Annotated in this window: 41 protein-coding genes (1 of these 41 only partly in view); 16 read left to right on the plus strand and 25 right to left on the minus strand. The window is 69.4% G+C overall.

Translation table 11 applies throughout. The features are described 5' to 3' along the window. From BTE28158_RS14395 to BTE28158_RS14410, 4 genes are all read right to left on the minus strand, one after another. A protein-coding gene (locus BTE28158_RS14395) for a Rieske 2Fe-2S domain-containing protein (RefSeq protein ID WP_151049246.1) crosses the window boundary here: on the minus strand, positions 1-540 show its beginning. Its footprint begins 819 nt before the window's first position; only the first 540 of its 1359 coding nucleotides appear in the window; it begins with the start codon at positions 538-540; its stop codon lies beyond the left edge, outside the window. 116 nt (positions 541-656) lie between these two features. Continuing rightward, a complete protein-coding gene (gene catA / locus BTE28158_RS14400) occupies positions 657-1592 on the minus strand; it encodes a catechol 1,2-dioxygenase (protein WP_151049244.1) in 936 nt (311 codons plus the stop codon). Between the two features lie 73 nt (positions 1593-1665). Further along, the gene (gene catC, locus BTE28158_RS14405; protein ID WP_151049242.1) at positions 1666-1956 is read right to left on the minus strand and encodes a muconolactone Delta-isomerase; all 291 of its coding nucleotides are present in this window, start codon (positions 1954-1956) and stop codon (positions 1666-1668) included. Between the two features lie 55 nt (positions 1957-2011). Next, positions 2012-3148: a muconate/chloromuconate family cycloisomerase gene (locus BTE28158_RS14410; protein ID WP_151049241.1), complete on the minus strand. Its 1137-nt coding sequence runs from the start codon at positions 3146-3148 to the stop codon at positions 2012-2014. Positions 3149-3173: 25 nt separating this feature from the next. Between BTE28158_RS14410 and BTE28158_RS14415 the strand changes: the two genes are divergently transcribed. After that, on the plus strand, positions 3174-3446 hold the full coding sequence (locus BTE28158_RS14415; protein WP_151049239.1) for a hypothetical protein: 273 nt from the start codon (positions 3174-3176) through the stop codon (positions 3444-3446). 317 nt (positions 3447-3763) lie between these two features. Here BTE28158_RS14415 and BTE28158_RS14420 read toward each other — a convergent pair whose 3' ends face one another. Next, positions 3764-4948, minus strand: coding sequence for a sugar transporter (locus tag BTE28158_RS14420; protein ID WP_151049237.1), 1185 nt, complete (start codon positions 4946-4948; stop codon positions 3764-3766). Positions 4949-5141: 193 nt separating this feature from the next. Here BTE28158_RS14420 and BTE28158_RS14425 point away from each other — a divergent pair, with 193 nt between their 5' ends. Then, on the plus strand, positions 5142-5816 hold the full coding sequence (locus BTE28158_RS14425) for an HAD family hydrolase (RefSeq protein WP_044843419.1): 675 nt from the start codon (positions 5142-5144) through the stop codon (positions 5814-5816). 103 nt (positions 5817-5919) lie between these two features. Here BTE28158_RS14425 and BTE28158_RS14430 read toward each other — a convergent pair whose 3' ends face one another. Next, entirely contained in the window at positions 5920-6162 is a 243-nt protein-coding gene (locus BTE28158_RS14430; RefSeq protein ID WP_151049235.1) for a DUF6566 family protein, read from the minus strand. 167 nt (positions 6163-6329) lie between these two features. Between BTE28158_RS14430 and BTE28158_RS14435 the strand changes: the two genes are divergently transcribed. The 8 genes from BTE28158_RS14435 (at position 6330) to treY (ending at position 25093) form a co-directional block, all read left to right on the plus strand. Next, entirely contained in the window at positions 6330-6818 is a 489-nt protein-coding gene (locus BTE28158_RS14435) for a phage protein NinX family protein (protein WP_151049233.1), read from the plus strand. 181 nt (positions 6819-6999) lie between these two features. Then, entirely contained in the window at positions 7000-10392 is a 3393-nt protein-coding gene (locus BTE28158_RS14440) for an alpha-1,4-glucan--maltose-1-phosphate maltosyltransferase (protein ID WP_174919932.1), read from the plus strand. Further along, positions 10392-13802 (plus strand): maltose alpha-D-glucosyltransferase, encoded by a 3411-nt coding sequence (treS, locus tag BTE28158_RS14445; RefSeq protein ID WP_151051537.1) that lies wholly within the window; start codon positions 10392-10394, stop codon positions 13800-13802. Before BTE28158_RS14440 ends, treS begins: the two co-directional genes overlap by 1 nt. After that, positions 13799-16000 (plus strand): 1,4-alpha-glucan branching protein GlgB, encoded by a 2202-nt coding sequence (glgB, locus tag BTE28158_RS14450; RefSeq protein ID WP_151051531.1) that lies wholly within the window; start codon positions 13799-13801, stop codon positions 15998-16000. Before treS ends, glgB begins: the two co-directional genes overlap by 4 nt. Before the next feature lie 32 nt (positions 16001-16032). Then, positions 16033-18147 carry a glycogen debranching protein GlgX gene (gene glgX / locus BTE28158_RS14455; RefSeq protein ID WP_151051533.1) on the plus strand — a complete coding sequence of 705 codons (2115 nt, stop codon included), beginning with the start codon at positions 16033-16035 and terminating at the stop codon, positions 18145-18147. A 9-nt stretch (positions 18148-18156) separates the two neighbouring features. Beyond that, positions 18157-20028, plus strand: coding sequence for a malto-oligosyltrehalose trehalohydrolase (gene treZ, locus BTE28158_RS14460; RefSeq protein WP_174919934.1), 1872 nt, complete (start codon positions 18157-18159; stop codon positions 20026-20028). Continuing rightward, positions 20025-22331, plus strand: a complete 2307-nt coding sequence (malQ, locus tag BTE28158_RS14465) for a 4-alpha-glucanotransferase (protein ID WP_174919936.1) — start codon at positions 20025-20027, stop codon at positions 22329-22331. Before treZ ends, malQ begins: the two co-directional genes overlap by 4 nt. Further along, on the plus strand, positions 22328-25093 hold the full coding sequence (gene treY / locus BTE28158_RS14470) for a malto-oligosyltrehalose synthase (protein WP_174919938.1): 2766 nt from the start codon (positions 22328-22330) through the stop codon (positions 25091-25093). The genes malQ and treY overlap by 4 nt, the downstream gene beginning before the upstream one ends. Before the next feature lie 83 nt (positions 25094-25176). Here the strand turns inward: treY and arsH are convergent, their stop codons facing one another. From arsH to BTE28158_RS14495, 5 genes are all read right to left on the minus strand, one after another. Next, the gene (gene arsH / locus BTE28158_RS14475; protein ID WP_151052026.1) at positions 25177-25899 is read right to left on the minus strand and encodes an arsenical resistance protein ArsH; all 723 of its coding nucleotides are present in this window, start codon (positions 25897-25899) and stop codon (positions 25177-25179) included. 20 nt (positions 25900-25919) lie between these two features. Continuing rightward, positions 25920-26990 carry an ACR3 family arsenite efflux transporter gene (gene arsB / locus BTE28158_RS14480; protein ID WP_151052028.1) on the minus strand — a complete coding sequence of 357 codons (1071 nt, stop codon included), beginning with the start codon at positions 26988-26990 and terminating at the stop codon, positions 25920-25922. A 68-nt stretch (positions 26991-27058) separates the two neighbouring features. Continuing rightward, positions 27059-27553, minus strand: a complete 495-nt coding sequence (locus BTE28158_RS14485; protein WP_151052030.1) for an arsenate reductase ArsC — start codon at positions 27551-27553, stop codon at positions 27059-27061. 22 nt (positions 27554-27575) lie between these two features. Further along, entirely contained in the window at positions 27576-27911 is a 336-nt protein-coding gene (locus tag BTE28158_RS14490) for an ArsR/SmtB family transcription factor (protein WP_059602419.1), read from the minus strand. Between the two features lie 149 nt (positions 27912-28060). Beyond that, positions 28061-28315: a hypothetical protein gene (locus BTE28158_RS14495; protein ID WP_151052032.1), complete on the minus strand. Its 255-nt coding sequence runs from the start codon at positions 28313-28315 to the stop codon at positions 28061-28063. Between the two features lie 117 nt (positions 28316-28432). Here BTE28158_RS14495 and BTE28158_RS14500 point away from each other — a divergent pair, with 117 nt between their 5' ends. Then, positions 28433-29680, plus strand: a complete 1248-nt coding sequence (locus BTE28158_RS14500) for a phosphatidylserine decarboxylase family protein (protein WP_151052034.1) — start codon at positions 28433-28435, stop codon at positions 29678-29680. A 41-nt stretch (positions 29681-29721) separates the two neighbouring features. Here the strand turns inward: BTE28158_RS14500 and BTE28158_RS14505 are convergent, their stop codons facing one another. From BTE28158_RS14505 to BTE28158_RS14525, 5 genes are all read right to left on the minus strand, one after another. After that, on the minus strand, positions 29722-29946 hold the full coding sequence (locus BTE28158_RS14505) for a hypothetical protein (protein WP_151052036.1): 225 nt from the start codon (positions 29944-29946) through the stop codon (positions 29722-29724). Between the two features lie 262 nt (positions 29947-30208). Beyond that, positions 30209-30550 (minus strand): DUF1488 family protein, encoded by a 342-nt coding sequence (locus tag BTE28158_RS14510; protein ID WP_124625425.1) that lies wholly within the window; start codon positions 30548-30550, stop codon positions 30209-30211. A 3-nt stretch (positions 30551-30553) separates the two neighbouring features. After that, on the minus strand, positions 30554-31102 hold the full coding sequence (locus BTE28158_RS14515) for a type 1 glutamine amidotransferase domain-containing protein (RefSeq protein WP_059602409.1): 549 nt from the start codon (positions 31100-31102) through the stop codon (positions 30554-30556). Positions 31103-31404: 302 nt separating this feature from the next. Continuing rightward, complete coding sequence (locus BTE28158_RS14520) at positions 31405-31770, minus strand: DUF3022 domain-containing protein (RefSeq protein ID WP_151052038.1); 366 nt, start codon at positions 31768-31770, stop codon at positions 31405-31407. A gap of 90 nt (positions 31771-31860) precedes the next feature. Further along, complete coding sequence (locus BTE28158_RS14525) at positions 31861-32268, minus strand: hypothetical protein (protein WP_174919939.1); 408 nt, start codon at positions 32266-32268, stop codon at positions 31861-31863. 132 nt (positions 32269-32400) lie between these two features. On the opposite strand from BTE28158_RS14525, the gene BTE28158_RS14530 reads away from it, so the two are divergent. Together BTE28158_RS14530 and BTE28158_RS14535 are read left to right on the plus strand one after the other, a co-directional pair. Next, entirely contained in the window at positions 32401-32757 is a 357-nt protein-coding gene (locus BTE28158_RS14530; RefSeq protein WP_059680902.1) for a DUF3175 domain-containing protein, read from the plus strand. 44 nt (positions 32758-32801) lie between these two features. Further along, a complete protein-coding gene (locus BTE28158_RS14535) occupies positions 32802-34124 on the plus strand; it encodes a cation:proton antiporter (RefSeq protein WP_124625430.1) in 1323 nt (440 codons plus the stop codon). A gap of 14 nt (positions 34125-34138) precedes the next feature. Here the strand turns inward: BTE28158_RS14535 and ligD are convergent, their stop codons facing one another. The 9 genes from ligD to BTE28158_RS14580 all read right to left on the minus strand — a co-directional run bounded on the left by ligD (position 34139) and on the right by BTE28158_RS14580 (position 42085). Next, complete coding sequence (ligD, locus tag BTE28158_RS14540; protein ID WP_151051880.1) at positions 34139-36913, minus strand: DNA ligase D; 2775 nt, start codon at positions 36911-36913, stop codon at positions 34139-34141. Positions 36914-36937: 24 nt separating this feature from the next. After that, positions 36938-37963 carry a non-homologous end joining protein Ku gene (ku, locus tag BTE28158_RS14545; RefSeq protein ID WP_151051878.1) on the minus strand — a complete coding sequence of 342 codons (1026 nt, stop codon included), beginning with the start codon at positions 37961-37963 and terminating at the stop codon, positions 36938-36940. Positions 37964-38228: 265 nt separating this feature from the next. Beyond that, a complete protein-coding gene (locus BTE28158_RS14550; protein WP_151051876.1) occupies positions 38229-38615 on the minus strand; it encodes a DUF3022 domain-containing protein in 387 nt (128 codons plus the stop codon). Then, positions 38612-38773: a DUF1328 family protein gene (locus BTE28158_RS14555; protein ID WP_027792525.1), complete on the minus strand. Its 162-nt coding sequence runs from the start codon at positions 38771-38773 to the stop codon at positions 38612-38614. The genes BTE28158_RS14550 and BTE28158_RS14555 overlap by 4 nt, the downstream gene beginning before the upstream one ends. A gap of 54 nt (positions 38774-38827) precedes the next feature. After that, entirely contained in the window at positions 38828-39016 is a 189-nt protein-coding gene (locus BTE28158_RS14560; RefSeq protein ID WP_151051873.1) for a DUF3008 family protein, read from the minus strand. 70 nt (positions 39017-39086) lie between these two features. Further along, positions 39087-40520: an RNA polymerase factor sigma-54 gene (locus BTE28158_RS14565; RefSeq protein ID WP_151051871.1), complete on the minus strand. Its 1434-nt coding sequence runs from the start codon at positions 40518-40520 to the stop codon at positions 39087-39089. A 246-nt stretch (positions 40521-40766) separates the two neighbouring features. Then, a complete protein-coding gene (locus BTE28158_RS14570; RefSeq protein ID WP_059602383.1) occupies positions 40767-41078 on the minus strand; it encodes a hypothetical protein in 312 nt (103 codons plus the stop codon). 50 nt (positions 41079-41128) lie between these two features. Next, complete coding sequence (locus BTE28158_RS14575; RefSeq protein ID WP_151052573.1) at positions 41129-41440, minus strand: hypothetical protein; 312 nt, start codon at positions 41438-41440, stop codon at positions 41129-41131. Positions 41441-41782: 342 nt separating this feature from the next. Next, positions 41783-42085: a hypothetical protein gene (locus BTE28158_RS14580; RefSeq protein WP_124625620.1), complete on the minus strand. Its 303-nt coding sequence runs from the start codon at positions 42083-42085 to the stop codon at positions 41783-41785. Positions 42086-42239: 154 nt separating this feature from the next. Between BTE28158_RS14580 and BTE28158_RS14585 the strand changes: the two genes are divergently transcribed. The 3 genes from BTE28158_RS14585 to BTE28158_RS14595 all read left to right on the plus strand — a co-directional run bounded on the left by BTE28158_RS14585 (position 42240) and on the right by BTE28158_RS14595 (position 43586). Then, positions 42240-42494 carry a hypothetical protein gene (locus tag BTE28158_RS14585; RefSeq protein WP_124625443.1) on the plus strand — a complete coding sequence of 85 codons (255 nt, stop codon included), beginning with the start codon at positions 42240-42242 and terminating at the stop codon, positions 42492-42494. A gap of 87 nt (positions 42495-42581) precedes the next feature. After that, positions 42582-43013, plus strand: a complete 432-nt coding sequence (locus BTE28158_RS14590; RefSeq protein WP_059605984.1) for a CBS domain-containing protein — start codon at positions 42582-42584, stop codon at positions 43011-43013. 90 nt (positions 43014-43103) lie between these two features. Beyond that, positions 43104-43586 (plus strand): PRC-barrel domain-containing protein, encoded by a 483-nt coding sequence (locus tag BTE28158_RS14595; RefSeq protein WP_124625445.1) that lies wholly within the window; start codon positions 43104-43106, stop codon positions 43584-43586. Positions 43587-43710 lie beyond the last annotated feature (124 nt).

The raw sequence follows: 43710 nt of genomic DNA on the forward strand, positions 1-43710 counted from the left end.
GCCGAGATACTCCTCGAGCGGCAGCACGTCGTCGCTCAGGCTGCCGAACAGGAAGCCGCGGTAATTCTGGAATCGCGCGACCTTCTTCAGGTCGTGCGAGCCGTGCGTGTTGAACTGCACCGGATACTCGGTCGTCTTCTCGTCCTTCACCTTCAGCAGCTTGCCGGTGTTCGAGAAGGTCCAGCCGTGGAACGGGCACGTGAAGCTGCCTTTGTTGCCGTGCTTGCGGCGGCACAGCATCGCGCCCTTGTGCGCGCACGCATTGATCACCGCGTGCAGCTCGCCGGTCTTGTCGCGCGTGATGACGACCGGCTGGCGGCCGATCCACGTCGTGTAGTAATCGTTGTTGTTCGGGATCTGGCTCTCGTGCGCGAGGTACACCCAGTTGCCCTCGAAGATGTGCTTCATCTCGAGCTCGTACAGCGCCTCGTTCGTGAAGATGTCGCGGCGGCAGCGGAAGACGCCGGCTTCCTTGTCGTCCTGCACGGCCGTGGCGAGCAGGTGGTCCAGTTCGGTGGTGTGGTCGATCGTGGCGGACATGTTGGTTCCTCCTGTGTGCGTGCCGGGTCCTGCAAGCACGCTCGCATCGGTATCGATTGAATCTCGCGGGGACCCGGCCGGCGGCGGCGCAGGCGCGCCGCCGTGCCGTCGGGCGGTTATGCCGTGGCGGAAGCGCGCAGGCGTTCGACGATCTGGTTGTCCTTGCCCTCGACGCGTGGCGTCAGGACGAAGTTGAACTCGATGTCCTGATATGCGTCGGCCTTCAGCCCGAGCGCGGCGCCGCCGGCCTTGCTGGTGACGGGCGGGATCAGCTCCTCGCGCGTCGCATACGCGAAGTCGTCCCAGATCAGCGGGTCGCCGTCGATGTTGAACTGCGTCGTCAACTTGCGGTGGCCGTCGCTGGTCACGAAGAAGTGCACGTGCGCCGGGCGGTTGCCGTGACGGCCGAGGCGGTCGAGCAGCTGCTGCGTCGCACCTTGCGGCGGGCAGCCGTAGCCGACCGGCATCAGCGTGCGGAATTCGTACTTGCCGTCCGCGCCCGTCTTCACCGCGCCGCGCAGGTTGAAATCGCTCTGTGCGCCGGTCGGGTCGAAATGCGAGTAGAAGCCGTGCGAGTTCGCGTGCCAGCACTCGACCAGCGCGCCGGCCACCGGCTTGCCGTCGATCCCCGTGACCGTGCCGTGGATCACCAGCGGGCCCGCGCCTTCATCCGCATCGAGGTCGATCTTCGCGACGCCGTCGCGCACCGGCGCGCCGCCGACGTACAGCGGGCCTTCGATCGTGCGCGGCGTGCCGCCGTCGAGTCCGATCGCCTCGTCCTCCGCGTCCATCCGGATGTCGAGATACTTCTCGAGGCCGAGACCGGCCGCGAGCAGCGCCGCCTCGCCGTCCTGGCCAAGCTTGTTCAGGTAGTTCACTCCGGCCCACACTTCGTCCGGCGTAATGTCGAGGTCGTCGATCGCCTTGAACAGATCGCCGAGCAGCCGCAGCACGACCTGCTGCGTGCGCGCGTTGCCGCCATTGGCGCCCGCGTTCGACGCGGCCTTCAGCAGATCCTGCACTTCCTTGGTTTCGAATACTTTGACGCTCATGATGGTGTCTCCACGTGTATTTTGGGGAAAGGTGACCCGGTGCCCGCCGTTGCAGAAGAGGCGGCTCCGTGGTTCAAACGTCGCCGTCGTGTATCGACGACGGGTGGCGACACAACGGCATCACCGAAATCTTCATGTACGGGAACAGCGGCAGGCCGGTCAGGATCTCGTGCAGCTCGGCGTTGCCGGACACGTCGAACACGCTGTAGTTCGCGTATTCACCGGCGATGCGCCAGATGTGGCGCCACTTGCCGCTGCGCTGCAGGTCCTGCGAATACGCCTTCTCTCGGGTCTTGATCTCGTCGGCCACGCCGGCCGGCATGTCGGCCGGGAGGTTGACGTCCATGCGTACGTGGAAAAGCATCGTGATGTCCTGGTGCGTGATCGTGTTATCGCGGGTTGTCGCGCGTGATCGCGATTCAGCGGGAGACTTTCGTCAGCCCGTCGCGGGTGAAGCGCGCGACCTTCGCTTCGTCGAGCTCGATGCCGAGGCCCGGGCCGCTCGGCACGGTCAGTTCGAAATCGCTGTAGTCGAGCGGGGTCGTGAGAATCTCTTCGGTAATCAGTAGCGGTCCGAACAGTTCGGTGCCCCACTGCAGGTTCGCGAAGCTCGCGAACAGATGCGCCGACGCGACCGTGCTGAACGCGCCTTCGAGCATCGTGCCGCCGTACAGCTCGATGCCGGCCGCATCCGCGATCGCCGCGACGCGCTGCGCCGCGAACAGGCCACCGCTCTGCTCGATCTTGATCGCGAACACGTCCGCGCCGTGATGCTTCGCGATCTCGAATGCGCTGTCCGGGCCCTGCAGGATTTCGTCGGCCATCAGCGCGACCGGGAAGCGGCGCATCAGCCGTGCGAGCGCCGCGGCCGACGCGACCGGCTGCTCGACCAGTTCGCAGCCGGCATCGGCGAGCGCCGGAATCGCACGCGCGGCCTGCGTTTCGCTCCACGCCATGTTCACGTCGACGCGGACCGATGCGCGCTCGCCGACCGCCCGCTTGATCTCGGCCACGTGGCGAATGTCCGCGTCGAGCGCCTTCGCGCCGATCTTCAGCTTGAACACGTTGTGGCGGCGCAGGTCGAGCATCCGCTCGGCTTCGGCGATATCGGTCGGCGTGTTGCCCGATGCGAGCGTCCACGCGACCGGCAGGCGATCGCGCCGGCGGCCGCCGAGCAACTCGCTGACCGGCACGCCGAGGCGCTTGCCGTGCGCGTCGAGCAGCGCGGTTTCGAGCGCGCTCTTCGCGAAATGATTGACCGTCGCGAGCTTGCCGAGGAACGCCATCAGCGCCTGGATGCGCGTCGCATCCTTGCCGATGATCGCCGGCGCGAGGTATGCGTCGATCGCGAGCTTCATCGCTTCCGGGCTTTCCGGGCCATACGCCATCCCGGCAATCGTCGTGCCTTCGCCTGTGCCCGTCACACCATCGCTGCAGGTCACCTTCACCAGCATCAGCGTCTGGCCGTGCATCGTGGCGACCGACAGCTTGTGCGGACGGATCGTCGGCAGGTCGACGAGGCGGGTTTCAATGCGTTCGATGGTGACGGGAGACATGGGGCACGCTGCGTGTGGGGAGTTCATGGAACGGATTTATACGCGGCGGGGAAATGGACCGTCCAATACTTTTGGCCTCGCTTTTTCATACCTGTCAGGTATTGAAATTCGCTTCAGATCGGGAAATATTGCATCGCGCCATACCCGGTTTGTCTGGTTGGCGTGGCTGGAAGGCTTGCTGGGAGGAGCGGGACAGGTTTCAGGGCACCGCGTGGCGAGCAGTGAAATGCGGGCAGGCTGGTGGTTCGCGACGTCGACGGAAATCGAGGTCCGGGCGGGCGGATCAGGGTTTTCCTGATGGGAATGCGGTGTGGCCCGCCGCCCGTATTCCGCACGAAGGCGCCGCGATGCGGCCACGTCCCCGTGGCCGGATCAGCGCGGTGGCGACAGGCGCCTGAAGCGCTTCCACAGTGTCTTCAATGTCTGATGATCGGCAGCCACGCGAGCGACCAGAAAGCCTCGAGCAAAGGCCGCGCCCGGCATGGCATGTGGCATGTGGCATGTGGCATGTGGCATGTGGCATGTGGCATGTGGCATGTGGCAGGCATGTGGCATGTGGCATGTGGCATGCGGCATGCGGCATGCCGCATGCAGTGCGATGGCACTGACGGCGGACTACGCCACCGCCGGCCGCTCATGCAGCCGCAACGCGGCCCACGCGATCCCGGCGGAGAAGATCCCGACCACCCCGCCGAACGTGCCGATCCACGGCAGGCCGAAATCCCCGGCGATATGGTTGCCGAGCAGCGCGCCGGCACCGATGCCGACGTTGTACAGCCCGGAAAAGATCGACACCGCGAGATCGGTCGCCTCGGGCGCGAGCTTCAGCACCCAGGCCTGCATCGCGAGCCCGAAGCAGACGATCGCGCCGCCCCACACCAGCGTGTGAACCGACAGCGTCACGATGTTCAGCGCGCTCGGGAACAGGATCAGCAGACACGCCGACAGCGCGATGATCGACGCGAGCAGGAAATCGGCCGGCCGCTCCGGAAACACGCGGTTGAAACAGACCGCGGCCGGCATGCCGGCGACGCCGAACAGGATCAGCACATAGGTAATCCGGCTGCTGCTCGCGTGATTGACGCTCTGCACGAACGGCTCGATGTACGTGTACGACGTGAAATGCGCGGACACGACCAGCACGGTGATCGCGTACAGCGATACCAGCGCCGGCTTCCTGAGAAACATGCCGATGCTGGACAGCGATCCGGCGCCCTGGCTCGGCAGCGTCGGCAGCGTCGCGCGCAGCATCAGCAGCGCGATGGCCGCCGCGCCGCCGATCACGAGGAACGTCACGCGCCAGCCGAGCGCCTCGCCGATCACGCGCCCGAGCGGAATGCCGGCGACCATCGCGATCGCCGTGCCCATCGCGAGCAGGCTCAACGCGCGGCTTTTCCGGTCGCTCGGCGCGAGCCGCACGGCCAGCGGGACGGAAATCGACCAGAACACCGCATGCGCGCACGCGATGCCGAGCCGGCCGATCATCAGCACCGTGAAATTCCACGCGACGCCGGTGACGACATGGCTGCCGATGAACACCAGCAGCGCGCAGCTCAGCAGCTTGCGACGTTCAACATGGCGCGTGACGAACGTCAGCGGCAGCGACACGACCGCGACGGCCCACGCGTAGATCGTCAGCATCAGGCCGACGTCGGTCGGCTGCATCCGCAGGCTGTCGCCGATCGCGCTCAGCAGCGCGACGGGCACGAATTCGGTGGTGTTGAAGATGAAGGCAGTGAGTGCCAGGGCCAGGACGCCCCACCACGACTGTTCGGAACTGACGGCGTCCGGAGTTGCCATACGGGAATTCGACGAGGGTTGGGGGCGCGGGCAGCCGGCCCGGCGCATCGGCGCGATTGTACCAGCGGCAAACGACACGCCGCTGCCGGCCGCGGCGCCGGGACATGGCGATGACACGGCCGCGCGCCGATAATGCGTCGAAGGACTTTTCGCGGACGATTCGCCCGAACCTCATCGGGCCAGGAGATTCAACATGCGCATTGAAACGTCGTTTCTGTTCGATCTCGACGGCACGCTCGTCGACAGCGTCTACCAGCACGTGCTCGCGTGGAAGGAAGCGCTCGATGCCGAGGGCATCGAGCTGTCGGTGTGGCGCATCCACCGCAAGATCGGGATGAGCGGCGGCCTGTTCCTGAACCAGCTGCTGCGCGAGACGGCCGGCGACATCGACGCCGAGCGCGTCGAACGGCTCGCGCGGCTGCACGCGGCCGCGTACCAGCGGCTGCGCGCGCAGGTCCGGCCGCTGCCGGGCGCGCGCGAGCTGCTGGCCGCGCTGTCGAACGCGGGCATCCGCTGGGCGATCGCGACCAGCGGACGGATGGAAACGGCGGCCATCAACCTCGAGGCGCTGGGCGTCGATCCGGCGAAGAACGTGGTCGTCACGCGCGATCAGGTCAAGTATGCGAAGCCGGATCCCGATCTGTTCCTGACGGCCGCCGCGAAGCTGAACGTGCCGATCGAGCATACGGTGGTGGTTGGCGACAGCATCTGGGACATGCTCGCCGCGAGCCGCTGCCGCGCGCTGGGCGTCGGGTTGCTGTCCGGCGGTTACGGCAGCGACGAGCTGGAGCGCGCGGGCGCGCTACGCGTGTATGACGATCCGGCGGATCTGCTGTGGCACCTCGACGAGATCGCGGCGCGGCCGTGATGCCTGAATCGTCCGCCTGACCCGCGGCGTCCGGCTCTCCGGCGTCACCTTCGTCGGTTTGTCGCGCCGCGTGCAAGCTTCCGGCCGCGCCGGTCGGGTCGGGTCAATCGTCATCGACGCGCTTGTCGACCAGATAACGCCCGCGCTCGACACCCGCGCGCAGCGCCTCGTCCTCGGTTTTCCACTCCGGGCCGGCCGGCTCCGGCACGCTGAGCTCGATGCGCGCGCCGTCGACATACACCTGCACTTCGTCATCCCACGCGCCGCGCGCGTTGCGCCGCGCCCAGACGCGAATCTCGTGGCCGCGATACGGGTCGCGCACCTGTGCGTCCTGTTGATGCTGCATGTTGGCCCCCTCTGCTTATCTGCGATGGCGATGCAAAAATGCGCGCCGCATGATCGCCGCGCGCGCCGTCGGCCCCGTGAGCACACGCCGTGCCCGCTATCCGGCAGCCCGGCACGCAGCTTGCGCACGCGTTCCACCGCGCTGACAAACCCTGACGGAGCTTGCCCATGCGAACCGACGAACTCGCCGGAACGGCCCTCGACTATTGGTGCGCGCGCGCGTTGTGCGCGGACGACGAAGACACGCTGTGCTTCACGGCCGTCGAGCCGCAACTGATCGTGACCGCCGCGTGCGATGCATTGCGGCGCCTCGATGCACATTTCGCGCCGTCGGCGTCGTGGGCCGACGCGGGAGCGGTGCTCGATCGCGTCGGCGACCTGCGGATCGCGCGGCGCGGCGACGGCGTCGAATGCGACGCATGCTTCATCGACGGCCCGTCGACCTGCGCGGCGCGCGCGACCGACCCGCGCACCGCGCTGCTGCGCGCGTTCGTGCGGGCGCGCTTCGGCGACGACGTCGATACCCCGCCGGCGTTCGCGCACCGGATCGAGCGCGGCGCGCCGGTGCGTTACGACCCCGGAGCGCCGCTTCCCGAAGCGGACGACGATCCGGCCGCCGGCGACAGTTCGGACATCCGCTCGATTCCGCGCATATGACGACGCCGGACGCGCCCCGCTCCGCGCACGATGCAACGACCGTACAGCGTTTATGTAAAAACGACAGAGGTTCAGTACGCGGCATCCCGTACGCACGTTGCCGCGCGGGGCGCAGCGCCGCAGGCACGCGGGTTGCGGCGCACGGCCGTTACCGTTCGCCGCCGCCTGCCCACGCCATTCCATGAACGTCACGCCCCCCTTCGCCCCACATCTCTACTTCTGCGATGCCCGCCTCGTCGGTCCGCTCGACGCGTGGCCAGACACGTTCGCACACATCGCGGGCATGGGCTTCGATCACGTGCTGATCGGCGGCTTCTGGGCCGCCAGCGTCGCGGGTTTTCCGCGTCACGTCGCCGACTTCCATCGGCCGGCAGCGACGTTCGCGACGCGCGCCGGCGCGCTCGAGACGTTCTCGCGGCTCGCGCAGCTCGCGCACGGCCACGGGCTGCGCGTGATGCTCGAAGTCGTGCCCGATCGCATCGCGCGCGCCAATCCGCTGCGCGTCGAGCATCCGGACTGGTACGTCGAGCGCTCGCACGACGACGCGCTGATCGATCCGCGCCGCGCCGCGCATGAACTCGACGTCGCGCATGCACAGGTCGGCGAGGATTCGACACACGACGCACTCGCCGCGTGGTGGTGCGCGCATCTCGCTGCGTTCGCGGACGCCGGCGCGGCCGGCTTCCTGATCGACGCGCCGCATCATCTGCCGGCCGCGTGGTGGCCCGGCTGGCGCGCGGCGCTGCGGCGCGCGCGCCCGGACGTCGCGGTGCTGGCCGGCGTACCCGGCCATGCGCGCGACGCGCTTGCGCAATTCGAGGCGGCCGGCTTCGACGCGGTGTTCTCGTCGGTACGCTGGTGGGACCTGCGTTCGCCATGGTTCGCGGACGAACACCGTCTGTTGCGGCGCATTGGCTCGCCGATCGCGTTTCCCGACGCCTATGACGGTCCGCGTCTCGCCGACGACTGGCGCGACGCGCCGGACGAGACGGTCGCCCGGGCGTATCACCGCGCGTTGTGGACCGCGGCGGCGGTCGGCACAGGCTGGCTCGTGCCGATGGGCTTCGAACGCGGCGTCACGCTGCCGCTGATGGCACGCGATGCGGATGCCACGCGCTATCGCGCCGCGTTCGACGGCGCGCGCTTCGATCTGTCCGGCCCGATCGCCGACGCGAACGCGTGGCGCCGCGCGACGCCGCTCGCGGCCCAGCGCGGCGAAATCGCGCAACTGAGTGCGCCCGGCGCAGCCGCGACCGCGCTGTTGCGCGGCACGGGCCCGTCGCTCGAGCACGACGACACGGCACTGCTGATCGCGCTGAATCCCGATCTCGATACCGAAGCGCCGGTCGATCCCGCCACGATCCTGCCCGGCGTGCCGGGCTGCTTCACCCATGTCGCGACGCCGGACGGCGCGCGCAAGCACGCGCCGGTCGCGCTGGAAGCGTTCACGCTCGAACCCGGCGGCTACGCGCTGCGCGAAGCCTGGCGCGCGCCACCGGCGATCCCGCGCGCCGACGCCGCGAGCGAGCGCACCGCGCTGTCCGCCGCGCTCGTGGCCGACCGGATCGCGATCGAACGCGTCGAGCCGGCCGTGGACGGCGGCCGCTTCGCGATCAAGCGCGTGATCGGCGAAACGCTGGTTGTACACGCATCTATTTTCTCGGACGGGCATGCGCATCTCGCGGCAGCGCTGCAATGGCGCGCGGACGACGAGGACGACTGGCGCGAAGTGCCGTTCGTCGCCGAGCCGAACGATCGCTGGCACGCGCGCATCTCGCTCGACCGGCTCGGCCGCCACGCGTTCCGCGTGATCGCATGGCGCGACGACTGGGCATCGCTCGTCACCGACATCGCGAAGAAGCGTGCGGCCGGTCAGGACGTGACGCTGGAGGTGCGCGAAGCGCAACTGCTGCTCGCGGCCGCGCTGAAGCAGGCCGACCCGGCCGATCCGCGCGCGATCGGGCAGATGGAACGGCTGAGCGCCGAATTCAAGGACGCGTCGCCCGACGAACGCCTCGCGCTGATCGGCGCGCCCGCGCTCGCCGATGACTTCGCGGCGCTGCGCTACCGGCCGTTCGTCACCCATGACGAAACGGTTTATCCGGTCGACGTCGAGCGCCGCGCCGCGCGCTTCTCGAGCTGGTACGAAATGTTCCCGCGCTCGGCGAGCAACGATGCGCACCGGCACGGCACGTTCGACGACGTGATCGCGCAGTTGCCGCGCATCCGTGACATGGGTTTCGACGTGCTGTATTTCCCGCCGATCCACCCGATCGGCACGACCGCGCGCAAGGGCCGCAACAACACGCTGAAGGCCGGCCCGGACGACGTCGGCAGCCCGTACGCGATCGGCTCGCACGACGGCGGCCACACGGCCGTGCATCCGCAGCTCGGCACGCTCGCGTCGTTCCGGACGCTGGTCGAGGCGGCGCGCGCGCAAGGGCTCGAGATCGCGCTGGACTTCGCGATCCAGTGCTCGCCCGACCATCCGTGGCTCGCCGCGCACCCGGGCTGGTTCGCATGGCGGCCCGACGGCTCGCTGCGCTTCGCGGAAAATCCGCCGAAGCGCTATCAGGACATCGTGAATCCCGACTTCTACGCGCCGGACGCGCTACCCGACTTGTGGGTCGCGTTGCGCGACGCGGTGCTGTTCTGGGTCGACGCGGGCGTGCGGATTTTCCGCGTCGACAATCCGCACACGAAGCCGCTTCCGTTCTGGGCGTGGATGATCGCCGACGTGCGCGGCAAGCATCCGGACGTCGTGTTCCTGTCGGAGGCGTTCACGCGGCCGGGCATGATGTACCGGCTCGCGAAGGTCGGCTTCTCGCAGTCGTACACGTATTTCACGTGGCGCGAGACGAAGCGCGAGTTCATCGATTACCTGACCGAGCTGACGGCCGGTCCGCCGCGCGAGTTTTTCCGGCCGAACTTCTTCGTGAACACGCCCGACATCAATCCGCGCCACCTGCAGAACGCGCCGCGCTCGCAGTTCGTGATCCGCGCGGCGCTCGCGGCGACGCTCGCCGGCTCGTGGGGCCTGTATTCGGGCTTCGAGATCGGCGAATCGGCGCCGCTGCCCGACAGCGAGGAATACGCGGATGCGGAGAAATACGAGCTGCGCGCGCGCGACTGGAACAAGGCCGCGCACATCGGCGCCGAAGTCGCGCGGCTGAACCGCGCGCGGCGCGAGCATCCGGCGCTGCAAACTCACCTTGGCCTCACGTTCGCCGACGCGGACAACGACCAGGTCCTCGTGTTCGTGAAGGCGACGCCCGCGCACGACAGCGTCGTCGCGGTCGCGATCAGCCTCGACCCGTGGCACCCGCAGGCCGCGAACTTCACGCTCGACGCGTCGCTGTGGCGCGGCTTCGGGCTCGTCGACGGCGAGCCGCTCGACGCGTTCGAACAGGACGCCGCGCATGCCGAAACGTGGCGCGGGCATCGCCAGTACGTGTCGCTCGACCCGCACGTCCGGCCGTATGCGATCTGGCGGCTCGCGCCGTCTCCCGGCGCCGCGCGAGCGGCGGCGCCCGAGCCGGGCGACGCCCGACACCCTTCCGGAGCACACGCATGATGAAACGCGAAGACTCCCTCGACGACGTGCGCCGCGCGCAGTTCCCTTCGCTCGCACCGGCCGGCACGCCGCGCCGGCGCCGGTCGCGGCGCCGCGCGCCCGCGCTCTGCGCGGACGATCCGCTGTGGTACAAGGACGCGATCATCTACCAGGTGCACGTGAAGTCGTTCTACGACTCGAACAACGACGGGATCGGCGACTTCCCCGGCCTGATCATGAAGCTCGACTACATCGCCGAGCTCGGCGTCGACACGATCTGGCTGCTGCCGTTCTACCCGTCGCCGCGCCGCGACGACGGCTACGACATCGCCGATTACCGCGACGTGCATCCCGACTACGGCACGCTCGCCGACGTGCGGCGCTTCATCCGCGAAGCGCACGCGCGCGGGATCCGCGTGATCACCGAACTGGTGATCAACCACACATCGGACCAGCATCCGTGGTTCCAGCGCGCGCGGCGCGCGAAGCCCGGCTCGATACATCGCGACTACTACGTGTGGTCCGATACCGACACGAAATACACTGGCACGCGGATCATCTTCCTCGATACCGAAACGTCGAACTGGACGCACGACCCGATTGCAGGCCAGTACTACTGGCACCGCTTCTACTCGCACCAGCCGGACCTGAACTTCGACAATCCGGCCGTCGTGCGCGAGGTGCTCCAGGTAATGCGCTTCTGGCTCGATCTCGGCATCGACGGACTGCGGCTCGACGCAGTTCCGTACCTGGTCGAGCGCGAAGGCACCAACAACGAGAACCTGCCGGAGACGCACGCGATCCTGAAACGCATTCGCGCGACGATCGACGCCGAGTATCCGAACCGCATGCTGCTCGCGGAAGCGAACCAGTGGCCGGAAGACGTGCAGGAATACTTCGGCCACGAGGACGAATGCCACATGGCGTTCCACTTCCCGCTGATGCCGCGCATCTACATGTCGATCGCGAGCGAGGACCGCTTCCCGATCGTCGACATCATGCGGCAGACGCCGGCGCTCGCGCCGAGCAACCAGTGGGCCGTGTTCCTGCGCAATCACGACGAGCTGACGCTCGAGATGGTGACCGACTCGGAGCGCGACCTGCTGTGGCAGACCTATGCGTCCGACCGGCGCGCGCGGCTCAACCTCGGCATCCGGCGCCGCCTCGCGCCGCTGATGGAGCGCGACCGGCGCCGCATCGAGCTGATCAACTCGCTGCTGCTGTCGATGCCCGGCACGCCGGTCATCTACTACGGCGACGAACTCGGGATGGGCGACAACATCCACCTCGGCGACCGCGACGGCGTGCGTACGCCGATGCAATGGTCGTCGGACCGCAACGGCGGCTTCTCTCGCGCGGACCCGGAACTGCTGGTGCTGCCGCCCGTGATGGGCTCGCTGTACGGCTATGACGCGGTCAATGTCGAGGCGCAGACGCGCGACCCGCATTCGCTGCTGAACTGGATGCGCCGCATCCTGTCGACGCGTCGCGCGACGCAGTCGTTCGGGCGCGGCACGATCCGCTTCCTGCGCCCGGAGAACCGCAAGGTGCTCGCGTACCTGCGCGAACTCGAAGGCCACGAGACAGTGCTGTGCGTCGCGAACCTGTCGCGCTCGTCGCAGGCGGTCGAACTCGACCTCTCCGAATTCGCGGGCCGCGTGCCGATCGAGATGACGTCGGACTCGGCGTTTCCGCCGATCGGGCAGCTCACTTACCTGCTCACCTTTCCGCCGTACGGGTTTCTATGGTTCGTGCTGTCCGAGCACGGCCGCGAGCCGTCGTGGCGGCAGCCGCACGCGGAGCCGTTGCCCGAGTACGTGACGATCGTGATGCGGCGCGGCGACGTGCGGCCCGACGTCGGGCAGCTGCATACGCTCGCGCACGATGCGCTCGCGTCGTGGCTCACGCGGCGGCGCTGGTTCGCGTCGAAGGACCGCAAGATCGGCAATGCGTGGCTGAATGTCGTCACGCCGATACCGGACGAGCCGTTCCAGTACGCGGAGGCCTGGGTGTCCGCGAGCGACGGCGGCGTCGAACGCTACGTCGTGCCGCTGGCTGCCGCATGGGGCGGCGAGACGTCGCATCCGCTGTTCGCCCAGCTCGCGCTCGCGCGCGTGCGGCGCGGCCACACGGTCGGCTACCTGACCGACGCGTTCGCGCTGCCCGCGTTCGCGCGCGGGATGCTGCGCAAGCTGCGCGACGGCGCGACGGTGCCGACGTCCGACGGCGGCCGCCTCGACTTCCTGCCCGAACGTGCGCTTGCCGCGCTCGACCCCGGCGACGACGCCGACGTGCGCTGGCTCGCGGCCGAGCAGAGCAACAGCTCGCTCGTGATCGGCGACGAGATCGTGCTGAAGCTGGTGCGCAAGGTCGCGCACGGCATCCATCCGGAAGCGGAGATGAGCCGCCACCTGACGCGGATCGGCTACGCGAACACAGCGACGCTCGCCGGCGAGGTCGTGCACGTCGATCCGGACGGCTCGCCGCATACGGTCGCGATCCTGCAGCGCTACGTCGACAACCAGGGCGACGCGTGGACGCGTTCGTTCGACTTCCTGAAACGCGCGGTCGACGAGCTCGCGCTGCCCGCCGTCGCCGACGGCGAAGCGGCCGAGCCCGACGAGGAGCCGGATGCGCTGCTCGGCTACGCGGCGTTCGCGGGCATCGTCGGCACGCGGCTCGGCCAGCTGCATGTCGCGCTGGCGCAGCCGTGCGACGACCCGGCGTTCACGCCGGAGCGCGCGACGCCCGAGCACGTCGACGGCTGGTGCTTCGACGCGATCACGTCGTTCAGGCACGCGCTCGACGTGCTGGCCACGCGGCTCGATGCGCTCGATCCGGCCATGCGCGCCGCCGCCGACACGCTGCTCGCGTCGCGCGACGCGGCCGTGCAGGCGCTTGGCGAACTGGTGCCGCGCACGCTCGACGCGCAATGCACGCGGATTCACGGCGATTTCCATCTCGGCCAGGTGCTCGACGTGCAGGGCGACGCGCTGCTGATCGACTTCGAGGGTGAGCCCGCGCGTCCGCTCGCGCGGCGCCGTGCGAAGTCGCATCCGCTGCGCGACGTGGCCGGCTTCCTGCGCTCACTGTCGTACGTGAGCGCGACCGCGCAATTCGCGATCGAGAAGGCGCCGCCGCAGGCGGCCGGCCGCAAGCGGGCGCTGTTCGACCGCTTCGGGCAGGCCGCCGCCGACCGCTTCGTCGAATGCTATCGCGCAGCCGCCGACGAGGCGCCCGAACGCTTCGTCGACCCGCGCTACGCCGATCGCCTGCTCGCGCTGTTCCTGATCGACAAGGCGTCGTACGAGCTGTGCTACGAGGCCGCGAACCGCCCCGACTGGCTCGGCGTGCCGGTCGGCGGGCTCGCCGCGCTCGTCGAACGCCTGCTCGACGCGCACGGCACACCCGACAACGGAGGCGCCCAATGACCGACACGCTGTTCGACCGTCGCGATATCGATGCACTGCTCGCCGGCCGCCATCCAGACCCGTTTGCGTGCCTCGGCCCGCACGGGGATGCCGGGCGGATCGTCGTGCGCGCACTGCTGCCCGGCGCGCGGCGCGTGCGCGCGGTGACGCCCGACGGCGACGAGCTCGGCACGCTCGCGTGCGTGAATGACACCGGCTGTTTCGCGGGTACGCTCGCGCACGACGGCCACTACAGGCTCGCGATCGACTGGCCCGACACGCGCCAGGTGACCGACGACGCCTATGCGTTCGGCATGCTGCTCGACGACGCGGCGCTCGCGCGTTTCGCAGCCGGCGACCCGGCCGCCGTGCTCGACTGCCTCGGCGCGACGCCCGCGCGCATCGACGGCGTCGACGGCGTGCGCTTCGCGGTGTGGGCGCCGAACGCGCAGCGCGTGTCGGTAGTCGGCGACTTCAACGTCTGGGACGGCCGTCGGCATCCGATGCGGCTACGGCGGCCGTGGGGCGTGTGGGAGCTGTTCGTGCCGGGCATCGGCGCAGGCGAGCACTACAAGTACGAGCTGCGCGCGAGCGACGGGCGCGTGCTGCCGCACAAGGCCGACCCGTGCGCGCGCGCGACCGAGGCACCGCCGCGCACCGCGTCCGTCGTCGCCGATACGGCGGCGCTCGACGCGTTCGCGTGGCACGACGACGACTGGCTGCGCGCACGGCCGCACGCGGACCGCCGCTTCCGCATCCCATGGTCGATCTACGAGGTGCATGCGGAGTCATGGCAGCGCGTGCCCGAGGAAATGGACCGCAGCGCGACCTGGGACGAGCTCGCCGAGCGGCTGATCCCGTACGTGCACGGCATGGGCTTCACGCACGTCGAGTTCATGCCGATTTCCGAGTATCCGTTCGGCGGCTCGTGGGGCTACCAGCCGCTCGCGCAGTTCGCGCCGTCCGCGCGCTTCGGGCCGGTCGACGGCTTCGCGCGCTTCGTCGATCGCGCGCATGCGGCCGGCATCGGCGTGATCGTCGACTGGGTGCCCGCGCACTTCCCGAACGACCCGCACGGTCTCGCGCAATTCGACGGCAGCGCGCTGTACGAGCACGCCGACCCGCGCGAAGGCATGCATCCCGACTGGAACACCTGCGTGTTCAACCTCGGGCGCAACGAGGTCGGCGCGTTCCTCGTCGCGTCGGCGCTCGCATGGGCACGGCGCTATCACGTCGACGGGATCCGCGTCGACGCGGTCGCGTCGATGCTGTACCGCGACTATTCGCGCAAGGAAGGCGAGTGGGTGCCGAATGTCCACGGCGGGCGCGAGAATCTCGAATCGGTCGCGTTCCTGCGCACGCTGAACGACACGCTGCACGGTGCGCTCGCGCCGCAGGGCGTCGTCACCTTCGCGGAGGAATCGACGGCGTGGCCGGGCGTCACCGCGTCGACCGGCGACGGCGGGCTCGGCTTCGACTTCAAGTGGAACATGGGCTGGATGCACGACACGCTCGCGTATCTGCGCGAGGATCCGGTCCATCGCCGCTATCACCACGACCGGATGACGTTCGGGCTCGTCTATGCGTTCTCCGAACGCTTCGTGCTGCCGCTGTCGCACGACGAGGTCGTGCACGGCAAGGGCTCGCTCGCCACGAAGATGCCCGGCGACGCGTGGCAGCGGCTCGCGACGCTGCGCGCTTACTTCGGCTTCATGTGGGCGCATCCCGGCAAGAAGCTGCTGTTCATGGGCAGCGAATTCGCGCAATGGGCCGAGTTCGCGCACGACGCGACGCCGCACTGGGATCTGCTCGACGCGCCCGCGCATCGCGGCGTGCAACGGCTCGTGCGCGACCTGAACCGCGTGTACGCGGCCGAGCCGGCGCTCCATGCGCTCGACTGCCACGCAGAAGGCTTCGCGTGGCTGATCGGCGACGATCGCGACAACAGCGTGTTCGCGTTCGCGCGCCGCGACGATGTCGGACGCCTCGTCGTCGCGATCAGCAACTTCACGCCGGTGCCACGCGCCGGCTATCGCATCGGGCTGCCCGCGCCCGGCCAGTGGCGCGAGCTGATGAACACCGATGCGGCCGTGTACGGCGGCACCAATGCCGGCAACGACGGCGCCGTGTGGGCGGAAGCCGTGCCCGCGCACGGCGAATCGTGGTCGGCCGCGTTGCGCCTGCCGCCGCTCGCGACCGTGTGGCTGAGCCCTGCCTGACACCCGGCGACCTCGACACGGAGACCCGCCCCATGCCGACCGCCCTGCCATCCCGACTCGATCCCGGCCGCGCCTATCCGCTCGGTGCGACCTGGGACGGTCTCGGCACCAACTTCGCGGTGTTTTCCGCGCACGCGCAGCGCATCCAGCTGTGCGTGTTCGACCCGACCGGCCGCAAGGAACTCGCACGGCTCGACCTGCCCGAGTGCACCGACGAGGTGTGGCACGGGTACCTGCCGAACGCGCATCCGGGCACCGTGTACGGCTTTCGCGCGGATGGCCCGTACCAGCCGCAGCATGGCCACCGCTTCAATTCGACCAAGCTGCTGCTCGACCCGTACGCGCGCAAGCTGGTCGGTCATTTCCGCTGGTCCGACGCGCTGTTCGGCTATCGCGTGCATTCGAACCGCGCGGACCTGTCGATGGACCGCCGCGATTCGGCGCCCGCGATGCCGAAGGCCGTGGTCGTCGACGAGGCGTTCGACTGGCGCACCGACCAGCGCCCGAACGTGCCGTGGCGCAGCACCGTGATCTACGAGGCCCACGTGCGCGGCGCGTCGATGCGCCGCGCCGGGCTGCGCGCGCCCGAACGCGGCACCTTCGCGTCGCTCGCGCATCCGGCATTCGTCGATCACCTGCTGTCGATCGGCGTGACGACCGTCGAGCTGCTGCCCGTGCACGCGTTCCTGCAGCAGCGCGCGCTCGTGAATCGCGGACTGCGCAACTACTGGGGCTACGACACGGCCGCGTTCTTCGCGCCGGAGCCGTCGTATCTGTCGACGCGGCGGCTCGACGAAATGCGTATCGCGATCCGGCAGCTGCACGCGGCCGGCATCGAGGTTGTGCTCGACGTCGTCTACAACCATACGTGCGAAGGCAACGAACTCGGCCCGACGCTGTCGTGGCGCGGCCTCGACAATGCCAGCTACTACCGGCTGCGGCCCGGCGACCCGCGTTACCACGTCGACGAGACCGGTTGCGGCAATACCTTGAACATGTCGCATCCGCGCGTCGTGCAGATGGTGATGGACTCGCTGCGCTACTGGGCCACCGCGTTCAATATCGACGGCTTCCGTTTCGATCTCGGCGTGACGCTCGGCCGCGAGGATCACGGCTTCGAGCCTGGCGCGGGGTTTTTCGACGCGTTGCGGCAGGACCCGGTGCTCGCGCAGCGCAAGCTGATCACCGAGCCGTGGGACCTCGGGCCCGGCGGCTATCAGCTCGGCCGCCACCCGCCCGGTTTCGCCGAATGGAACGACCGCTTTCGCGACACCGTGCGGCGCTTCTGGCGCGGCGACGCAGGGCAACGCCCCGAACTCGCCGCACGCCTCGCGGGCTCGGCCGACCTGTTCAATCATCAACGGCGCCATACGTGGGCGTCGGTGAACTTCGTCACCGCGCACGACGGCTTCACGCTCGTCGATCTGGTTTCGTATGCGCACAAGCACAACGAGGAAAACGGCGAGGACAGCCGCGACGGTCGCGACGACAACTGCAGCGCGAACTGGGGCGTCGAAGGCGCGACCGACGACGCGTCGATCTGCGACCTGCGCGCGCGCGTCGCGCGCTCGATGCTCGCGACGCTGTTCACCGCGCTCGGCACGCCGATGATCGTGGCCGGCGACGAATTCGGTCGCACGCAGCACGGCAACAACAACGCGTATTGCCAGGATAACGAACTGTCGTGGCTCGACTGGGACCTTGCACGCAGCGACGAAGGCGTGCAGATGACGCGTTTCGTGTCGCGGCTCGCCGCGCTGCGGCGCATGTACCCGGTGATGTCCGCGCCGCGCTATCCGTCAGGCGACCGCGACGGCGCGCCCGGCATGCACGAGATCGACTGGTTCGACGAGCGCGGCGGCGCGCTGAGCGTGCCCGCGTGGGAGGACGGCGAGCGTCGCGCGCTAACGATGCGACGCGTCGGCACGGGCCGCACCGGACGCACCGAGGCGTTGCTCGTGATGCTGAACGCGTCGACGCACCCCATCACGTTCAGGCTCCCCGCGCCGGTGCTCGACTACCGCGTGCTGCTCGACACCGCGACGCCCGACGCCGGGCCGCGTTCGTGGCCGGAGGCCGGCCTCGACGTCGCCGCGCACGCCGCCGTGATCGCCGTCGCGGCCGTGCCGCCCTCCCCGCCCGCGTAAGGAGCCGCCATGACGTCACGTACCACCCACCCGCCCGTCTCACACGCGTTCGCCTCGTCGTTCGGCGCGGCCTGCATCGACGCAGCGCACACGCGGTTCCGCCTGTGGGCACCCGCGAGCCGCACGGCCACCGTCGAACTGCACGGCGAGCAGCGCATCCCGATGCCGGCCGCGGGCGACGGCTGGTTCGAGGTCGTCGCGCCGTATGGCCCCGGCACGTTGTACCGCTACCTGCTCGACGACGGTCTCGCCGTGCCCGATCCCGCGTCGCGCTTCCAGCCCGATGGCGTGCATGGCCCGAGCCAGGTCGTCGATCCGGCCGCGTACCGCTGGCTCAACGATGCGTGGCGCGGCCGGCCGTGGCACGAGACGGTGCTGTATGAACTGCACGTCGGCGCGTGCGGCGGCTATGCGAACGTCGAGCGGCGCCTGCGGGATATCGCCGCGCTCGGCGTGACCGCGATCGAACTGATGCCCGTCAACGCGTTCCCTGGCGCGCGCAATTGGGGGTACGACGGCGTGCTGCCGTTCGCGCCCGACGCGTCGTACGGACGCCCGGAGGAATTGAAGGCACTCGTCGACACCGCCCACGGGCTCGGGTTGCAGGTGTTGCTCGACGTCGTGTACAACCACTTCGGCCCCGAAGGCAACCTGCTGCCGCGCTATGCACCAGCATTTTTCCGTGCGGACCGGCAGACCGCATGGGGGCCCGCGATCGACTTCTCGCGGGCGCAGACGAGCGCGTTCTTCATCGACAACGCGCTGTACTGGCTCGACGAATTCCGTTTCGACGGCCTGCGCATCGACGCCGCGCACGCGATCGACGACGACGCGTGGCTGCGCGCGCTCGCGCGCCGCGTGCGCGCGTACGCGGGCGACGCGCGTCACGTGCATCTGGTGCTCGAGAACGAACGCAATGCGGCGAGTCTGCTCGGGCCCGGCGGCTTCGACGCGCAGTGGAACGACGACTTCCACAACAGCGCGCACGTGCTGCTGACCGGCGAGCGGGAAGGCTACTACCGCGCGTACGCCGATGCGCCGCTGCGCCATCTCGCGCGCACGCTCGGCGAAGGGTTCGCGTACCAGGGCGAGCCGTCGCCGCTGCACGGCGGCGCACCGCGCGGCGAGCCGAGCGCGCACCTGCCGCCGACCGCGTTCGTGACGTTCCTGCAGAACCACGACCAGATCGGCAACCGCGCGTTCGGCGAACGCCTGCGCGCGCTCGCGAACGACGACGCCGTGCGCGCGGCCACCGCCCTGATGCTGCTCGCGCCGCAGATTCCGCTGCTGTTCATGGGCGAGGAAGACGGCAGCACGCAGCCGTTCCAGTTCTTCACCGACTATCGCGGCGAACTCGCCGACGCCGTGCGCGAAGGCCGGCGCCGCGAGTTCGCCGCGTTTCCCGCGTTCGCCGATCCCGCGCATCGCGACGCGATTCCCGATCCGAACGACGTCGGCACCTTCTTGCGCTCGTCGCCCGGCCATGCGGGTGAGGACGCTTGGCCCGACGCCGACGCGTGGCGGCGCTTCTATCGCAGCGCGCTGACCGTGCGCGCGGCGCTCGTGACGCCGTACCTGCCGGGCGCCCGCGCGCTCGGCGTCGAGCTGCTGGCCCGCAACGGCGACGGCGCCGAGGTGGCGCTCGTCGCACGCTGGCGGCTCGGCGACGGCAGCACGCTGACGATCGCGTTCAATCCCGGCTCGCACGACGCGGTGCTGTCGGCGCTGCCGGTCGGCAAGATCGTGTTCGAAACGCCGCCGCGCGCGCGCGACCGTCTGGCCGACGAGCGGCTGCCTGCGCGCACCTGCATCGCGTGGCGCGACGGCGCGGTCAACCACGATGCGCTGAGCCACCGCTCGAACGCGCATACGCGGCCATGACGACCGACGTCCCGATCGCCGAACTCGCGCGTGCGGCCGGGCTGGAGCCCGACTGGATCGATGCGGGCGGCGTCGCCCGGCGAGTCGACGACGACGCGCTCATGGCGCTCGTCGGTGCGCTCGGCTGGCCGTGCGGCACGCCGATCGAGCGGGTCGACAGCGCGGCCGCGCTCGCCGACGCGCACGACGCGACGCCGCGCGTCGTGACCGGCGACGCCGGCGTGCCGCTCACGCTGCCACGCGGTGTCGCACCGCCCGGCGCACGCTTCCGGATTTCACTCGAAACGGGCGGACACATCGACGGGCGCGTGAACGGCGCGGGCGAATACGGCACGCTGCCGCCGCTCGCGCTGCCCGGCTATCACGCACTCGACATCGGCGAGCAGCGGATCGGGCTTGCGATCGCGCCGCCGCGTACACGGCCGTTCGATGCCTGCGACGACGCGCCGGACGCGCAGCACCGCTGGGGCATCGCGGCTCAGATTTACAGCCTGCGCCGCACCGGCGACGACGGCGCGGGCGACTACACCGCGCTCGCCGGCCTCGCCACGCGTGCGGCGCGGCACGGCGCGCACGCGGTCGCAATCAGTCCGACGCATGCCGGGTACCCGGCGCTGCCCGAACACGACAGCCCGTATTCACCGTCGTCGCGGCGCTGGCACAACGTCGCGTATCTCGACTGCGATGCGGTGCCGGGGGCCGATATCGTGCGGCGAATGAGCGGCGCGGCGCCGGGCATGCCGAACGCAGCCGACACGCCGCTGATCGACTGGCCGCACGTGCTGCCGCTGAAGCTGCGCCGGTTGCGCGCGTGTTTCGATGCGTGGCGCGCGAACGGCGAGCCGTCGCGCGACGCGTTCGAGCGGTTCCGCGCGTCGGGCGGCACGGCACTCGACGCGCACGCGCGCTTCGACGCGCTGCAGGCGTTCTGCATCGAACACGGGATCGGCGCGGACTGGCGGCAATGGCCCGCGCAGTGGCTGACGCCGGCGTCAGCCGAGGTCGACGCCTTCGCCCGTGCGCATGCCGAGACGATCGCGTTCCATACGTTCCTGCAATGGTGCGCGTCGGACGCGCTCGGCAACGCACAGCGTGCGGCGCGCGATACGGGAATGACGATCGGGCTGATCGCCGACCTCGCGGTGGGCTCCGATCGCGCGGGCAGCGATGCGTGGGCGCACGGCGCGACACTGCTGCGCGGCGTGTCGGTCGGCGCGCCGCCCGACCTGTTCAATGCAGACGGCCAGGCATGGGGCGTGACGACGTGGACGCCCGCCGCGCTGCGCGCGTGCGGCTTCGCGCCGTTCGTCGAGCTGCTGCGCGCGGCCTTCGCGCATGCGGGCGGGATCCGCATCGATCACGTGCTCGGCTTCGCGCGGATGTGGATCGTGCCGGAGGGCCGGTCGCCGCGCGACGGCGCGTACCTGCGCTATCCGTTCGACGATCTCGTGCGGCTCGTCGCGCTGGAAGCGGCACGGCATCGCGCGGTCGCGATCGGCGAGGATCTCGGCACGGTGCCGGAAGGTTTTCGCGAGCGGCTCGGCGCGCAGGGTATCGCGGGGATGCGCGTGCTGTGGTTCGAACGTGAAGCCGGTCGCGCATTTCGGCCGCCGTCGGCGTGGGATCGCGACGCGATCGCGATGACGTCGACGCATGATCTGCCGACGGTGGCCGGCTGGTGGCGTGGTGTCGATCTCGAATGGCGGCGGGTCGTGGCCGGGGCGGGCCCGGACGCGGATGCCAATACCGATGCGGCCACGCATGCGGCTCACCGGAGCGACCAGGTGCGGCGAGCCGCGAGTGCACGCAATGCCGGCGACGACATCGGTCGCGCCGCGGCCGCACACGGCTCGGGCCGGGACGAACGAAACAATCCGGTCATGCGTGACGATACGCCGGCCACGGATGACAGCCACGGCGCGCCCTCCGCGCCGAACACACCGTCGCCCGCCCCGGACCTCACGGCCGCCCGGGCCGAACGCGCCACCGACCGCGCGATGCTGTGGCGCGCGTTGCAGCACGCGGGCTGCGCACCGGTGAGCGATCCGGTCCCGCCCGCCGATATGCCGCCGGTCGGCGCCGTCCTCGCGTACGTCGCGCGCAGCCCGTCGCCGCTCGCGATCGTGCCGCTCGAGGATCTGCTCGCACTGGCCGAACAGCCGAACCTGCCCGGCCCGCCATGCGGCCACCCGAACTGGCTGCGCCGATTGCCGCGCACGGTCGACGCGCTGTTCGACGCTGACGTTCGCACACGCATCGCGACGATCGAGCGCGCACGCCATGTACCGGAGGACGATGCATGATCCCGCGCGCGACCCTGAGATTGCAACTGCATGCGGGCTTCACGTTCGAGGACGCGGCCGCGCACGCAGACTATTTCGCGCGGCTCGGCGTGAGCCACCTGTACCTGTCGCCGATCACGACGGCCGAGCCCGGCTCGACGCACGGCTACGACACTGTCGACCATCGCACGACCCGCGCCGAACTCGGCGGCGAAGCCGGTTTCCGCCGCCTCATCGACGCGCTGCGTGCGCGCGGCCTCGGCGTGATCGTCGATATCGTGCCGAACCACATGGGTGTCGGCGGCGCGTCGAACGGCTGGTGGAACGACGTGCTCGAATGGGGAGCGGCGAGCCCGTACGCACACTACTTCGACATCGACTGGCATCCGCCCGATACGGCGCTCGACGGCAAGGTGCTGCTGCCCTGCCTCGGCGCACCCTACGGCGACGCGCTCGCGGCCGGCGACATCATGCTCGGCGCCGATCCTTCAGCCGGATGCTTCTTCCTCGCCTGCCCGGGCAGGAGGTTGCCGGTCGCCGCCGCAACTTATGCGGAAATCCTGCGCATCGCCAATCGGGCGGACCTGAACGCACTCGCCGAACGTTTCGCTGGCGCGTCGGTACGTGGCAGCGCGCGCCTCGCGGATGCACACGCGGCGCTGCGCGACTACGCCGCCACCCATGGCCCGCATGCGTTCGACGCGATCCTGCGCGGCGCCGATCCGCGCCGCGCGCGCTCGCGCGCGTGCCTGCACCGGCTGCTCGAACGCCAGCATTACCGGCTCGCATGGTGGCGCACGGCCGCCGACGAACTGAACTGGCGGCGATTCTTCGACATCGCGACGCTCGCGGCCGTGCGCGTCGAAGACGAAGCGGTGTTCGACGCGGTGCACGCACTGCCGTTGGAACTTCATGCCGCCGGCTTCATCGACGGCCTGCGCGTCGATCACGTCGACGGCCTCGCCGACCCGCGTGCGTACTGCCGGCGCCTGCATGCGCGGCTCGCCGCGCAGCGCGACGAGCGGCCGTATGTCGTCGTCGAGAAGATTCTTGCGGCGGGCGAGACGCTGCGCGAGGACTGGCGCGTCGACGGCACGACCGGTTACGACTTCATGAACGACGTCGCCGCGCTGCTGCACGACCCGGCTGGTGCCGCGCCGCTCGCCGCGCACTGGGCGGCCGTGTCGGGTTCGGCGCGCTCGTTCGCTCAGGAAGCGGTGGCCGGCAAGCGGCGCGTGCTGACACGGCAGCTTGCGGGCGAGCATGAACGCGTCGCGCGGGCGTTGCACCGCGTCGCCCGTGCCGCGCCCGCGACGCGCGACATCAGCCGGATTGCGATCCATCGGGTGCTGGGCGAGCTCGCCGTGCATCTGCCCGTGTACCGGCTCTACCCGACCCTCGGCGACGAACCGACCGGTGCCGATCGTCGCGTGCTGGCGCACGCGTACGACGCGGCGTGCGCGGCGATCGATCCGTCCGACCGCTACGCGCTCGATCGCGTCGCCGGCTGGCTCGGGCTGCCCGGCACGCGCGTGCCGCGCGCGGATGCCGCGGCGCTGCACGCGGCGCGTGTCGCGTTCGCGCAGCTCACCGCGCCGCTCGCCGCGAAGGGTGTCGAGGACACGGCCAACTATCGCTACGGACGGCTGCTGTCGCGCAACGAGGTCGGCGCCGATGCCGGCGAGTTCAGCCTGTCGCGCGGCGCGTTCCATGCACGCAACCGGCGACGCGCGCACACCGTTCCGCACACGCTCGTCGCGACAGCGACGCATGATCACAAGCGCGGCGAGGATGCGCGCGCGCGGCTTGCGGTGCTGAGCGAAGTGCCGGACCGGTGGCGCGCGGTGTCGCTCGAGTGGTCCGCGTTGAACAAGCCTTGGCGCGGCGGCGCGCATCGCGATCTTGCATGGACGCCGGGGCCTGCCGCGGAGGCGATGCTGTACCAGACGCTGGTCGGCTGCTGGCCGCCGGGGCTCGCGCCCGACGATGCGGCCGGACTCGCGGCGCTCGCGGAGCGCGTGGTGCGGTGGCAGACGAAGGCGCTGCGCGAGGCGAAACAGCATACGGACTGGCTCGCGCCGAACGCGGACTACGAGCGCGCTTGCGAGGCGTTCGTCCGCGCGATCCTGACGCCGCACGGCACGCGCGATTTCGCGCATCGACTGCATGCGTTCGTCGCGCGGATCGCGCCGGCCGGCGTCGTCAACAGTCTCGCGCAGGCGGCGTTGCGGATGGCGTCGCCGGGCGTGCCCGACCTGTATCAAGGTACCGAGTCATGGGATCACTCGCTCGTCGATCCGGACAACCGGCGCGACGTGCCGTTTGCGAAGCTGGCGGCCGAACGGGTCGACGAACCGGTCGCCGCGTACCTGCGCGACTGGCCCGATGCGCGGGTGAAGCGCGCGCTCGTCGAGCGGATGCTCGCGTTGCGCACGCGCTGGCCAACGACGTTCGCGGACGGCGCGTACGTGCCGCTGCGCGTTCGCGGAAAACTCGGGCGGCACGCGGTGGCGTTCGCGCGCTGCGACGAAGCGGCGACGGTCGTGGTCGCGGTGACGCGGCTCGCGTGCCGGCTGCTCGGCGAAGCGCCGGCGCTACCGCGCGTGGAACCACGGGCATGGGGCGATACGGCCGTGGTCGTGCCGCAAGGCGCCGGCGAGCGGTGGATCGACTGGCTGAGCGACGGAAGCGAAGTCGCGGCGCCTGACGGCGTGATTCGGCTCGAGCGCTGTCTGGGTGCGTTGCCGGTGGCGGTGCTCGTCGCGGCACGCGTTCGGAATTGAATCGGTCCGGATGGCTGTGGATCGTGGTCGCACACGCTGCCTGTCTCGATCGTGTCTCGCGAGACGACGCACTCGCCGCTCCTTCAGATCGCCCGCTGATTCACCCGCTTCGACAATTCCTCCGCGCTCTCCTTCCGCTCGCTGTACCGGTCGACCAGATACGAATCGATGTCGCGCGTCAGCAGCGTGAATTTCACCAGCTCCTCCATCACGTCGACGACGCGATCGAAATAGGCCGACCGCCTCATTCGCCCTGCTTCGTCGAATTCCATGAACGCCTTGGCCACCGACGACTGGTTCGGGATCGTCAGCATCCGCATCCAGCGCCCGAGCACGCGCATCTGGTTCACCGCGTTGAATGACTGCGAGCCGCCGCTGACCTGCATCACCGCGAGCGTCTTGCCCTGGGTCGGCCGCACGGCGCCGATCGACAGCGGAATCCAGTCGATCTGCGACTTCATGATGCCGGTCATCGCGCCGTGTCGTTCCGGCGAGCACCACACCATCCCTTCGGACCACTGCACCAGTTCGCGCAGCTCGACGACCTTCGGGTGACTCTCCGGCGCATCGTCGGGCAACGGCAGGCCGCTCGGATTGAACATGCGCACCTCGGCGCCCATCGCTGTGAGCAGGCGCCCGGCCTCCTCGACGAGTAGGCGGCTGAACGAACGCTCGCGCAGCGAACCGTACAGCAGCAGGAAACGCGGCGGATGCGTGGACGGCGAAGCCGGCCGCAAGCGGCTTGCGTCCGGCACGCGAAAGAGTTCGGGGTCGAGTTGCGGCAGGTCGGTCAGTCGGTCGGTCATGGATGGATTCCGTGGTTGGCTCAAGCGCGCTCGTACCAGCCCTTCGACCGGTTCACGATGCGCACCACCAGCAGCATGACCGGCACCTCGATCAGCACGCCGACGACGGTCGCGAGCGCCGCGCCGGAGTGAAAACCGAACAGGCTGATCGCGGCCGCGACGGCGAGCTCGAAGAAATTGGATGCGCCGATCAGCGCGGACGGGCACGCGACTTCGTGCTTCTCGCCCACCGCGCGGTTGAGCCAGTACGCGAGCGCCGCGTTGAAGAACACCTGGATCAGGATCGGCACCGCGAGCAGCGCAATCACCAGCGGCTGCTTCAGGATCGCTTCGCCCTGGAACGCGAACAGCAGCACGAGCGTCGCGAGCAGCGCGGCGATCGACCACGGGCCGATTTTCGCCATCGCGGCATCGAACGCCGCCTGGCCGCTCCGCAGCAGCCGCTTGCGCCAGAGCTGCGCGAGAATCACCGGAATCACGATGTAGAGCAGCACCGACGTGAGCAGTGTCGCCCACGGCACGGTAATCGCGGACATCCCCAGCAGCAGCCCGACCAGCGGCGCGAACGCGATCACCATGATGCTGTCGTTCAGCGCGACCTGCGACAGCGTGAACAGCGGATCGCCGCCCGTGAGCCGACTCCACACGAACACCATCGCCGTGCACGGCGCGGCGGCCAGCAGGATCAGGCCGGCGACGTAGCTGTCGATCTGGTCCGCCGGCAGCATCGGCGCGAACAGCTGGCGGATGAACAGCCAGCCGAGGAAGGCCATCGAGAACGGCTTGACGAGCCAGTTCACGGCGAGGGTGACGCCGATCCCCCTCACGTGCCGTCGCACTTCATGCAGCGCGCCGAAATCGACCTTCACGAGCATCGGGATAATCATCACCCAGATCAGCAGCCCGACCGGCAGGTTCACTTGCGCATACTCGATGCGGCCGATGCGCTGGAACAGGTCGGGCAGCACCTGGCCGAGCGCGATGCCGGCGACGATGCACAGCGCGACCCAGACCGTCAGGTAGCGTTCGAAGAAATTGATCGCCGGCTTCGCGGCGGCGTTGCAAGGCGGGATGGTATTGGACGTATTCATCGGACAGGATTCGATGCTGGAACGACACAAGCGGCACACGGGTTCGCGCGTGCCCTCCGTGCGGACGCTCAGTTCCGCGAGATCTCGATCAACGCCGCCTGGAGCTCGGCGTCGCTCAACCGGTCGAGCGGCAACGCCAGCAGTTGCAGCATCCGGTAACCGATCGCCTCGCGCGTCAGCGCGAATGCGAGCCGCTTGCCTGCGTCGCCGCCCTCGGCATTCGACGGATCGGCGTAGCCCCAGTGCACTTTCACCGGGCTGCCGGGCCAGTACGGGCAAGCCTCGGCGGCCGCGCTGTCGCATACCGTGATGACGATGCGCATGCGCGGCGCGCCATCGCCGACGAATTCGTCCCAGCTCTTGCTGCGGTATCCGGTGACATCGACGCCGGCGCGCGTGAGCGCGTCGAGCGCGAACGGATTGAGCCGGCCGCTCGGCGCGCTGCCGGCGCTGTAGGCGCGCACGTCTCGGCCGAGTTTCGCGGCCCAGTGATTGAGCATGCCCTCCGCGAGCACGCTGCGGGCGGAGTTGTGGGTGCAGAGGATCAGGACGTTGGTGGTCATCGGCGGGTGTGTAGACGTGTGCCTACGTTTGGTCGGAGCAGGAGGTCGAACAGGCGGAGACCGGCGCGCACGGATTGCCGCCGCAGCAGTTCTCGGTCAGGTAGCCGATCAGCCCGTTCATCGTCGCGAAGTTCGCGCAATAGAACACGAAGCGGCCTTCCTGGCGGCTCGTGACGAGCTGCGCGTGGGCCAGTTCCTTCAGATGAAACGACAGCGACGACGGCGGCACGTCGAGCAGCGTCGCGATTTGCCCCGCAGGCAGGCCCGACGGGCCGGCCTGCACGAGCGCGCGGAATACGGCGAGGCGCGACTCGTGCGCGAGGGCCGACAGGGCGGCGATGGTCTGGTTCGTTTCCATTGTTCGATATTACTCGAAATATGGAAACGAAGGAATCAGTGCTACTCGGCCCCGACTCTTTCCGCGGCGACGATTCGATCCAGCTTGCGCTCGTCGCTTGCTATCGCCCGGAGCGACTGGCGGGCCAGCAACAAGCGCTCAAGGTCCCATCACTCTTCCGGCGGCGTCGCGCCGCTGTCATCTTCCCAATGCGGCTCGGCGGTCTTGTGACCGCCGCTCGTCGCCACCGGCCCGTTCCCGCCGCCGCGTTCGGCCTGCCGTGCAGCGTTACCGGCGTTACGTGACGTCGCCGCGCGCACGCGTGCCCGCGTGCGGGTCGGCGCCACGGTCCGCTGTTCATCGCCGCCGCGCTCGTCGGTCGACGGCGCATCGTTCGTCTTTCGCACATTCGAGGCTGCGTTCATGTGTCACTCCTGAGTCATCGAAAGCATCCATCGCCCCGATGCAGCAATTTCGATGCCGCGCACCGGGCAAGCGCATTGCTGCCTGCGTTCGTATCGCAATTCTTGCCGGAGATGACCATGCCGACCGATCCCAGCACGTCGCCCGCCACGCGCCATCGCCTCGGCGAATGGATGACCGGAGAGGAATCGCACATGGCCGCGTACCGCGAAAAAATCGCGAACGACGCACGCGCGCATGCCGGCGAACAGTTGCGCACACCGGCCGTGCAGGAACTCGCGCGGCTGTTCGACGACGCCGTGCTGCGCATGAGCCTCACCCGCGCGATCGACGAGGCACGCGAAGCGGGCCGCACGCTCGGCTACGCATCGATCGACGAACTGATGACGGTGATCGATCACCTGATGACCTACACGCCGCCATTCAGCGAAACGAGCCTGATCGTATGCCCGCTGAACGCGTTCCTCGACTGGCCGATGTGCATGCCGTCGGGCCACGCGGTGTTTCGCGACGCGGCGGTCAACGCGCATCTGAAGCGGGTGCTGAACGTGTGGTGCGACTTCCTCGGCGGCCCGCATTCGCGCGCGCATCTCGACACGTCGCCGCCCGACGGCTGGTTCTGCGACGAGGCGCGCAAGCGCCTCGGCCTGTCGCAGTTCCAGTATCGCGAGGACCAGCCGCACTGGGGCTTCGACTCGTGGAACGACTTCTTCACGCGACGCTTTCGCGCGGGTGCGCGGCCGGTCGCGGCACCGGACGATGCGCACGTGATCGTCAGCGCATGCGAGGCTGCGCCGTATCAAACCGCATCGAACGTGAAGATCCGCGACAGGTTCTGGATCAAGGGCCAGCCTTATTCGCTGCGCGACATCTTCACGCCCGCGCGACTGCCGCTCGCCGAACGGTTCGCCGGCGGCGATCTGTACCAGGCGTATCTGAGCGCGTACAACTATCATCGCTGGCACGCACCGGTACGCGGCACCGTCACGCACGCGTACCGGGTCGACGGCACCTACTACTCGGTCGCCGAAGCGGAGGGCCCGGACCCGGCCGGGCTCAACGACTCGCAGGGATACATGACGGCCGTCGCCGCACGCGCGATCGTCGCGATCGACTGCGACGATCCCGGGATCGGGACCGTCGCGGCCGTGTTCGTCGGAATGGGTGATGTCTCGTCCTGCATCGTCGAAGTCGTGCCGGGGCAGCGCGTCGAGAAGGGCGACGAGATCGGCTATTTCCAGTACGGCGGCTCGACCTGCTGCCTGCTGTTCGAGACCGGCGTGATCGACCGCTTCTGGTTCGCGCCGCCGTTCGACGGCGATACCCCGGTCGTGCAGGTCAACGCGCCGGTCGCGATCGCACGCTGAACCGCGCGCCGGCCCCGCGCGCGAGCATCATGCATCGCGTGTCACGCGTCGCGACCGCCGGCATCGCGGCCGTCGTCCCGCTGCACGCACCGGACGACCGTCAACCCGTCGGCCGTCAGCGCGGGGCGGCTCGTGCCGGACGCGTCCGGACGCATCACGATCAACTGTCGTTCCACCAGCGCGACGATGTCGTCGCGGTCGGTCTGGATCTGTTCCGGTGCGCGATGTACCAGGAACAGCGCGGCAAATTCATGGGCGGTCAGCATGCTTGTTTCCCCGTTGACGGCTTCGCACGATGCAGCGGCGGCATCGCGGCGACGCACGGCGCGAAACGTGCGCCGGCGACGGGAGAAGCATGCAGGGAGCGTGCCAGATCGTGGGACGCGGCCGCCCTGCTCGCGGCCGACGCGGGGCGCGATGTGTCACCACGTACCGCGTGACGGCTGCTGCAAAGTTTTCAACGCCGTGTAAGCGAGCACACGCGCGGCGCGCGAGCCGGCCCGCGCGGGCGTCGCGCAGCCGCGCGGATCACGACTTCCTCGAACGGAACAGTCCCGCCCGCGCCGTTTTCCCCGCCGCCTGATCGCGCGCGCGGAAATAGCCGCTGTGCAGTTCCACGCCGCCCTCGCCGTCCGCGAGCACTTCCTCGCACGCGGCCTCGATGCGCGCACGGCCGCGCTCGAACGCGTCGCGCAGGTCGGCCTCGAGCGCGGAGCGCGCGCCGAAATGATCCTCGAGCGCTTCGACCGTGATCGCGCATGTGAGCGGCTTCCCATCGACCTCGACCACGAAGCGCATCTGCAGCGCCGCGCCGTCGAACTCGGGCAGCCCGTCAGTCAGCGTCACGTGATGGATGGAACCGGCGGGCATCGCTCAGGCCCCCCGCGACGCCAGACACTGCACCAGCGCGCCGTTGAATGCGGGCAGGTCGTCGGGCTTGCGGCTCGTGATCAGGTTGCCGTCGCGCACGACCTCCTGGTCGACCCACTTGCCGCCCGCGTTGCGGATGTCGTCCTGCAGGCTCGGCCAGCTCGTCATCGTGCGGCCGTCCACCAGCCCCGACGACACGAGCAGCCAGCCGCCGTGACAGATCGCGGCGATCGGCTTGCCCGCACCGACTGCCGCTGTCACGAATTCGCGCGCGGCCGTCACCATCCGGATCGCGTCGCCGTTGACGACACCGCCCGGTAGCACGACCGCGTCGTAGTCGCCTTCGCGCGCATCGTCGAACGTATGGTCGACCTTCACGCGATCGCCCTTGTCGACGTGCCTGAACCCCTGGATCTCGCCGGGCTTCTGCGAAATCACGTCGACCTGCGCGCCTTCGGCCCTGAGCGCGCGCTGCGGCTCGACGAGCTCGGCTTCCTCGAAGCCGTCGACCGCGAGTATCGCCACCTTGCAATGGTCCAGCTTGCCGATCATGGAGCGCCCTCCTGTTGATGTCGCGGCATCGGTCGTGCCGTACCTGTCGTGCAGCAATCTGCGTGCCTGCCGCGCGCACGGGGACGCCACTGCACGCACCATCGCGTCCATGGGGCGCGACCCGCAATCCCCGAATGGCCTCACGCGCATGAGCCGCCGCGTGGCGCGTAAGGGCCGACGTCACGCCGCGCCGCGCGCGTCTGCAAAGATTTCAAAGGGATGTAACGCGACTGCCCGCGACTGTCGCCCGGCGCCGTCATGCAAGGTCGCGCCCGTGGCGGGTCGCTACCGGCTCGACACGCTCACTGCAGATGACGCGCTGCGTCGAGCATCGCGTCGGTCAGCTCGACCGTCAGCGTCAAATCCTCGGTGACGTCGGGCAGCGTGTCGAGCGTGGCCTGCACGGCATCGTGCAGCATCGCGTGCACGCGCATTCGGGCGTCGTCGTCGAGATCGACGTAGCGCTCCATCGTGTCGTAGTCGAGTGCGAGCACGACCGAGTGCCGCGCGGTATCGGGCGGCGCATCGGGCGCCAGGGCCCAGGCCGCATGAAACGTGATCCTGCCGGTCTCGACGTCGACATGCACCGTCGTATCGAGATCGTCCGTATCGACCTCGTCGGTGTCCAGTTCGGTCGGATCGAACGAGGTCCGCTGGTTCGAGTGCATCATGTCCTCCTGCGTGGTGGCGATGTGCCGCCCCGCGGCCGGCGCCCGCCATCGCGTCGCGCCGGTTACGCCGGCGCGACGCCGTGATCGTCAGTAGCCGCTGGAACCGGCGCCGCCCGTACCGCCCGCGCCGCCACCGCCCGCGCCCGCCCCTGCGCTGCCACCGCCGTTGGCGCCGCCGGTGCTGCCGCTACCGCCGGTGCCGGCACCGCTCGGGCCGCCCGGCTTGGTGCGCACATGCGGGCGCGCGTGCGAACGCATGGCGCGTGACTCCTGCATGCGGGTCGCGGGCGGCGGCGCCGCCGTATTGCCATTCGACATGCTGCCGCCGGCGCTTTGTGCCGACGTGTCCGGCGGCGACAGGATCGGCGCCCCGGTGCCTTCGTCGGAACGCTGCGAATTCTGTGCCCACGCGGCCTGTGCGGCCGCGACGAGTGCGACGGCCGCGCACGCAAGGATCCGGCGCGCAGCGAATTTCGATTCGAATACTGGCTTCATGGAACGTTCTCCCTCGATGGAACCGCTGTCGTGGAATTTCCTGCGTCCCTGGTTCAGCAAGGCACGTGCCGTCAGCGCTGTGCGGCATGCGGCTTGCTGCGCAGGACCATCGATCCCGTACGGAGCCCTGTCATGCCTTCAGCTTCCGCTTCCCGTCCGCACGGCAAACGCGTGACGCGCCGCCCCGGCCGCGCGCGCAGCAACGATCCGCATCATCGCAAGCGCTGGTCCGCCGACGTCATGAAAAAGAGCGATGCGCTGGACATCGAACCCGAGATCTTCAAGTCCGACGACCCGGGCGAGATCGCGGCGTCGCTCAAGCGCTCGGCCGAACACAGCCGCCGCCGCAAGGCGCCGCCGTTCCAGTCGGCGATGTCGATGCTCAACTTCTATGTGAACCGCGCGGGCCGCAACCTGCCGAAAACACGCCGCGCGACGCTCGAACGCGCGAAGCGGAAACTGCGCGAGGCGTTCGGCCGCAAGCCGTGACGCTCCCCCCAACCGCTCCGTATCGACCTGCTCCGCCTGCACGCATGCATGAAACGCTGTGGTATCTGATCATCGGCGCGGTGCTGATGGCCATGGGTGTCGCGACGTCGGCGCTGCGTCACCTGCCATGCAGCAGCGCGATGATCTATCTCGCGCTCGGCGTCGCGCTCGGCCCGTCCGGCGCCGGACTCCTGCATCTCGACATCGAACGCGACGCGCCGCTGCTGCGCGAGATCGTCGAAGTCGCGCTGCTGGTGTCGCTGTTCGCGATCGGACTGCGGCTGCGCGTGCCGCTGTCCGACAAGTTGTGGCTCGTGCCCTGCCGGCTCGGCCTGCTTGCGATGATCGTCACCGTGCCGCTGCTCGCCGGCTGCGCGGTGGTGACGCTCGGGCTCGGCTGGGGCCCCGCGCTGCTGCTCGCGGCGATCCTCGCGCCGACCGACCCGGTGCTCGCGCACGACGTGCAGGTGCACGATCCCGGCGACCGCGACCTGGTGCGCTTCGCGCTGTCCGGCGAAGGCGGGCTGAACGACGGGATCGCGCTGCCGTTCGCGCTCGCGGGCCTCGCGCTGTGCGGTGCGTCCGACATGCCGCACGCGCGGCCAGCGCTGTCGGCTGCGTTCGCGCTGGCCGCGCTGTGGGGCATCGCAGGCGCGGCCGCGATCGGCGGCGTGCTCGGCGCGTCCACCACCAAGGCGATTGGCTGGCTGCGCACCCGCCATGCGCAGGCGCTCGGATTCGAAGGCTTCTTCGCGCTCGCGCTGATCGTGCTGTCGTTCGGCGTCGCGCAGCTTGCGAATACGTTCGGCTTCATCGCGACGTTCGCCGCGGGCGTCGCGATGCGCCGCGTCGAGCATCGCGCGAGCGGCGGCCGGCGGCCGCGCGAAGTGATCGGCCGGATCGATTCGGAAGACGTGGTCGCGACCGAGAAGCATCCGGAGAAGGTGCACGCGTTCATGACCGAATCGGTGCTGGACTTCACGATCGAGCTCGAACGGATCGCCGAGGCGCTCATCATGACGATGGTCGGCAGCGTGCTCGCGACGCTATCGACGCCGCTCGTGACGTGGGGCGCAATCGGGCTCGCCCTCGTGCTGTTCGTGGCCGTGCGGCCGCTCGCCGTGTTGCTGACGCTGACCGGCTCGCGCGCGACCCACGCGCAACGGCGGTTGATGGCGTGGTTCGGGATACGCGGGATCGGCTCGTTCTATTACCTGCTGTTCGCGCTCGAACACGGGCCGTCGAGCGCGGTGCGCCCGCTCGCGGCGCCGGTGCTGGCCGTCGTGTCGGCGTCGGTGATCGTGCACGGCGTATCCGCGACGCCGCTGATGGCCTGGTATTACCGCCTGCAGCAGCGCCGGCGTTGACCGCGCCGGCGACGTCACGACGCGCCGAGCCGCGCGCGCATCTGCGCGGAGATGCGCTGCCGCGTGTCGTCGTAGCCTTCCCACGGATCGCGCTCGAGCCGGTCGAGCCGTTCGTGCAGCGTGTCGATCGTCCATTGCGCGCCGCCCGTCGTGTCGGGCACCTCGTCCCAACGCAGCGGCACCGACACGCCCATCCCGGGCCGCGCACGCGCCGAATACGCGGCGATCGTGCTCGCGCCGCGGCCATTGCGCAGGTAGTCGATGAAGATCTTGCCGCGACGATGACGCGGGCCCATCGTCGCGGTGAAACGGTCGGGCAACGCACCCGCGATGTGTTGCGCGACCGCGCGCGAGAAATCCTTCACGTCGTCCCATCCGAGGTGTCGCGTGATCGGCACGACCACATGCAGCCCCTTGCCGCCGCTCGTCTTGCAGAACGACGCGAGCCCCAGTTCGTCGAGCAGCCCGCACACGAGTTGCGCGGCCTCGATCATCGCGCTCCACGGCAGCGCGGGATCAGGATCGAGGTCGAACACGATTCGGTCCGGCCGCTCGATGTTCGACGCGTGCGCGTTCCACGTATGCAGTTCGATCGTGCCCATCTGCGCGGCACCAAGCAGCGCGTCGACGTTGTCGAGCGACAGCAGCGGACCGTGCCCTGGATCGAGCCCGGCGTGTTGCGTGACGAACGGGATCTCGCGGCGCTCCGCGTGCTTCTGGAAGAACAGCTCGCCGGCGATGTCTCCAGGCGCGCGCACGAGCGACACGGGTCGCCCCTTCAAGTCCGGCAACAGCCACGGCGCGATCCATTGCCAGTAACGCGCGAGATCGATCTTGCGCGTGCCGCTTCGCGGATCGAGCACGCGGTCGGGATGGGTGATGCGCACGCGGCCGAGCTGATCCTCGCCGGCATCGTTGCCCGCCGTACGGGTGGATGCCCGCGAACGCGCGTGGTGCTCGCGGCCATTCGCCTCGTGAGCCGCGTGCGTGGTTCGATGTCGATCCATCGCCACCTCCGGTTCCGCATTTTTCGCATGTTTCGGCACTTCGCGGACGATCTGCGCGGCCGGCTTGTCTTCGCGCAGCGCGATGAACGCGGCCTGCCGCACGATGCCGTCGCCGGTCCACTCCGCGAATTCGCATTCGGCGACGAGCGTCGGCTCGATCCAGTGCACGCGCGTGCGCGAGCGTTCGCGCGGCGGCGGATCGAACGGCGCCGTTTCGCGCTCGTGCTTGCGCAGGATCGCGGCAAGCCGATCGAGCATGCGTGCGTCGAAGCCTGTGCCGACCCGGCCGACATAGCGCAGCGGTGTAGGCCCCCGCCGCCGCTTGCCGGCCGGCGCCGGTTCGTGCACGCCGAGCAGCAGCGCGCCGAAGCCGTGGCGGCTGCCCGACGGCTCGGTATAGCCACCGATCACGAACTCCTGCCGGCGTCGGCATTTGAGCTTGATCCACGCAGGTGAGCGTCCGGGCCGGTAGCGCGAGTCCGCGCGCTTGCCGATCAGCCCTTCGAGGCCGGTATCGCATGCGCTCGCGATCAGCGACGCGACGTCGTCGCCGAGATCGGGCGAAAAGCGCAGCCGCGCGGGGTCGCTGTCGGCCAGCAGGGGTTCAAGCAGCGCGCGGCGCGCGGTGAGCGGTGCGTCGCGCAGGTCATAACCATCAAGATAGGGCAGATCGAATACGAACAGCGTGACCGCGTCCGAGCGCCCTGCGCCGAGGGCGTTCTGCAGCGCCTGGAAATCGGGAAGACCGTGCTCGCCGAGCACGACGGCCTCGCCGTCGAACCATGCGCCGTCGACGTCGAGCGCGGCGAGCGCGTCGCGTTGCGCGCGCAGCTTCGCGGTCCAGTCGCGGCCTTCGCGCGTCATCAGCTTCACATGCCGGCGTGTGCCCTTGCCCGCAATGCGCGCGAGGATCCGGTAGCCGTCGAACTTCAGCTCGTAGCGCCAGTCGCCCTGCTCAGGCGGGCCGTCGACCAGCGTCGCGAGTTGCGGCGCGACGCGCTCGGGCAACGGCGCGCGCACTGCACCTTCGATCCCGGACGGATCGGCCGGCGAATGGCCATGATCGTCGTGTTCGTCATGCCGCGCGCCATGTGCAGCGCATTTCGCGGCCTTGTCGCCGCGGCCGCGCGGCACATGGCGCGTACGCGTGGCGCCGTCGGGCGAATCCGGCAGCGCCACCGCACCATCATGCACACTTCCCGGCCGCTCGCCGACGACGTCGAATTCGTCCGCGCCGCGCGCGTCGTCGTCGCGCTCCTTGATCAGCAGCCACTGCTCCTGTCGCCCTTGCTGGCGCCCGCTGCGCACGAGCGCCCAGCCGCCGTGCAGCTTCTCGCCGTCGAGCCGGAACGTGAGCTTGCCCGCGCGATAGCCGTCGCGTGCCTGCGCGACGCCGCCGTCGGGCGTCCACGTGCCCTCGTCCCAAACGACGACCGATCCTGCTCCGTAATGCCCGGCCGGAATCTCGCCTTCGAACGACGCATATTCGAGCGGATGGTCCTCGACATGCACGGCGAGACGCTTCACCGACGGATCCAGGCTCGGCCCCTTCGGCACGGCCCACGACTTCAGCGTGCCGTCGAGTTCGAGCCGGAAGTCGTAGTGCAATCGCCGCGCATGATGCTCCTGGATCACGAAGCGCAGCGGATGGCCGGTGCGCGCACGCCCGCGCGCGGACGGTTTCGCATCCGACTTCGCACGCCGACGCCCGTGCGCGCCTTCAGGTTCCGGCGTCGCGCCGAAGTGGCGTTTGCGGCGATATGGATCGAGCTTGCCGGGCATTGCATCACCTCGCTTTGCGCGGCGTCATGCGGCGTGCTTGCGGCGCGCGGTGGCTTTCTTCACCGCATGCTCGCCGGTCGCGGCACGTTTCGCGGACGACCGTTTCGCCGCCGCGGTTTTCGTGGCCGCGCCCTTCACCGCGGTTTTCGAAACCGGCTTGCGGCGCCCGCCGCCGCGCGACGACGAGGATGCCCCATCGGTATTCGCATCCTCGTCGTCGCCCGCATCGCGCAGATCCGCCGCACGCGCCCCGCCGCCGCCCTTCAAGCTGCGCTTCAGCAGCTCGGTCAGGTCGACCACGTTGGTCGCCGCGCGGCTCGTCTGTGCGGGCCGCTCCTCGATCTCCTCGATCTTGCCCGCGCGCACCTTGCGCTCGACCAGCTCGAGGATGTCGTCGCGGAACGTGTCGTGATACTCGTCGGGCGTCCATTTGCCGGCCATGTCGTCGATCAGCTTCTTCGCCATTCCCAGCTCGCGCGTGGTCACGCCCGCGCCCTTCGCGTCTTCGGCCGGTACCGTCAGTTCGTCGAGGGGCCGCAATTCTTCCTGCCAGCGCAGCGTATCGAGCGCGAGCAGCGGCCCGACCGGAATCAGCGCGCCAAGATGCTGTCGGTCGCGCATCACCACGAGCGCAATGCCGATCTTGCCGCTGTCCTTCAGTGCGTCGCGCAACAGCGCATAGACCTTCTCGCCCTTGCGGTCCGGCATGAGGTAGTACGGCGTGTCGAGATAGAGGAACGACACGGCATCCTCGTCGACGAAGGTCAGGATGTCGACGGTCTGCGTCGATTCGGGGTTCGCCGCGCGGATTTCGTCGTCGGTCAGCACGACGTAGCGCTCCTTCTCGTACTCGTAGCCGCGCACGATGTCCTCGCGCGTGACTTCCTTGCCGGTGCGCTTGTTGATCTGCCGGTAGCCGACCGGATCCATCGAGCGCTTGTCGAGCAGCCGGAACGACGGCTTCACGGTGCGTGTCGCGGGAAACAGCTGCACGGGCACATGAACGAGCCCGAAGCTGATCGCGCCTTTCCATATCATCCGCGGGGCCATGCCTGTCCTCCTTGCCGCTTGCACGCGCGCCTGGCGTACCGGCTCCCCCGTGCAACGCTCCGCGCGCTGGCGCGATTTCGCGCCGTCGGGTGGCGGTGGATTGCCGGATCGGGGAGATGCGTCACGCGCGCGCCCTCCTGTCGGTTCGATGAAGGACGGCTGCGTGCGTCACGGCGCACACGGAGCCGTCATGGGAAACGAACGAGCCGCACGACACGTGCCGCGACGACCCGCTACGATGTCACGGCGGGCTGCTGCCGCGACGTCAGGGCGCGCGAATCGCGCGATCCAGCTCCTCGCGCGTCACGTCGAGCGCGACGCTGCATTCGATCTCGGCGTCCTCGACGCGCGGTTTCTGTTCATCCACCGCGCGCCGCGCCATGTCGCACACGTGCGTCCGAACGCGCAACCGGTCGGCCGAGTCGAGGGACACGTACCGCGCGAGGACGTCCGGCTCGAAGCGCAGGTCCACCACGCAGCGCCACTGACGCGCGCTCGCGTCGACCGGTACCCGCACCCACGACACCTGGATCGTCAGCCGCCCGGACGCGTCATCCGCATGCACGACGACGGTCGACTCCGACGGAAATCCGTTCGCGAGCGCAGCTTCGAGTTCAGCGATGCGCTGCGAACGGTCTGGCGTGACCGTCATCGGCGCACGACGCCCAGCAGCAGCGTGACCAGGAAGATCACGACGAAGATGTAGAACAGGATCTTCGCGATCTCGGCCGCGCCGGCCGCGATGCCGCCGAAGCCGAACACGGCGGCGACGATCGCGATGATGAAGAAGATGATGGCGTATCGAAGCATGAATTCCTCCTGGAGTCCTGACGAATGGCGATCGTCGACGCGTGTCGCCGCCGATCAAGCATCGTGCTTGTGCCTGGGTTTGCCGTGGGCCGGCGTCGAAGCCATTTTTTCGAGTTCCTTCTCGCTCATCGACTTGGCCATCGACTTCGCAGGCGGCTTCAGGTCCTTCATCTTGGTGTCACCGCGCTTGGCCGACAGGGCGGCCCCCGCGGCGCGCTGCTGTGCCTGGGACTTGGCTGGCATGGCTTTCCTCCTCTCGGTGGTGCGCGCGGGCTGCGCGGTGCGCAGGCCGCGCGCGGTTCGAACGGCATCGTCATGCGGCGTCGCGCCGCCGCAGTTCAGCCGGCGGAATCTTCATCGCCTGGCGATACTTGGTCACCGTCCGACGCGCAAGAAGGATGCCGCGCCCCGCCAGATTCTGGGTGAGCGCGACGTCAGACAGCGGGTCGGAGTGGCGCTCGGCCGCGATCATGTCGCGGATCAGCACCTTCGCGGCCAACGCCGAGCACACGCCCTTCCCGGCTGCTTCCAGCTTGCGCGGGAAGAAATACTTGAACTCGAACGTGCCGTGCGGCGTGGCCATGTACTTGTTGCCCGTCGCGCGCGACACGGTCGATTCGTGCAGGTCGAGCGCCTCGGCGATGTCGCGCAGCACGAGCGGCTTCATCGCGATCTCGCCGTAGCGGAAGAAATCGCGCTGCCGCGCGACGATGCATTCGCCGACGCGCTGGATCGTGTCGAAGCGCTTCTGCACGTTGCGGATCAGCCAGCGCGCTTCCTGCAACTGCTGGCCGAGCGGCGAATCGTGCTCGCCGCTCGACTGCGCGAACAAGGTTGCGTAGCGCTCGTGCAGCCGCGCGCGCGGCAGCACGGCCGGGTTGATCGTCACGACCCATTCGTCGCGCACCTGGCGCACGATCACGTCGGGTATCACGTAGTCGCCGCGCGTGCTGCCGTAGTGGTTGCCGGGACGCGGATCGAGCGTGCGCACCAGCGCGCACGCCGCCTGCATCGTCGCCTGGCTGCAGCCCAGGCGTCGCTGGATTTCCGCCGTCTCGCGCCGCGCGAGCCGTTCGAGATGGTCGCGCGCGATCGCCTTCGCCTCCGCGAGCGCCGGCGTGCCGGCTGGAATCGCGTCGAGCTGCAGCACCAGGCATTCGGACACCGAGCGCGCGGCGATGCCCGGACGGTCCAGCATCTGCACGAGCCGCAGCGCCACCGCGAGATCCTGTTCCGACAGCAGCAACGCCGGATCGGCCGCGACCAGCAGCTCGGCCAGTTCCTGACGCAGGTAGCCGTCCTCGTCGAGCGCATCGATCACGATGCGCGCAGCCTCGCGGTCGCGCTTGTTCAGCGGATAAAGGCGCAGCGCATCGTGCAGTTGCTGGTGCAGCGACGGCTCGGCCGCCATCCACTCGCCGGGCGACAGGTCGCTCGCGTCGTCAGCCTGGCGGCTCGTGCCGCGCGGCGCCGGCGCCGCTGTATACGACACCTCGCCGTCAGGCGGACGCACGTCCTCGCGCTCTGGCGGCGGCTCGGCCGCCGCGGCTTCGGCGGTGGATTCGGGCACGTCGGCGGCGGCTTCGTCGTCGCCCTGGCCATCTTCGAGAAACGGATTCGAGTCGAGCGCCTGCCGCAGTTCCTGCTGGAATTCGAGCGAAGACAACTGCAACAGGCGAAGGGACTGCTGAAGCCTCGGCGTGAGTGCCAGATGCTGTCGCATCTGGAGCGCAAGCGTGACGGACATCGATGCCCTCCTGACGGTGTGCGGAATTGCGTGCAGACGCAATCATGCAGCTTCCATGCCAAGGGGGCGAAGCGCCGTCCGTCGCGGCTCTCGCGGGTTCGCACCCCGCTTGCGGCGGCCCCGGCTGCTGCCTTTTTTACAAGTGCCGGCAAGTTGGAGGCACGGAATTCGCGCCGGGCGGACGCACCGGCTGCGCGCCGGCGCGCCGGTGTATCCGCCCGCAGCCGCCGCACGACGTGCCGCACGTCAGTACTGCATCGGCGGCGGCGTGCCCGGCATCGTCCGGTCGCCCTGCGCGCCGTTCGGTCCCGGCGGCGGCACGTCGGCCGCCTCACCGCCGGCCGCACCCGCCGGCATCGTGTTGTACGGCGACGGACGCGTGTCGTAGCGCGTGTTCGCGTCCGGCATCGTCGTGGTCGGCGACGCGCCATGACCGTCCGGCGGCGCCGGCGGAGCGCCGCGCGTGCCGTAAGTGGCCTGCGGTTGCGTGCATGCGCCGAGCGCGCACGCGGCGGCGAACGCACAGGCGCCCACACGCATCGACTGGATCGGCTTCATCGGAATCCTCCGTTGAATCGGTGGCGCAGGGCCGGCCGTGGCGACACGGCTCAGAGCCGGTTGAAATGGAAATCGCCGGCATACGCGGTCGGCGCGCGGCGCGCCATCATCGTGTCGAACTCGGCGGCGACGCGTGCCAGCGCACCACGTCGCCGCTCGATACCGGCCTGCTCGAGCGCCGCGAACGCATCGGCGTCGAAGGTGACGGTCAGCGACGCCGGATGGCCGTCGATGCGAAAGCCGAAACGCAGCGCGCCGGGCGGCTGCTCGTCGACATCGAACGGCATCGCCCGCGCCTCGAAATGGCGGCCGAGCGTCTCGGCCACGTCGCGCAGCATGCCGGGTTTCACGCGGATGCTCATCGTGGCCCCTCCTTGGATCAGGTGAACGCCACCGGCGGCAGGTCGTCCGGCGGGGGCGGTTGTGGGTCCGGCCCGACGTCGGGCACAGGCGGCTCGGGCCGGTGCATCGACTGAGCAGGGTTTCGGATGGCGTCTCTGTTCATGGGCATTCGATCGTTGCGCTCTCCTCGCGGAACCGGATCGCGGCGCGGCACGTTCGCCGCTCGATGCCCCAAGGTCCGCAAGCCGCATGCCGGCCTCTGTCGGCGCTTGCCGCGCGTCGACGCGCCAGCGTGCAGGCCGCCGCCCGGCGCGACGTGTCTTCGCTACACCGCGCGCTGCAATTCTTTCAAGACCATCGCGCTACCCGTCGTACGCAGCCATCACGAGCCACAGCTCGTGGTCGTCGTCGCGCACCCGCGCGGCGAGTGCATACGGATCGGTCGGGTCGCACGCGCGCTGCAGCGCGAAGCGCGCCGGCTCCGTCGAGCCGAACGTCTCGTCGAGCGGCCGCACGTCGGCCTTGCCTTCGAACATGCGGCGATCGGGCCGGTAGATCAGCGGCTCCTGCTTCCATGTGATGAAGTGGCTTTTCACCGACTCGAACCCTCCGCCACATACGTTGACTTCATAGCGCACGCCTGGCCGCCGTTTCGGAATCGTCATCGTGCCCTCCCGCTTGATGTGCGCATGCATGCGGCGCGTGGCGCGCCGTGGTGTCGTCGTTGCCGCCGACGCGGCAAGTCGCGTGCCGTCCGGATGCAGCGGGCACGGCCGTTGCGCGAAAACCGCCTCATCGTCACCGACACGGAGCCCTGCCATGAAGGATTCGACCCGTTCCGGCCGCGACGCGCCGGCGCACGAACCGCGTCCCGCCCCGTCGCCGCCGCTCAAGGACCAGGACCACACGAAAACGCGCCACTCGGAGCGGCATATCGACAAGCAGCTCGAGGACACGTTCCCCGCGAGCGATCCGCCCGCGACCGGCGGCATCACGCGCATCGAGCCCGACACGCCGCCGGGCACGCACGACGACGGCCCGTGGCAGGACCCGGCCAGGCGCCGCGACGCATGACCGTCGGCGATTCGACGGACACCCGTGCCGAACGGCACGCCGCTTGCTGAATCGCACGGCCCCGCTTCAAGCCGCCAGGAGGACTCCATGCAACGCGTCAACGAAATCATGTCGCAGGACGTCGTGCACATTGCGCCGACCGACTCGATCCGTCATGCGGCGCAACTGATGGAGCGCTACGACATCGGCGCGCTGCCCGTGTGCGACAACAACCGGCTGATCGGCATGGTCACGGACCGCGACCTCGCGGTGCGCGCGATCTCGGCCGGCAAGCCGCCGGAGACGCGGATCCACGAAGTTGCGTCGGGTCCGATCGAATGGTGTTTCGAGGACGATCCGCTGGACGAGATCCAGCACTACATGGCCGACGCGCAACTGCGCCGCCTGCCCGTCGTCGATCACGACCAGCGCCTCGTCGGCATGCTGTCGCTCGCGGACATCGCGACGCGCACGGCCGGCCCCGCGCGCGACGACGTCGCGAACACGCTCGAAGGCGTGTCGCAACCGAAGCGTACGTGACGGGGCGATCCTCGCCCCGCCCGACAACCCGCGCGACCCGCAGGGCCCATCCCGGGCACGGCCGCGCTCCACGCAACCAGGAGGACAACCATGCAGACTTCCGATCGAGGACAGACGCGCATCATCGGCAAGGGCGCCGCGACGGCGGCCGGCCCAGGCCCCGACGTGATGGCGGCCGACACGCTGGAAGGCGACAAGGTCTACACGACCGATGGCGACGACGTCGGCAAGATCAAGGACATCATGCTCGACGTGCGCTCGGGCCGCGTCGCGTACGCCGTGCTGTCGAGCGGCGGCCTGCTCGGCATCGGCGACAAGCTGCTCGCGATTCCATGGAGTGCACTCACGCTCGACACCGAACGCAAGTGTTTCCTGCTGTCGGTGTCGTCCGAGCGGATCCGCAACGCGCCGGGCTTCGACAAGGATCACTGGCCGGCGATGGCGGACCCGCAATGGGCCACGCCGCTGCACGAGTTCTATGGCAGCACGCCGTACTGGAGCGCGGGCGACGAGCTCGGGCTCACCGATCCGACCGAGGAACTGAATGATCCGCGCACGCGCGGGCGGCATTGACCGTTCGTGATTTGCCGGTGGTTCAGGCGACAGCCCCGCGAATGCGGTAATGCCGTTCAGTTAAGCGACTGAACGGCATTTTTGTTTTGGGGAAGGAATGGTTGTAAACGCTGCGCTGAGATGT

It is taken from the genome of Burkholderia diffusa, from assembly GCF_902499115.1.
Taxonomy (GTDB): Bacteria; Pseudomonadota; Gammaproteobacteria; order Burkholderiales; family Burkholderiaceae; genus Burkholderia; species Burkholderia diffusa.

Coding starts and splice junctions, on each gene's coding strand:
- catA (WP_151049244.1), bottom strand. CDS start 1,592: ATGAGCGTCAAAGTATTCGAAACCAAGGAAGTGCAGGATCTGCTGAAG.
- catC (WP_151049242.1), bottom strand. CDS start 1,956: ATGCTTTTCCACGTACGCATGGACGTCAACCTCCCGGCCGACATGCCG.
- BTE28158_RS14410 (WP_151049241.1), bottom strand. CDS start 3,148: ATGTCTCCCGTCACCATCGAACGCATTGAAACCCGCCTCGTCGACCTG.
- BTE28158_RS14415 (WP_151049239.1), top strand. CDS start 3,174: ATGGAACGGATTTATACGCGGCGGGGAAATGGACCGTCCAATACTTTT.
- BTE28158_RS14420 (WP_151049237.1), bottom strand. CDS start 4,948: ATGGCAACTCCGGACGCCGTCAGTTCCGAACAGTCGTGGTGGGGCGTC.
- BTE28158_RS14425 (WP_044843419.1), top strand. CDS start 5,142: ATGCGCATTGAAACGTCGTTTCTGTTCGATCTCGACGGCACGCTCGTC.
- BTE28158_RS14430 (WP_151049235.1), bottom strand. CDS start 6,162: ATGCAGCATCAACAGGACGCACAGGTGCGCGACCCGTATCGCGGCCAC.
- BTE28158_RS14435 (WP_151049233.1), top strand. CDS start 6,330: ATGCGAACCGACGAACTCGCCGGAACGGCCCTCGACTATTGGTGCGCG.
- BTE28158_RS14440 (WP_174919932.1), top strand. CDS start 7,000: ATGAACGTCACGCCCCCCTTCGCCCCACATCTCTACTTCTGCGATGCC.
- treS (WP_151051537.1), top strand. CDS start 10,392: ATGAAACGCGAAGACTCCCTCGACGACGTGCGCCGCGCGCAGTTCCCT.
- glgB (WP_151051531.1), top strand. CDS start 13,799: ATGACCGACACGCTGTTCGACCGTCGCGATATCGATGCACTGCTCGCC.
- glgX (WP_151051533.1), top strand. CDS start 16,033: ATGCCGACCGCCCTGCCATCCCGACTCGATCCCGGCCGCGCCTATCCG.
- treZ (WP_174919934.1), top strand. CDS start 18,157: ATGACGTCACGTACCACCCACCCGCCCGTCTCACACGCGTTCGCCTCG.
- malQ (WP_174919936.1), top strand. CDS start 20,025: ATGACGACCGACGTCCCGATCGCCGAACTCGCGCGTGCGGCCGGGCTG.
- treY (WP_174919938.1), top strand. CDS start 22,328: ATGATCCCGCGCGCGACCCTGAGATTGCAACTGCATGCGGGCTTCACG.
- arsH (WP_151052026.1), bottom strand. CDS start 25,899: ATGACCGACCGACTGACCGACCTGCCGCAACTCGACCCCGAACTCTTT.
- arsB (WP_151052028.1), bottom strand. CDS start 26,990: ATGAATACGTCCAATACCATCCCGCCTTGCAACGCCGCCGCGAAGCCG.
- BTE28158_RS14485 (WP_151052030.1), bottom strand. CDS start 27,553: ATGACCACCAACGTCCTGATCCTCTGCACCCACAACTCCGCCCGCAGC.
- BTE28158_RS14490 (WP_059602419.1), bottom strand. CDS start 27,911: ATGGAAACGAACCAGACCATCGCCGCCCTGTCGGCCCTCGCGCACGAG.
- BTE28158_RS14495 (WP_151052032.1), bottom strand. CDS start 28,315: ATGAACGCAGCCTCGAATGTGCGAAAGACGAACGATGCGCCGTCGACC.
- BTE28158_RS14500 (WP_151052034.1), top strand. CDS start 28,433: ATGCCGACCGATCCCAGCACGTCGCCCGCCACGCGCCATCGCCTCGGC.
- BTE28158_RS14505 (WP_151052036.1), bottom strand. CDS start 29,946: ATGCTGACCGCCCATGAATTTGCCGCGCTGTTCCTGGTACATCGCGCA.
- BTE28158_RS14510 (WP_124625425.1), bottom strand. CDS start 30,550: ATGCCCGCCGGTTCCATCCATCACGTGACGCTGACTGACGGGCTGCCC.
- BTE28158_RS14515 (WP_059602409.1), bottom strand. CDS start 31,102: ATGATCGGCAAGCTGGACCATTGCAAGGTGGCGATACTCGCGGTCGAC.
- BTE28158_RS14520 (WP_151052038.1), bottom strand. CDS start 31,770: ATGCACTCGAACCAGCGGACCTCGTTCGATCCGACCGAACTGGACACC.
- BTE28158_RS14525 (WP_174919939.1), bottom strand. CDS start 32,268: ATGAAGCCAGTATTCGAATCGAAATTCGCTGCGCGCCGGATCCTTGCG.
- BTE28158_RS14530 (WP_059680902.1), top strand. CDS start 32,401: ATGCCTTCAGCTTCCGCTTCCCGTCCGCACGGCAAACGCGTGACGCGC.
- BTE28158_RS14535 (WP_124625430.1), top strand. CDS start 32,802: ATGCATGAAACGCTGTGGTATCTGATCATCGGCGCGGTGCTGATGGCC.
- ligD (WP_151051880.1), bottom strand. CDS start 36,913: ATGCCCGGCAAGCTCGATCCATATCGCCGCAAACGCCACTTCGGCGCG.
- ku (WP_151051878.1), bottom strand. CDS start 37,963: ATGGCCCCGCGGATGATATGGAAAGGCGCGATCAGCTTCGGGCTCGTT.
- BTE28158_RS14550 (WP_151051876.1), bottom strand. CDS start 38,615: ATGACGGTCACGCCAGACCGTTCGCAGCGCATCGCTGAACTCGAAGCT.
- BTE28158_RS14555 (WP_027792525.1), bottom strand. CDS start 38,773: ATGCTTCGATACGCCATCATCTTCTTCATCATCGCGATCGTCGCCGCC.
- BTE28158_RS14560 (WP_151051873.1), bottom strand. CDS start 39,016: ATGCCAGCCAAGTCCCAGGCACAGCAGCGCGCCGCGGGGGCCGCCCTG.
- BTE28158_RS14565 (WP_151051871.1), bottom strand. CDS start 40,520: ATGTCCGTCACGCTTGCGCTCCAGATGCGACAGCATCTGGCACTCACG.
- BTE28158_RS14570 (WP_059602383.1), bottom strand. CDS start 41,078: ATGAAGCCGATCCAGTCGATGCGTGTGGGCGCCTGTGCGTTCGCCGCC.
- BTE28158_RS14575 (WP_151052573.1), bottom strand. CDS start 41,440: ATGAGCATCCGCGTGAAACCCGGCATGCTGCGCGACGTGGCCGAGACG.
- BTE28158_RS14580 (WP_124625620.1), bottom strand. CDS start 42,085: ATGACGATTCCGAAACGGCGGCCAGGCGTGCGCTATGAAGTCAACGTA.
- BTE28158_RS14585 (WP_124625443.1), top strand. CDS start 42,240: ATGAAGGATTCGACCCGTTCCGGCCGCGACGCGCCGGCGCACGAACCG.
- BTE28158_RS14590 (WP_059605984.1), top strand. CDS start 42,582: ATGCAACGCGTCAACGAAATCATGTCGCAGGACGTCGTGCACATTGCG.
- BTE28158_RS14595 (WP_124625445.1), top strand. CDS start 43,104: ATGCAGACTTCCGATCGAGGACAGACGCGCATCATCGGCAAGGGCGCC.